Consider the following 57,671-nt stretch of genomic DNA (forward strand, 5'->3'; position numbering starts at 1 on the left):
GGAATGAAATAATATCTTACATGATGATTTTCATTTTACTTTTATTAGCGACGAAATATAATTTACCATGTCCGACAAAATATGTCAATAAGTTTATTAATAAAATTTTATTGTCGTGGTAAATACGAAAAAGTAAACAAGCAACATTCATTACTATAGCATGTTCAACACTCAATTTCAATAGTAGAATTATATTCATGTGAAAAACATACTAAAAACTTCAATAGTGAAGCTTTTTACCGCTCATATATGGGATGAAAAATATCGGCAGCTGTATATCCACAGTACCGATATTTACATCCATACCATCAAGTTGAGCGAGGTTATTTACTCATAAAGAACTGCTTCTGAAATGTTTACCGCGTGGTCACCAATACGTTCCAGGTTACTGATGATGTCCACAAAGACAATCCCTGCCGATCCAGTGCACAATCCTTCATTCATACGAATAATATGTTTTTTCCGGAATTCGCGTTCCATTTTATCTATCTGATTTTCCTTTTGTACGACAGCCAGCGCCTTTTCGCGATCATGTTCATCCAATACCTCAACTGACTGCTTAACAGTCATAATGGTCAAATCAAACATATTGTTAAGGTCTTCCTGTGCCTGCTCGGTCAAATTAACTTTATTAGATATTTTGTAATCGATCAATTCAATAATATTTTCAAAATGGTCACCAATACGCTCGATATCACGAACAGAATCCATCAGAAGCGTATGTTTGGCGCTATCGAGTTCAGACATAGATTCCCCGGAAAGTTCAACTAAATAATCCGTTATTCGACGGTCTAGATTATTTAGTGCGCCTTCAATTTGCATACTCATTTCCGAATGTTTCTGGTTTCTGGTTGTTAAATATAAATTAGTTTCTTCTAGACCTTTATATGAATATTCACCCATACGTATGATTTCTGCTTTAGCCTGATCCAGTGCCAATGTAGCTGATTGTTGGATGAATATCGGATCCAAATGTTTTGGTTTATACTCCACAATAGTGTCGTCCCCAGGTATGATTTTTGTAACCGCCCATGCCAATGCCCCAATAAAAGGAAATTGAATAATGAGATTTAAAAGGTTAAAACTGCCGTGTGCAAATGCAATAGTCATCTCTGGATTCAATTCTAATGATGATTGCAATAAATCAACATAATTTGTAAAAAAGCCTAATAGTAACAGAATAACAGTGGTGCCCGCTAAATTGAATATCACATGAACATAAGCTGCTCTTTTAGCCGCAACACTTGCCCCAATTGACGCAAGAACCGCCGTAATAGTCGTACCAATATTATCACCGAATAATACGGGTAATGCAGCTTTCAATTCAATTGCCCCTTCAGAAAATAATCCTTGTAGAATACCGATTGTAGCACTGGAACTTTGAACAATGAATGTGAACAATGTACCGATGACAACACCCAACACTGAATGCTCACTCATTTTCAGCGTAAGCTCCTGAAACGCTTCAAGACTTCTTAATGGTGCCATCCCACTACTCATCAACTTCAATCCAAAGAACAGAGCTCCAAACCCGAAGATAGCTTGTCCAATATTGTTGACTTTCTGGCTTTTAAAGAAAAATAACAAAAAGCTACCAATAGCTAATATGGGTAGTGCGTATTCACCCAGGTCAATTCCGATAATGAAGGCAGTTACTGTTGTGCCGACATTGGCACCCATAATAACACCTATGGCTTGCCGAAGTGTCATAAAACCTGCGTTAACAAGTCCAACAGTCAAAACCGTCGTGCCAGAACTACTTTGGATAAGAATAGTTACAATAATTCCCGCCAATACGCCAAAAAAAGGATTACTAGTCGTTTTGTCAAGTATTTCCCGCAGCCGATCACCGGCAGACTTCTGCAGTCCTTCCCCCATATATTTTATACCAAGCAGGAAGATTCCCAGTCCGCCAATAAATTCGAACAGCAGTTTTTGTACATCAATATCCAAAAAAACGCCACCCTTTCGTGTTGAAAGTTGTCACATACCTTCCCTATTATTAATGTATTCGACACATTTTGTAAAGGACATCAGCGAAAATTTAACAATAAGTTTACATTCGACTTTTTCTTACAAGGACTTTTTTAAATCGATTTATCCTTTAATTTACAATAAGTAATAAAAAATTGAATAACCAATAAATATCATACAAAGGCATTGTTTTATAAAGGGATGAGTTACGATGAAGCGATTTGGACTATACATTTTTATTATATTATTTTGTGTAAGCATTTATAAAGACTTAACAATAGGAATAATACCCGACAACACATCGATGAACCAGAACATCGGAAACAAGATGGAGGAAGAAAAGCTTACTGGAATTAGCATGAAGGTAGATAAAGGAGACACCATATTATCTGTTGTTGAAGAAATAAATGACCACCTCGGAAATAAACTCGATATCTCAGAAATTATGGCTGATTTTAAAACACTAAACCCAAAGGCTGATCCCATTAAAATTCAACCTGGTGAGTCTTATTATTTCCCGGTGTATAAAAAAGGAGCTGAATAAATCAGCTCCTTATCGTTTACACATAAGGCAAGACAAATAAACGGATAAGAATTGAAATGGCACCGGCAATAATCGCGGTATTACCTAGTGTTTCAGCACCTCTGTTTCTAGAGATAAAGCCAAGAATAATCCCTGCACCACCAAGGATAATTGGCATTAGAAAATAGGAAATGATGGATGATGCAATACCTATCCAGCCAAAAATACTGGTTGCATCAGCATCATCATCCGTATCCGATATATCCATATCATCGGCAGTCATTTCTGCAGCAAACTCTTCATCCCGTTCACTTTGAACCGTTTCAATATCCGGTTCATTACCATTAAAATTTGTTGCCACCATATCTTCAGTATCCGGACGTTCTTCAATTTTTGGACCGTTTTCAGAACTTGTTATTCGGCGATTTTTTTCATCCATCGGTAAGACCCCTCTTTCCTTGATGAGGTGCAGGTATAGTTTATGGATAGTTGCAGCATATCATACTGGTACTTGCTGTAAAATAAATCGCCAAACTTGTAAATTTTTTAGAACAATTGCATATAGTAAAGCAGAACATTTTATAGGGAGCAGATGATATGTCAGCGTTCATAAAACAATTAGTAACCAACAAATTAAAGCAGCTATCATCGGATGAGCTGCTTTACTATGCACATGAATATAATTTTTCCATTACGCGTAAACAGGCAAATGCCATTACTACTTATTTACAATCGCATTCCATCGATCCGTTCAGCTCAGACGATCGGTCAAAAATGTTCCGGGAACTTGCACGGATAACAGACAGGGATACAGCAAATAAAGCACAGCTGTTATTTCAGGAAACGATTAAAGCTTACGGCCTGGAATATTTATTTAATTAGGTTTAAATAGGCAGGGATAACGTAACATCGTTATTCCTGCTATTCCTGCATTTTTATTGGCTAATTATTTTTTCTTTTAAATCCGGATCAAATGTGCCATTACGAATCATGTCAATTTCAAATTTGTATGGCGGTTTTTTACTTTTCTTATCCTCACCTACAAACGGCGTTTCAAGTATTTTAGGCAGTTTCTCCAACTGCGGATGATTGATAACATGGAGTAATGCCTTATACCCAATGTGACCAAACCCTATATTTTCATGTCGGTCTTTATGTGCACCTTGCTCGTTCTTACTATCATTGACATGAATCACTTTAAGACGGTCCACTCCAATAATCCGGTCAAACTCCTCAAGAACACCATCAAAATCGTTAACAACATCATATCCCGCATCATGGATATGACATGTATCAAGGCAAATGGAAAGTTTCTCGTTTTGTGTTACGCCATCAATAATTTTGGCGAGTTCGTCAAATGTACGGCCAATTTCAGATCCCTTGCCAGCCATTGTTTCCAGCGCTATCTGAACTTCCTGATTTTTATCAAGTACTTCATTTAATCCTTCAATAATTTTCGGTATACCTTTTTCGGTTCCTTGTCCGACATGTGCACCGGGATGAAGGACAATCTGTTCGGCACCTATAGCTGATGTGCGGTCAATCTCATTCCGTAAAAAATCTACGCCTAATGCAAATGTTTCATTCTTGACCGTATTACCTATGTTAATGATATACGGTGCGTGAACGACAACATCCGTGATTCCATTTTCTTTCATATGCTGTCTTCCAGCCTCAATGTTTAATTCCTCAATCGGTTTCCTTCTTGTGTTCTGCGGTGCACCGGTATAAATCATGAACACGTTAGAACCGTATGAAACCGCCTGCTCACTTGAGCCTTGCAGCATTTTCTTTCCACTCATGGATACGTGTGATCCGATTTTTAACATATCCTCACCCCAAGTCTTATTTCCGTTTATTATTTGATTGTTTCTTCATCTGTCTTTTTATTTTTTCCTGTTGCTGTTTCATTTTTTTCTTATATCCTGGTTTCACCTTTTTCCGCTTTTTCACCTGTTTCCATGCCATGTAATCGTCGTTCTGATTAGCCGTCTTGTCCTTTTTGCGCTCATCACGGAATTTCATTTGTTTCCACTCGCCATTTTTTATATCCCAAAAAGTAACCGCGATCCCCTTTTGCTTTAGTTTATCAATAAATCGCGCATCTTCATCCCTATACAGACTAATGACTGTTCCTTCCATACCGGCACGCGCGGTCCGTCCCGCACGGTGTAAATAAAAGTTCGTTTCTTTCGGTAATTGTGCGTTTATAACATGACTTACCCCTTTTATATCAATCCCGCGTGAAGCAAGATCGGTCGCCACTACGTACTGATAACGAAGATTCTGTATTTCTTTAAGCACCCGTTTGCGTTCTCTAGGTGCCAGTCCACCGTGAATCAGTCCGGTATTAAGCCCTTTTTGCTGTAGGGAAAAAGCTAATTGATCGGCTTCCTCTTTCCCATTTGTGAAAATAATTGCCAAATACGGCTGCACTATCTCGGAAATCATCGTAATTACATCTGATGTGTCGCGGTTTTTCAAGGGAACGATCCGATGTTCCAATGTTTCCGGTGCTAAAGCGTCATCGATTTTTACACGGAGAGGATTTTCTAAATACTTACGGTAAAAATGTTCGAGCTGCTGAGGGATCGTTGCCGAAAAAGCTAGTAATTGGATGTCCTTGTGTGCCCGGACAAGCAGCTGATCGACGTCTTGAATAAAACCAAGTTCCAGCATAAGGTCAGCTTCATCAATGACAAAGGCAGATGCTGAAAAGATGGATAAACGTTGCTCTTGCACCAGATCCAAAATTCTACCTGGGGTACCGACAACAATATGTGGCGGTTCCTTCAATTTTTCAATCATCCTTTGTTTATCCGTTCCTCCAACCAGCAGTTTAGCGTTCCATATGCCTTTTTTGCCTGCATAGTCAATTATTTTCTTTACTTCATCATATATTTGCGTTGCTAGTTCCCTTGTCGGAGCCGTAATCACAAACTGCACTTCCTGTTTGCCAGGATCAAGGCGGTTGATTAACGGTAAAAGGTATGCATGTGTTTTTCCGGAACCTGTTTGAGACTGGCCGATTACACTGGTACCATTGAGTGCTGCTGGAATAACTTGTTGCTGAATGGCTGTTGGTTCAGTGAAATTGAGTCTTTTGATGATATCAGTCAATACAGGTTGAAAACGAAATGGACTAAAATGTTCTGTCATGATGGTTTACTCCTTTTTCCCGTATATCACCGGCAGTTAGACCCCCACTTCAAGCTTACAAGGTGAGACCGACAAAATAAGTGGAAGAACTGCCAGGTCTATAATAAAACGACGTCTTTTGCGTCGAAACCTTTATTGGTTTAGTTTCACTTTATAGGACGGTAATTATGTTTCAGCAGTTAATCCTATGTTGTAAATTAGTTATACGAATTGGAACGGATTAGTATTAGATTGGGATATCTCTACTTGCACTCCGTCTTTACCAAAAGCAGCATCAAGATATGCTTTCGTATAATCTTTCATTACCTTTTCCGCGTAATGACCGGGGTCAATTACGGAAAGCCCCATCTCCATTGCATCCTGGGCCGCGTGAAAAGTCATGTCACCAGTTATATAAACATTTGCCCCTTGTTTTTTAGCTTCATGGATATATTTTTCCCCACTTCCACCAAGAATGGCTATTTTGTTTACCGTTGCAGACAAATCACCGACCACTCTTACATGAGATATATTAAGCGTTTTTTTAACACGTTCACACAGTTCCGATAATGTCAAGTTTTCATTGATTGTACCAATACGACCGAGACCATAGACAGCACCACTGTTTTCCACAGGATATATGTCATAGGCTACCTCCTCATATGGATGTGCTGCAATCATAGCATCCAGTACAGAAGACAGCCTTTTCTCTGGGATGATTGTTTCCACCTTATACTCATCAACAAATGCCAATTCGCCCTGTGAACCGATATGAGGATCAGTACCTTCGAGCGGCTTGAATGTCCCGTGTCCCGCCGATTGGAATGTACAATGGCTGTAATTCCCAATATGGCCTGCTCCTTGCTCACTCATCGCATCCCTGACTTGATCCGCATGCGTTTTTGGTACGAATACAGCTATTTTAACTACCTTCTCTGAATAACTGTCTATCAATATATCCCGGTTACTAATACCCAGCCGGTCACAAAGCATATCGTTCACCCCCCACGGGCAGTATCAAGGTTTGTATGTGCTGCATAAACGGAAATATCGTGAGCGAGGAGCTTCCGGATGATACGTCCTTTCGGGGAATCCATATTCAACTGCTTTAAAGGTTTGAACAACAACGGATGGTGAGCAATAATCAAATCAATATTATTAGCAATTGCCTCGTCCACTGTGGACTCCAGAACATCCAGTGAAACCATCACTTTGTTCACCGGCTTTTGAAATGAACCAATTTGCATCCCGACGTTGTCCCAATCATACGCCAAATATTTTGGTGCCCATGCTTCCATACGTTTAAAGACATCTGCATTACGGACAGTCATGCTTCCAGTACCTCCTTAATCCACTTTGATTCTTTTTCAAATATAGCTATTTTAGATACATCAGGCGCTTTCGCACGTTGCATCTGATCGATGATTCGACGCCGCTTCATTAGTTCCCTTTCCCATTTTTTGCGGAACAGGTTCGACTTATGTTCTAAAAGACGAGGCCCGAACAATTGTTGCCTTTCGCTCAACGTTTGACCTTCTACTTGTTTATCACCCGTAATTATTTCATAAAGGAAACCATTCTCTTCAAGGATAACTTCATTTGTGATCACATAGCCATGGGATGAAAACCAGCTACGTACATTCCGTTCGTCATTATTTGGCTGAGCAATGATTCGCCCGACACCTTTTAGTCGAAGTTTCCCTTTCTCGAGGATTGATTGAATCAAAGAACCTCCCATACCAGCAATCACCACCGCACTTACTTCACCGGGTTGTAAAATATCAAGTCCATCACCTAGGCGCACATCAATTCTGTCTGTTAAATGATTGTTAGATACAGTTTCTCTCGCACGCTGAAGCGGTCCTTCGTTTACTTCACCGACAATCGCTTGTGCGGTAATATCTTGCAAACAAATGCTGCAAGGAAGGTATGCGTGATCCGATCCAATATCGGCAAAAAAAGTTCCATGTGGTATAAATGAAGCTACTTTATTAAGCCGATCGGAAAGTTTTATGTTGCGGTCCATAACACTCTTCTCCTACCTATCGCATGCCTTAAGCACAAAAGAGCAAGCCTGCTGCATACATCAGTAAGCTTACTCTTTCAAACGCCTGGCATCATAATTCTTATTTCTGTTCAGACAGCCACTGGGCTACTGCATCAGCCTCTTTGCCATCAATAATTCCCGGCTGCATTCCTGCATCAGGAAAACCATTAGCAATGATCTCCCTTATCTCTTCTTCCGAATATTTACTACCGACTGTAGTCAGGCCTGGACCCATACCACCGGATAAGTCACTTCCATGGCAGTTTGCACAGTTATTTTGAAAGATCTCTTCACCGTTAGCAGCAGTTTCTCCAGCCCCGGACTGGTCTTGCTCTTCTTCTTGCTTTTGATCGCCGTTTTGTTCATCCTGAATGGCTTCCTGCTGATTCAAACCTACAACCGATACGATAATGACTAATAGTATTCCGATACCAGCGATTAAAGCGTAGGGTATTACTGGATTTTTTTTCATTGCAGTTCCTCCTTATGTAGTCCAATGATTATAAAATTATACAGCTATTTTAATTTTACTCTAAAAACACTTATCTTTAAAGAGGTAAATGTGACATTTTTTGAACAATATCCTAGAATTGGCAGACTTATTTATGGTATACTGAACTTAAGAAATTTTTCAGACACATTATATGTATAAACAGTCATTGCACACGAAAGAACTGTGCTCAATGACTGAACTACACTATTCCAAGAAATCCTTCAGCCGCTTGCTTCGGCTTGGATGGCGCAATTTACGCAAGGCCTTTGCCTCAATCTGACGAATGCGTTCTCGTGTCACTCCAAACACCTTGCCTACTTCTTCCAATGTTCTAGTCCGTCCATCATCAAGGCCGAAACGCAGACGCAATACATTTTCCTCACGATCTGTCAGTGTATCAAGCACATCCTCTAGCTGCTCTTTCAGCAGTTCATATGACGCATGGTCGGACGGCGAAACAGCCTCCTGGTCTTCAATAAAGTCACCAAGATGAGAATCGTCCTCTTCACCTATTGGGGTTTCGAGTGAAACGGGTTCCTGTGCAATCTTTAAAATTTCCCTAACCTTATCCGGAGGCAGTTCCATTTCCTCGCCGATTTCTTCAGGGGTGGGTTCCCGTCCAAAGTCCTGCAGTAGTTGACGTTGTACACGAATCAGCTTATTAATTGTTTCCACCATATGCACCGGTATACGGATAGTCCGTGCCTGATCGGCTATTGCCCTTGTAATCGCCTGACGAATCCACCATGTTGCGTACGTACTGAACTTGAAGCCTTTTCGATAATCAAATTTTTCCACTGCTTTAATCAAGCCCATGTTCCCTTCCTGGATCAGGTCAAGAAATAACATTCCACGGCCGACGTAACGCTTGGCAATACTTACAACCAAACGCAAATTCGCTTCTGCCAGACGTCGCTTAGCTTCTTCTTCACCATTTTCGATCCGGGTTGCAAGATCGATTTCTTCAGCAGCGGATAATAAATCCACTCGACCGATTTCTTTCAGGTACATGCGAACAGGATCGTTTATTTTAATGCCAAGAGGTACACTCAAATCATTTAGATCGAACTCCTCTTCTTTCGCAATTTCCTGCATTTTCGGGTCTTCTTCTGTATCGCCAATCACTTCCACACCTTGATCTGTCAGGTACTCATAAAATTCATCCATCTGTTCAGATTCAATCGTGAAGCTGGACAGACGATCTGCAACTTCTTCATAAGCCAGTACACCGCGCTTTTTACCCATTTCAACCAATTGCTCTTTTGCTTGATCAAGGGTAAGTTCACTATTGCTATTTTCTTTTGTTTGTGAAGGCTTATTTTCGGCCATGAGTCCCCCTCCTTCCAACTACATTCAATTTATATTCTTCCATTGCTTCTGAAGTTCAATGATCCGCATAGCTATTTCAGCAGCTTTAATAGGATTGTTTTGCTGTTCGGCCAGTTTTTGTTCCTCTTTCAATGATTGAATGTTTTCTTTATTATTGTGTTCTGCCCGAATCATCCGTATATAATCATTGATTTCATGATTTGTTATTTGATCATGTTCAGAAAGCATTGCAATTTCCGTTACTAACTTTTTTAAATGGTCATCCTTTAACATTTCAACAAATTTACTTACATTTGCTTCATTGTATTCTTCATAAAAAGCATATAAATGTGTAGCAATAATTTTATGCTCTTCAATATTAAAGGATGCACCAATTTCCTCCTGCACCTTATCAGTAATGGACGGGTCTTGCAACATATATGCAAGTAATCTCCGTTCTGCATTATGAAACGCAGGCAATAACTTTTTCTGCTGCCTGAATTCAGGTCTCTTATTAGTATAACTGTTCTTATCCTGCTTATCCCTGACAGAATCCATCTTTTGTCGATGCACTTGAATTTGCTGTGTTAATGACTCCATGGAAATTTCATAGTTACTGCTCAGCTCTTTTAAGTAGTATTCCCTTTCCACGGAACTATCAATCGTTGCAAGATGTTCCAGGACTTTTTCTATATAGTTTATGCGATCTCCTTCAAGTGTAAGATTATAGTTTTTTTTGAGATACCGCATGTAAAAGCTTGTAAATGTTAGGCTTGATTTGATAACCTCGTTATGAAAAGCATTTCCACCAAATTCATTAATAAAATTATCGGGGTCCATGTTTTCTCTTAGGTTGGCAATTTTTACGTTACATCCAGCTTTTTGCAGTATCCCCGCAGCTTTATATGTGGCTTCATTACCTGCCTCATCTGCGTCATAGCATATGGTGACCGTATCAACATAGCGTTTCAGCAGCTTTGCTTGCGTATCCGTCAAGGATGTTCCTAGTGTGGCAACACCATTTTTCACTCCTGCCTGATATGCAGAAATAACATCCATATATCCTTCAAATAATACAGCCTCATTCTGTTTGCGAATATATTTCTTGGCAAGGTCAAAATTATAAAGAATCCGCCCCTTCCGGAATAGCTCATTTTCCGGACTGTTCAAATACTTAGGTTCCTGATCCGCTAGTGCGCGTCCACCAAACGCAATCGGCTTGCCTAGATGATTGCGGATTGGGAAAATGACCCTTCCTCTGAATCTGTCACTCACACTGTTATCCTCATGTTGTGACAAAAGGCCGGATTTAACAAGTATTTGCTGATGGAAGCCTTTTTTATTAAGAAATGCAGCGGTAAAATCTTTCGCTTCCGGTGCAAAGCCTAGTTGAAATATATCGATTGTTTCATCCGCTATACCTCGATTTTTAAAGTATTGATACCCCTTTTTTCCATCTTTTGTATAGCGAAGCAAGTGGTGATAAAGTTTCGCCACCCATTCAGACGCAGAAAGTATTTGCTCATTTTCCGGAGAAATGGATGAATGTTTCTGAGATGCCGTCGCAGGCAGTTCAATATCACTCTTATCCGCAAGAAACTGTAAGGCTTCATGAAATGTATAACCTTCCATTTCCATAATAAATGTAACAACATTTCCACCTTTGCCACAGCCAAAGCAATGAAATATTTGCTTCTCTTGCGTCACCGAAAAGGAAGGGGTTTTCTCTCCATGAAATGGGCAAAGACCAAAATAATTACGCCCTTGCTTCTTTAACTGCATATATTCCCCAATGATATCGACAATATCATTTGCGGTACGTACCTGTTCAATTACCTCTTCAGTTACTTGACCAACCATATTGACCACCATTGCTTTTCTAATTCTATATACATGAAGAAAATCCTTCACCTTTCGACAATGTTTTTGAATAAGTCGAAAAAAATTTCCTTCCAGAATTGCTTGACATAGAAGGACTTATTACTCACTTTACTATTGTACCTCTTGAATCACCTCGATAAACGTCAGTCAGACATCTTACATACCTGTATTCTACATTAACACCGTTTTTCCTTCCTCAATCACAATGTTTTACTTTTCTGAATATATGACGTTCTTCTTAATCAATTGGTACACACTTAAAATACATTTTTTACACAAAAATTAATTATAATACAAGATAATTAAAAAAACCATAAAAAAACTCAATTCATCGGCTTTACCCTATTAGACAAACTCACATGCTTTCTACATCACGTCCCCAAAAAGGTACTGCAAATAATAAACATAGAAAACATCCTGCACAATTGCAGAATGTCTTCATCAACATTGACTTATTTCATTAATCGCATAATCGTGTTAGCCGTCTCTTCTACTGCCTTATAAGAAACATCAACGACTTTACATCCTATTTTATTAACCACTTTGTTGAAATATTCAAGTTCCTGATGGATTCGCTGCATGTTTGCATATGTGGCCTGATCACCTAGGCCTAAAGCTTTGAGTCTTTCTTTTCGTATATCGTTTAATTTTTCTGCACTTATTCTTAAGCCAATACATTTAGCCGGGTCAACTTCAAACAGCTCCTCGGGCGGATCAACTTCGGGAACAATAGGAACATTAGCAACCTTGATCCGTTTACTCGCGAGATATTGGGATAAAGGAGTCTTGGATGTACGAGATACTCCTATCAATATAATATCAGCGCGGGCAATCCCACGAGGGTCTCTGCCATCATCGTACTTTACCGCAAACTCAATCGCTTCAACACGTCTGAAGTAATCTTCGTCCAGTTTATGGACAAGTCCCGGCTCCATATGCGGCTCTTTACCGAACACCTCTTGCATTGAGCTCAACATCGGACCCATAATATCTATAGCTTCCAGACCTTTGGCAGTTGCCTGTTCATTCAGGTATGAACGCAATTCCGGGTCGACAATTGTAAAACCAATGAGTGCCTGGTTTTCCAGTGCGAGTACCAATGAATCATCAATTGTTTTTTTATCTTCAACATAAGGTATTCGCTGTATACGATATTCCCCGTTATTGAATTGGCTTAAACCCGCTTTTATTACGAGTTCAGCTGTTTCGCCGACCGAATCCGACAGAACGTAAACAAGTGGCATGTCATCCATGGATATGCTCCTCCCTTCATTAATGCTCATCCATAATCAGTTCGACAAAAACTTTTGTTATCGTTGTTTTTGTAATACGTCCAACAATCTCATTTCCTGCATCTGTTTCTTTGATCACCGGTAAGCCATCAATTTGCTTATCAATCAGTTTTTTAGCGGCATCAATCATTAAATCATCTCTGTGGCAGACCGTAATGTTGGGCATTCTAGTCATTATAATATGAACCGGAATAGCATCCAATTCCTGATTCCCGATACTTGCCCGTAACAAGTCTTTTCGGGACAGGACACCGGTCAAATTGGAATGTGTGTCGACAACAAACAATGTACCCACATCTTCAAGAAACATAGTGGAAATGGCATCATAAACAGATGCTTCCTCTTTCACCACGATTGGGACAGATTGGTACTCGTGGACTTTAAATTTCTTGATTTTCCCCGTTAATAACTCTGTCCCCGTTTTGCCGGTGTAAAAATACCCCACACGCGGTCGCGCGTCAAGAAAACCAGCCATGGTCAATATGGACAAATCAGGTCGCAATGTAGCCCTTGTCAAATTCAATCGTTCCGCTATATGTTCACCGGTAATTGGACCATTTTCTTTTACAATATCAATAATTTGTTCTTGTCTCTTAGATAATTCCACTTTTTCACCACCTGTGCGTTCAATGTGTCATACTACCTTCTAGTATTATAGCCTATTCAAGGTGAAAAAGGAAAGTTGACAACTTAATCGAACTGTTGCTTCCATTCAATTAAGGACAAATCGGCATAGCGGCAAATCAATGCAGCTATATTGTTGACAAGCGAAAGACGATTTTCACGAATTTCTGCATCATCGGACATTACCATGTTATGTTCAAAGAAAGTATGAATTGGATTTGCCAGGTTTCCAAGCTGTTCCAAAGCCTGGTGAGCATCTTGTCGCTTATTCGCTTGATCAAATGCATCACTGACTTCCTGGAAAACAGTATACAATTCTTTTTCAGACGATGTTTGGAAAACGTCAGGATCAACATCATTTCGTTCTGATTTTCCGGACAACTTAAGTATACGGACAAGTGCTTCCTGAACGGACGTGAACTCCTGATTACTACGTTGGCGTGATAATTCTTGTGCTTTTGCCATTGTATAAGCTATAACACCAATATCGTTCTGCAAAACGGCATTGATAACATCTTGCCCTGGTGTCACATCTTTCAACAAATAGGAGGCTCGTTGTTTGAAAAACTGATCGAGCTCCGTCTTGGCTTTTTCCCGGTCAGCCTGTTCAATACCGGATTCCATATAAAGGCTTTGCGCTAGTTCCAGCAACGATTCAACGGTAATATTCCAATTGCGTTCATTTAGAATTCTTAATAACCCAATTGCCTGACGCCGTAACCCATATGGATCATGTGACCCACTCGGTATTAAACCCGCTTCGATACAGCCTACAATGGTATCCAACTTATCCGCTGCACTTACCATCGCACCTTGCAGTGACTGTGGTAATACGCCATCAGCTTGAACAGGCATGTAATGTTCCGCTATTGCTTTAGCAACATCTTTATCCTCACCGGCATTTAATGCATATGTTTCTCCGATAATTCCTTGTAGATTTGTAAATTCATTGACCATATTAGTCGGTAAGTCAAATTTACAAATCTCCGCTGCCCGCATAACCTTGGCATGTTCCTCTGTATGAAGGCCAAGCCAGTGTGAAGCTGATTGGTTATTTTCTGGATGCGTTTTATCTTGTCACTAATCGTTCCCAATTTTTCCTGGAATACGATTCGTTCCAATTTTGTTAGATAGTAGTCAATCGTGTGTTTCTGATCTTCCTCAAAAAAGAATTGCGCATCAGACAATCTGGCCCGCAGTACTTTCTCATTGCCGCGCTTTACCGTTTCAATCCCGTGGTCGTCACCATTACGAACACTAACAAAATAAGGAAGCAGTTCATCATTTATATCCTTCACAGGAAAATAACGCTGATGTTCTTTCATTGATGTAATAAGTACATCTTCAGGGAGCGTTAAATAATCTGCGTCAAAAGCCCCAGTGAAAACAGTTGGATACTCAACAAGATTGCGCACTTCCTTAAGCAGTTCACCATCTTCCGGTATCCGAAATCCATGTTTTGTTTCAAGTTCGGCTATCCCATCAGCAATTAACTGCTCCCGCTTTTGCGGATTTGCAATCACGAATTGATCCTCAAGTGCTTGCTCGTAATCCGCGGGTGCACTTAGCGTAATCTTTTCACCTAAAAATCGGTGCCCATACGTATCATTGCCTGTTTTTACACCAGCCACTTCAAACGGGATGACTTCATTACCGAAAAGCGCAGCAATCCAGCGGACGGGGCGAGCATAACGCAAGGTTTGTTCTCCCCAGCGCATATTTTTCGGAAACTGAATCGACTCAATAAGTTGCTTAAACGCCGGGAGCAGTTCACGCGTTTCTTTACCGATGATCTGTTTTTCAACAAAAATATAATTGACATCCTTGACGTCTTTTATATAGATATCATCGACGGTTTTTCCCTGACCCTTGGAGAAGCCGATTGCCGCCTTCGTCCATTCACCTTGTTCATCTTTAGCAATTTTTTCAGAGGGCCCTTTCACTTCTTCCCGGATTGATTGCTGTGATTCAGCTACTCCGCTAACCAGGACACTAAGTCTGCGCGGTGTTGAAAAAGACGTAATGGCTTCATAGGCGATTCGCTGTTCATCGAGCCACGTTTGTGTTTTTTGAAGCAGTTGCTTTTCTGCATCATCGACAAATCTTGCCGGAAGTTCCTCAAGTCCTATCTCTAATAATATATCTTTAGCCATTACTCTGCCTCCCTTTTCAGCATAGGAAATCCTAGTCGTTCCCGCTCCTGCACATAAGATTTAGAAATGTTTTTAGCCAGATTACGGATTCTGGAAATATACCCGGTCCGTTCTGTTACGGAAATAACACCTTTGGCATCAAGCAAATTGAACGTATGAGAACATTTCAAAACATAATCGTATGCAGGGAAAACGAGTCCTTTCTCCATAGTAGCCCCAGCTTCCTTTTCATACATAGCAAACAATTGAAACAGCATATCTGTATCAGATTCTTCAAATGTATAGGTAGAATGTTCATATTCGGGCTGAAAAAATATGTCGTTCACCGTGACACCGTTTGTCCATTCCAATTCAAATACATTTTCTTTATCTTGAATAAACGAAGCGAGTCGCTCGATTCCATACGTTAGCTCAACAGACACAGGGCTTGCCTCCAGCCCACCTATTTGCTGAAAATAAGTAAACTGGGTTATTTCCATACCATCAAGCCACACTTCCCAGCCAAGACCCGCGGCACCCAAGGTCGGATTTTCCCAATTATCTTCCACAAAACGAATATCATGTTCCAATGGGTTAATGCCTAGAGCCTTCAATGATTCTAGATATAGATCCTGGATATTATCCGGAGAAGGCTTCATAATGACCTGAAATTGATGATGCTGATACAGTCGATTTGGATTTTGTCCGTAACGGCCGTCAGCGGGTCGCCTTGAAGGTTCTACATAAGCAACATTCCACGGTTCCGGGCCCAGGCTACGTAAGAGCGTCATTGGTGACATGGTTCCGGCACCTTTCTCAACATCATAGGCCTGCATTAGAATACAGTTTTGGTCAGACCAATGTTTTTGCAGTGTTAAAATGATCTCCTGGATTGTCATCATTTCATCCTCCACTTCCTGTACATAAAAATACCCGCCCTTATGTCTATAATCGACATAGGGACGGGTTTATTCCGCGGTTCCACCCTACTTGCCCTTTTCTCAAGGGCCACTTTCATATACACGCTCAAGAGTGCCATTCCTTATCATCCTACTCCCCGGCTCACACCATCCCGGGTTCGCTTAAAGCAGGCATTGAAAGTACTACTCTCTATCATTGCATGAGTCACTAATTAAAATTATGTATAGAATATAACGGTAAGCATCTATTTTGTCAAGAAGTATGTACTACAGTAGCTTATCAAGTTGACGAAGGAATCGTTTAGATTTTAGATAATAACCTCCATAAGCATCATAATAAGCGTCAATAATCTGGCGGAGCAGTTTCCTGTTTTCTTCCTTCACCGAAATGGTCCCAATTCGCTCCAGTTCCACCTCAGCAAAAATCCACAGCAATTGGGCCAGTTTGTCTGACAGGCTAATTGCCTCTCGATCGAAATGTTTACATTGTGGACAAAGGAACCCTCCTTCTGCTATAGAAAATACAAATGGACCCGCTTTGTTTCCGCAATGAACACATTTGTCTAGAACAGGACTAAATCCTCCCCTAATAAATATCTTTAGTTCATACATCATAATGGGAATAGCAGCATCTTCTTTTTCTGCCATCCAGTTCAATGTCTCGTTTAACTGTTTATAGAGTTGCGGATCGGGAGTTTGTGAGTCGGTCAATTTATCGGTCAGTTCAGCAACGTAGGAAGCGTACGCCGTTTTTAGAATATCTTCCCTGATTTGTCTGTTGGCGTCTATGACATCGCCTTGCTGTATCGTGCTCAAGCCCGAGTTGACATATATAAAGAATTCACCAATGATGAATGGCTGCGTTACGGCAGCCATTCTGCTTTTTGGCTTTTTTGCCCCCCTGGCAATAGCAGCGATTTTTCCAAGCTTATCGCTGAATAGCGTGACAATTTTATGTGATTCTCCATAATTCTGTGTTTTTATGACAATACCTTCCATTTTTTCAAGCAAACAGTCTCACCTTCTATGAACAATCATTACTGGTGAATCTTAACATTCAGGGTTGGCTGATGACGTTTCTGGTTCTCCATGCTGATCGGCCTTAACAACATTTGATTCATTTTTTTCAAGTTCTTTCAGTAATAAGTAGGTTTCAATGCTTCCTGTTTGACTGAATAATTTCCAAGTAAAGTCGATCACAAGAAAACCCGCCTTTCTAAGCATGTTTATAATGTCTACATTATTATAGTTTCCAAGCATAATGAATCAATGAGTTTTAAAATTTACCAAGTCTAATATTCATCGCTACGATACCCGAATTCTTGGAGCTGTGACTGTTTGTTGCGCCAGTCTTTTTGGACTTTGACCCAGAGATCAAGATACACTTTTGACCCGAGCAGTGCCTCTATATCGGACCGTGCTTTTTGGCCAATGTTTTTTAGCATAGCTCCTTGTTTACCAATGATGATTCCTTTTTGTGTCTTGCGCTCAGTCACAATTGATGCCTGAATAAAGATGGAACCGGATTCTCTTTCTTCAAGATTTTCAATAATAACCGCGATGGAATGTGGTACCTCTTCTCTTGTCAGTTGCAATACTTTTTCCCGGATTAATTCGCTTATGATAAAACGTTCCGGATGGTCGGTTACATAATCATCCGGATAGTATTGTGGTCCTTCCGGTATATAACTTTTTAATTCTTTGATCAAACTGCTAACATTATTGCCGTTTAATGCCGAAATTGGAAAAACTGCCTCAAAGTCATATTTATTTCTATATTGATCTATTAGCGGGAGCAATTCATCCGGATGAACGAGATCAATTTTATTGATGACTAGAAAGACCGGACGATTGACTTGCTGCAGGAGATCCAATATATATTGGTCCCCTTTTCCATATCCTTCATTAGCATTAACCATGAAAAGCACCGCATCAACTTCATTGAGCGTATCCTGAGCTGATTTCACCATAAAGTCTCCTAAGCGGTGTTTAGGCTTATGAATTCCCGGTGTGTCGATGAATACGAGCTGCGAATCCGTACTGGTCAGCACCCCTTGAATCCGATTCCGTGTTGTTTGTCGTTTATCACTCATAATTGCAATTTTTTGACCAATAACATGATTCAAGAATGTCGACTTTCCTGTGTTGGGTCTGCCAATAATTGTTATAAATCCCGATTTAAAATTGTCATTCATGATTTATTCCTCCGGTGCGCTATATTTTTTATCATACTATAAATACGTGACTGTTTCATGCATATGGACAAAAGTTTTAAAAATAACTGTAATTTCGACAAGAATTGACAAATTCTAATGAAAAAAATAACCTTCGACGACGGAAGGCTACTACATTCATGTATAAAGCTTAGAGAGAAAAATAAACAACCCTGCAGCAGCGGCAAAAAAAGCTGCAATAAAAACTGCTCCTGCCGCAATATCCTTAATTACTTTCGCACTAGGATGTGTGTCCGGTTTCAAATAGTCCATCATTTTTTCAACGACTGTATTAACTAGTTCAGCTGTCAGTACCATGCCGTTTGCCAACATGATGATTGCCCACTCAGCAGCTTCTAGTCGAACAGCGAATCCAGCGACTGTCACCAAGAGGGCACAGACGAGATGCAATCTAAGATTCCGTTCCGTCCTGATTGCTTCTCTCAGCCCATTTAGTGCGTGATTAAGTCCAATCACTGATTTTCTTGATCTATCGTTCAATGCCGAACTCACCTAAGATGTCATCTTGCTTTTGAAACATTTTCGTTTCATCTTCTTTATTCATGTGGTCATAACCTAGCAAATGGAGAAAACCATGAACCGTCAGAAAACCAAGTTCCCTTTCCAGTGAATGGCCATATGCTTCCGCTTGTTCTTTTGCCTTATCTACCGAAATAACAATATCACCTAAAACAAGTGGCAAATCGTCACCAATAATTTCAACCTCATCATCTGTGTTTTCCTGCATCGCAAAAGAAATAACATCCGTTGGTTTGTCTTGCTGGCGATAATTCCGGTTAATCTCCTGAATTTCCTTATTGCTCACAAATATAACGGATAATTCCGCTTCACTGGCGACCACCTCTTTTTCAGCCGCAAAAATGAGCAGACGCTGCAGCAAATCGATATAGTCAGCCTGGATAGATGTAGTCTCGTCGTGAAAATCAATATGCATGATATTGCCTCCTTCAAAGGATACTCAGTTGCTGTATAGAGCAGTTCATGTTTCTCACACGTCTAATTGTTTTATGTATCCACAAGCAACTTTTTCGGTACTGGAAGATGTGGTTCCTGGCCGCTTGAGGTGTCAACTATGACTGGCAGATGAATATGAATACAGAAATAAGACCCACTTAGTTGGGTCTTAGATACCATATTATGTTGACTGTTCATAAGCATCAATAATCTTTTGAACTAATGGGTGGCGGACAACATCTGTCTGATCCAGATGAATGAAAGCTATTCCGCTTACGGATGCCAGCAATTGATTCGCTACCCGTAACCCCGACTGGACTCCTTTCGGTAAATCAACTTGAGTTATGTCTCCGGTAATAATCATTTTCGAACCAAACCCAAGACGAGTCAAAAACATTTTCATTTGTTCAGGGGTCGTATTTTGAGCCTCATCAAGAATGACATAAGCATCATCAAGGGTTCGCCCTCGCATATAAGCTAGTGGAGCAATTTCTATTATGTCTCGCTCAATCAGGCGCATCGTATGTTCGCTTCCAAGCACATCATGCAATGCATCATATAACGGGCGTAAGTAAGGATCAACTTTTTCTTTTAAATCCCCCGGCAAAAAACCCAAGCTCTCTCCTGCTTCTACTGCAGGCCGTGTCAAAATAATCCGCTTAACGCTGCCATTTTTCAGTGCATGCACAGCCATAACTACTGCCAGATACGTTTTTCCTGTGCCGGCTGGACCAATACCAAATACGAGGTCATTTGACTTAATTGCCGCGACGTATCTTTTTTGCCCCAGCGTCTGGACTCGAATGGGCTTCCCTTTCATATTTTTAGTGATTTCATCTTCAAAAAGGGTTTCAAATTGACTAATTTTCCCTTTTTTAGCCAAGTCAACCGCATAAACGATATCCCGCTCAGTTATATCTAGCCCTTTTCGCACAATTGACAATACTGTTAGCAGGATGTCTTCCACAAGTGCAATGTTTTCGTTTGTACCGGAAACACTTACCTGTTCTCCTCTGGTTACAATAGATACATTTAATAAGTGTTCAAGTTGCTTCAAATATTTATCATTCGTTCCAAATAATGCCAAAGCCTCATTAGAATTTGCAAGCTGAAGCTCGATTGTTTTCAAGTTTTCTGACATAATCAATCTCCTCGGTCAATTGGTTCCTGTTTGACAATATTTTCTTCAGCCACCATATATAAGATTAATTTCACTTTACCATTCTCTGTAGATTGTTGCAAAATATTTTCGGATTTAATTTTCGCTTCTGGGCCTAGTTTTAGTTGTAGTTCATTTTTAGCTTGTTCAATACCTATATCCACCGCCTCCTCCTTGCTTCTTTTCTCTTGTTTGTCTTTTTTCTCACTTACAATCGTTCCAACCAAATTTATTGGCAGCTTCCATTTGAAGAAATATAAGTCTTTTACATTACGATCGCTATAAACGTCTTTATAGTCAGGGTCACCAAACCCCCAAATCGGCAGTTCAAACGAATTGATTTTTAAATGGTATTTCGTTTTTTTCTCCCCGGTTAACAAACCGATACTGGTCTTTAAAGGCACGGTGACTTCTGTTTCGTACCATGTTTTAGCGATCACTTTCCCCTCAGCAGCCGTTAATTCATGTCGTTTATCATTTTCTTCCTCATCATCGTCCGTTTCCTCTTCTGCAAGCGGTAATTTACCGGCAACGAGAACATCGCCTTTTTCAACGTAGTCATTTACTTGGACTTTGGGTAATCCTTTAGAAACATACATTCGCTCGATGACACCTTTTTTGGAAGCTACCAAATTCCTGGGACCACCTACTTCCTCTTCCTCGACAATTGTTTTTTCCACGCCTTCCAGTACATAGCTTGTCCCCTTTTGATGTACACCAATCCATAACAGCTCAGGAATGTCATTCATTAATTTTTGCTGAATTTCAGTTGGTGGTTCTAGCTTGAACGTCCATGCCCCCGATGAATTCCATATTCCTCGATTTGTTCACTTATTTTTTCTTCAAGATCCTTTGGGACATTTGTTATCCTGACTTCCCAGATAATATTGGAAAGACAGAATATAAGCAGGATACTGAGCGAAAGTGCAATCAGAATTTCCTTTCTTCTAATGAACCTCCTCATTAAAAAAGGAAGGCCCTGTTTTTTCGTAAATACCAGCCTGTAGTTTGTCCCCCATTTTAACTTTCTTAATTCCGAAATATCCTGTAACTTAATATTTCCACTACAGACATTTTCTGATGTCTTTTGAATATCCCATGCAACAATACCTTGATTTGTACATCTTTGAAAGAACAATTCCGGATAGTTTCCCTCTACCCGGACTGTAACGTATCCGGCAATAAAGGAACCTTGTATATGCCTCATGTCAGCCTCCTTCAATGAATCTTTATGCAGGAATGAATTTCACTTCCTCGATGGTACCTTCCAACAATATTTCTTCAGGAAGCATCATTTTTAGTACAAACGATGAACCTGTGATCTGCACATATCCTTTATTCGTTTTTAATCTTAATTCCGTATCTGAATAAACGGCCAAACCTTGATGATTTTCAATATAAACATGGAGCTGGCCAATGATGGTGATCCTTGGAAGTTCCATCATGACGTCTGAAGGAAGTGAAAAATATTTTTTTAGCCATGGACCGATCTGTTGTTGCCATTTTTTCACTGATGTGGCCCCCTCTCACAACTATAGTTATGATTTTAACTGCCGGATAAGAACAAAAAAGAACCATTATTCAGCAGCTTTTCAGCATGCTGGATAATGGTTCTAAAAGTAACTTAGTAGAATCTGTTTAAGTGCGTGTTCAAAAAGAAGGATAAAAAAGACCGAGATGTCATTTCTACCAGACTTTCTGAACAACCTCTTAGATGTTTATTTTTTGCGCTGAGCAATAACACTTTGGTAAGGCTTTCTCGCTCTTGGCTGTCCCAGAACTTCTGACATAATGACGCCATTCGCTAAGCCGGTTCGGTTCAGATTGTTTACCATCTGTTTTTTTAACTTTTGTTGTTTAATCGTAGCATTATTACGTTTCTCCCCGGTTTGATGATTAGTGATCGCGTCATGTTCATGTTTCTGTGGCTGTTCATCATTTACCGTGCTATCTTGATCCATGCGTTCCGCCAATTGTTTGCGTTGCTCATCCTGCAATTCTTCGATAGAAGCAGTGGAAACCGTGGACTGTTCCTGCTTTTCTGCATCTTTACTCCGATCACCACTGTCAGTGTATTCCGGTACTGTTTCAGACGAATCTTGCCGCTTTGGAAGAGACGTTCCGGTTTCATCCTTATCTTTAAAAAAGCCGGCGACCGCCCCGATAATGGCAAGAATACCTAGAATAATTTCCACTATATCCCTCCTTCAGGGATTTGGCGTCTTATTTATTATCATTGTCATCTTCATTATTCTGATCCTGGGTCATGTTCCCAATCGAATCACGCATGTCTGTATCAGCATCAATGTTTTTATAATTCATATAATCCATAACCCCCATGTTTCCTGAACGCAAAGCTTCTGCCAGTGCACGAGGGACATCCGCCTCTGCTTCGACAACTTTCGCGCGCATTTCTGAAACGCGGGCTACCATTTCTTGTTCTTGTGCCACAGCCATGGCGCGTCGCTCTTCCGCTTTGGCCTGTGCAATGTTCTTGTCGGCTTCTGCTTGGTCTGTCTGCAGAATGGCACCAATGTTCTTGCCGATATCCACATCAGCAATATCAATGGACAGTATTTCAAATGCTGTTCCTGCGTCTAAGCCCCTTCCAAGGACATTGTGTGATATCGAATCAGGGTTTTCTAAAACTTTCGTATGTGCTTCAGAACTTCCGATTGTACTAACAACCCCTTCACCAACACGGGCAATTACAGTGTCTTCACCAGCACCACCGACTAGACGTTCGATATTAGCCCGCACGGTGATTCGTGCTTTTGCTTTCACCTCAATTCCATCCATCGCAATACCGGCAATAAACGGAGTCTCAATAACTTTTGGATTGACACTCATCTGAACGGCGTCAAGTACATCACGCCCGGCTAAGTCAATAGCTGCGGTACGTTCAAATGATAATTCAATATTCGCTCGCTGGGCGGCAATAAGTGCATTTACTACTCTGTCAACGTTACCTCCTGCCAAATAGTGACTTTCCAGCTGATTCGTTGTCACATCCAGCCCTGCTTTATGCGCTTTAATCAACGGATTAATGACCCTTGATGGTACAACTCGTCGCAAACGCATTCCAACAAGTGTAAATATTCCCACTTTCACGCCAGCAGCCAGTGCGCTGATCCATAGCATTACTGGTATAAATGTAAACAACACCGCCAGCGCTATCAGGATGATGACGGCTACAATGATCGGCATCAATTCCAAGCCCATACAAATTCCTCCTATTAAATATATAAGTTAAGTTATATTTCTCTTACCACTATACGCACACCTTCTACGCGTATCACTTTTACACGTTTATCTTTTTCAATAAACCCCCCCTCCGTTACAACATCCAATCGTTCCTCATTAAATACTGCCGTACCAGATGGGCGCAGCGGAGTTATTGTTTTGCCTTCAGCACCAACAAGTTCCAGCCGATTTTCTGAAGAAACATATCCCTTTTCGGTTGATGTCTGATCTTCCAATATAAAATGACGAAAAAAGCCCTTACGCATTCCCATCGTCTTAAACATTAAAACAGAAGCAATCACTGTAACTATAAAGGCGATACTGATGCTCATGACCATAAATCCTAAATCCTGCCCGGATAGTAATAATGATCCAATAATTGCCGCGGCCCCAAGAAGTCCTGCAATTCCACCCGGTAAAAAGAATTCGGCAACAATTAAACCACCACCGAGTATCAACAAAATGATTTCTTCCATTCCTGCTAATCCCGCAACGGCATGCCCGTAAAAAAACAGGACTAAAGCAGCTATCCCCATTGCACCCGGAATCCCAAATCCTGGGGAATACAATTCAACTATGAGTCCAAGACTAGCTACAGATAAGAGAATAGGGACAACAACAGGATTTGTGATAAAACGTGCGATATGTTCTGAGATGGTTAAATGTTGCTCAACAACATCCGCGTTACTTAACCCAAGTTTTTTCAGAAGGCCTTCACGATTATTCACAGTAGCACGTGAATAACCAACTTCTTTGGCACTGCTGGGTCCCAATGTGAGAAACTTTCCTTTTTCTGCAGCGTATTTAGGTAGATCAATATTTGGATCGGCCATCGCGGCGGCATATTTCGGATTTCTTCCCTTTGATTCGGCCGCGCTTTTCATAGCAGACAGCCAGGCGGATTGTGCTTTTTTATTCGCAGCGGTTCCATCCTGGTTGATCACTCCGCTTGCTCCTATGGTCGCATGTGGTTTCATGTAAATATTATCTGTATTGAGTGCGATGTAAGAGCCAGCTGATAGTGCTCTATTGACGATATATGCAGTTGTTTCTGTCTCCAGCCCCTGTAAAAGTTCGCCAATTTGTTCGGCAGCAGCTACGGCACCCCCGGGTGTATCAATTTCGAATATAATATGATCGGCACCTTTTTCTTCTGCTTCACTTGTAGTCCGCTGTAGAAATGATTTCAGCCCCATCTCCACCTCTTTTTCAATAGGTATGACATAAATTAGTTTTCCGCTTCCTTCTTCGGAATCAGCGGAAAAAACCGGTACGGCCGCAGCGAATCCCAAGACAATCACTGTCATGATACATAACATATATCGTTTCATGCGTGCACTAGCCATGAATCTCACCCTTTCACGAATCAAGCACTTCACCATAGGTTTTATATGTATAAATAGTTTCGTTTACTTTAACAAAATTAAATTAGAAGAAAAGTTGTTGTGTAATGGATGAAGTCTGTCATACCTACCCTATTATTCAAAGAGGCCCTGCCAGTTTCGGCAGGGCCTCCCATTTAAGCATTTAAATGTTTTTGAACCATTTTATTAATTCGGGCGCCATCAGCTTTGCCCTTAACTTTAGGCATGATAGCATTCATTACTGTCCCCATATCCTTTTTAGAAGACGCATTGACTTCTTGGATTGTTGACGTGACAACAGCCTCCAGCTCTTCGTCTGTTAGCTGATGCGGCATGTATGCTTCTATCACATTAATTTCTGTTTCAAGCTTACTGATGAGATCTTCGCGTTCAGCTGATTTAAAATCTTGGAGGGAATCCTTCCTTTGTTTCAATTCTCTTGAAAGAACCGTTAATTCTTCGTCTTCAGAAAGATTTTTATTACCAAGTTTAATCGTTTCATTCTGCAATGAAGCCTTTAATATACGTATAACTGCGAGTCTGTCTTTCTCTTTATTCTTCATTGCCTGCTTCATGTCCTCGTTCAGCTGTTCAACTAGCGGCATGTGCCTGCACCTTCTTTTTATCTGCGTTTTCTCGCAGCCTCTGACTTTTTCTTACGGCGTACGCTTGGCTTTTCATAATGTTCCCGCTTACGGTATTCTTGCAATGTACCGCTTTTTGATACGTTGCGTTTAAAGCGACGAAGAGCATCTTCAAGAGACTCGTTTTTACGAACGCGAGTGTGATTTGACATGCTTAATTTCCCTCCCTCCGAAGCAAAGACAAAATGTAACGATATGTGACGTATCACATATCAGTGCTAATTATAATATAAGTGAACACCAAGGTCAACTTAAATTTCACTGCAAGGTTTAAAAAACGCTATTATAATAGAAAGATTTCCTTAATAGGAGTCTGTCCCCTTTTCTCCATTTACAATCTCCACGCCGGCACTTGCTCCTATTCTCGTCGCACCGGCATCAATCATCTCTTTGACCGATTTTGTATCCCGGATGCCTCCCGATGCCTTAACCCCCATGTCATCTCCAACAGTTTGGCGCATTAGTTTTACATCTTCAGCAGTAGCACCGCCACCAGAGAAACCTGTAGACGTTTTAACATAGTCGGCTCCAGCTGCTTTAGCTAGTTTGCACGCACGGACCTTTTCATCGTCTGTGAGTAGTGAAGTTTCAATAATCACCTTTGTCAGTGCATGACCATCCGCAGCTTCAACTACTTCCTTGATATCACGCTGAACTGCCTGGTCATTAGCTGCCTTTAATTCACCGACATTTATTACCATGTCAACTTCAGCTGCACCATCATTCAATGCCTGTTTTGTTTCAAACACTTTTGATTGCGTACTAGTTGCACCAAGCGGAAAACCGATAACCGTACATACTTTCACATCGGTATCCTTCAAGTGTTCATAACAATACGGCACCCAATACGGGTTGACACAAACAGATGCAAACCCATATTCACGAGCCTCCTGAACAATCTCGCTGATTTTATCCTTTTTAGTTTCCGGTTTTAATTGTGTATGATCAATAAACTTTGCAAGATTCGTATTCATAGCCGAAATTCCTTTCATAAATAGTTGCCTTGCTTCAGTACCTAGCATAGCACACGTTTCCGTGAAATTCACCTAATGAGAAAAGTCCCTGGCGTACCAGGGAATTAAGAAGACAATTTATCCGCCGTTTGAACGGCTTCATCCATGACGCGGACAAACACTCCCTCATTATAGGGATACCCTGCCTTCGTTAGCTTGACACGTACAAGTTTACCAATTAAGTCCTTCGACCCGCTGAACCTTACTTTCAAGTAGTTATCTGTATAACCCTGCAGAAGATTGGAATGATCCTCACCCACTTGTTCCTCGGGTATCACTTCTAGTACTTCATCTTCATATCCGGAAGCATAATCTTTTGCGAGTTGGTTGGATAACTCAATCATCTGATTCACTCGTTCATTCTTCACATCGTCATCAACTTGATTTTTCATATGGGCGGCAGGAGTGCCGGTTCTTCTAGAAAACGGGAATACATGAAGTTCCGAGTAGCCGACCTCTTGCACAAATTGATACGTTTCCATAAACTCTTCTTCCGTTTCACCCGGAAACCCAACAATCACATCAGATGTAATTGCCAAACCAGGTAACGCTTTGCGAATTTTATCAACCTTTTGTTTGTAGTAACCTGTGGAATATTTCCTGCGCATACGGTGCAGCACACTATCCGATCCAGCCTGAAGTGGAATATGCAGATGACGAACAATCTTTTCCGATTTGTCCAACACGTCAATCACTTCGTCCGTAATCTGGCTTGCCTCAATTGATGAAATACGAATTCTTTTTAACCCATCAATTTTAGTTTCCAATTCCTGCAGCAGCTTGGCGAAATTATAGTCATTCATATCTTCTCCGTATCCTGCAGTATGAATGCCGGTCAGCACTATTTCTTTATACCCGGCATCGACCAGATTTTGTGCTTGTTCAAGCACATTTTCCGGCTCTCTGGATCTTAACAACCCTCTTGACCACGGAATGATACAAAATGTGCAAAAGTTATTGCACCCTTCCTGTATTTTCAGTGACGCACGTGTACGATCAGTAAATGCCGGTACATCCATCTCTTCAAACACACGATTTTTCATGATGTTGGAAACACCATTAATTGGTTCGCGTGTTTTTTGGTGCTCCTCAATATAATCAATCATTTTCTTTCTATTCTGCGTTCCGACAATCACATCAACCCCAGGTATTTCCATAATCTCACCTGGTGAAGTCTGCGCATAGCAGCCTGTTACACAAACGACGGCATTCGGGTTTTTCCGTACTGCTCGACGGATGACTTGCCTGCTCTTTTTATCACCGGTATTGGTGACTGTACACGTGTTGATGACATATACGTCGGATTGGCGGTCAAAATCAACTCGTTCGTACCCGTTTTCCTTAAACATGTTCCAGATACCTTCTGTTTCATAGTGATTCACTTTGCATCCCAATGTATGAAAAGCAACTGTTGGCATTATTCACACCCCAATTCTTCAAAATGATAGGACATACTTGCCAGTGCATACATGGCAGCTGTTTCCGTCCTCAAAATGCGCGGACCCAGACGGACAGGTGCAAACATTGCCTGTTTCATCAGTACAGCTTCTTGTTCTGAAAAACCGCCCTCAGGTCCAATCACAATTAATACATTATCCCCTGACTTTATTTCAGCCACAGACTGGGCAAAGGTCTGAAATGTATTTGTTTTTGCTTCTTCTTCATACGCAAATATTTTTTTGTCAAAACAGTGACTTTGTTCTATTAAATCTGTAATGGTAGCAAACGGATGAAGCTGCGGAATTTTATTACGGTGACACTGTTCGCTCGCTTCCTTAAGGATCTTTGCGTATCGGTTCAATTTCTTTGCCGCCTTCTTATCGTCCCAAACAACAACGGACCTTTCCGCCTGAACCGGTATGAAAGCGGCCGCTCCCAACTCTGTACCTTTTTGCAGGACAAGTTCGAATTTGTCACCTTTCGCCAACGCCTGGGCAATCGTCACTGATATTGGTGACTCGTTTGAAGCATGCAGCCATTCTTTCATTTCCGTCCGGACAGCATTGTTAGTTATCTCAGTTATTTCACAAATAGCGGCCTGTCCATCCGGATGATTACAGATGACTTCATTACCAGCTTTCAGACGCATCACACGGCTGATATGGTGTGCATCATCTCCTTTTATAAGGACTCCATTTTGCTCCCAGCTTTCGGCAGGTACAAAGTAACGCTGCAATTCAAGCACCACTTTCGTTTTAGATTTTCTTTGCGGTTATCGATACCCAGTCTTGCAACTCATTCACATCAAGAATTCGAAAGCCCACCTCCTGCAGTTTTTCCTGCACCATTTGCTGCTTCGTCCTGATAATGCCCGAGGTAATGAAAATACCACCAGGTTTTAAGTTTTTCCAGGCGTCGCCTACAAATTGTATAATAATTTCAGCCAAAATGTTAGCGACAATCATATCAGCCTGCATGCTGACGTGACTTAATAAATGGTTTTGTTTAACGGTTATCCGCTCATGCATGTTGTTCAATTTTGCATTGATAGTTGTACTTTTAACGGCTACGTCATCGAGATCAAAGGCATGTACTTCACTTGCCCCCAGTAGTCCTGATGCAATGCTTAATACGCCTGAACCACAACCCACATCAATGACAACGTCTTGATTATTTATGTATTGTTCGATAGCCTGAATAGTTTGAACAGTAGTGGGATGTGTGCCAGTCCCAAAGGCCATTCCTGGATCTAATTCAATGATCACTTCATTGTCTGAGGCGGGTTCATACGTTTCCCAAGTTGGTATAATCGTTATCTTTTCAGAAATCTCAACAGGCTTATAGTATTTTTTCCATGCTGTAGCCCATTCTTCCTCATTAATTTCACTTACTGTCACTTGATTCCTGCCTAAATCAATATCATATAGCTGCAAATTATTAATTGCCTGTTTCATGGCATCAACCGTTTCACCGAGATGACTATTTACCGGAAGATATGCCTTAATATAGACACCATCTTCCGGGTAATCATCCGGATTCAATTCATAAACTTCGCCAAAAAACGTATCCCTGTCCTTCATTAGGTCAAGCGGGTCTTCTATGACAACACCACTGGCACCTGTCTCATGCAAAATATTCGAAATTGGTTCAACTGCTTCATTTGTTGTGTGAATACAAAACTCAGACCATTTCACTTTGTTCACCCGTTTCTTAAATTCCATATTGAACGTATCCGGAAATTAATAGTCTTTTATTTACAATGTTTCAGGAGATTTCTGCTGCAAAAAAGCTACTATTATTGCGCGCAAACAGAAATCACCATATCTATTATTAGCTTTTAAATGCATTTTTAAAACGCTGAAACAATGAGTCTTGTTCGTCGGTCGCTTCATTTCCGCCAATTTCATTAAATTCACGCAGTAATTCTTTTTGTCGGTCTGTTAGTCCTGTAGGCGTAATCACTTTTACTTCTACATGCTGATCCCCATGACCATAACCACGTACGTTTGGTGCACCTTTTCCTTTTAATCTGAAGATTTTTCCGGTTTGGGTGCCGGCTGGTATTGTCAGCATCACTTTTCCATGAACGGTCGGGACTTCCACTTCGTCACCGAGAGCAGCTTGTGCATAGGTTATTGGCAATTCACAGTAAATATGATCCCCGTCGCGTTTAAAAAAGTCATCCTGCTTGACCTTGATAACAACAAATAAATCTCCCGGAGGACCACCGTTCACGCCTGGTTCTCCTTTTCCAGCAACACGTATCTGATGACCTTCGTCAATTCCCTTAGGGATGGAGATATGAATTGTTTTGTTTTGTTTCACTTTTCCTGACCCGCCGCATGTGCCGCATTTTTCAGGAATGATTTTTCCACTGCCATTACAGTGATGACATACACGCCGATTTACGACCCGTCCGAAAGGCGTATTCTGCTCCATATTTAACTGGCCAGATCCGTTACAATGGGAGCATGTTTTTGTTTTGGTTCCGGGTTTGGCGCCAGACCCATGACATGTGTCACATTCTTCTTCCTTTGGTATGTTGATGTCTGTTTCTTTACCAAAAATTGCTTCTTCAAATTCTAGTGTCATTGTATATTGTAGATCGGCTCCTTGTTGTGGCGCATTCGGATCACGTCTCCTGCCGCCTCCAAAGAACATATCGAATATATCACCAAATCCACCAAAATCTCCAAAATCTTGTGCGCCGCCGAACCCACCGAAGCCTTGACCCTGTGCTCCGGCATGACCAAACTGATCATATTGGGCACGCTTTTGTTCATCACTTAATACTTCATATGCTTCTTTGGCTTCCTTGAACTTATCGGATGCGTTTTCTTCCTCACTGACATCCGGGTGATATTTGCGGGCTAATTTACGATAAGCTTTCTTTATTTCATCTTTTGAAGCATCCTTGTCAACACCAAGCACTTCATAATAATCGCGTTTACTCACTTGTACATCACTCTCCCGACACTATTACATACGATTTATCTTATCATCTTTAAGGTTTTAATAGCAAACAAACTTAAAATTCACCTTCTTAATTGAAAAAGTCAAAGTCAAGAGAGTCCTGACTTTGACTTTTTCCAATTATTGCAGAAGGCTTATTGTTTTTTGTCTTCTTCGTCATCAACCTCTTTATAATCTGCATCGACCACGTCTTCATCAGAACTCTGGTCTCCACCCTGTTGCTCCTGATTAGCCTGTTGCTCCTGTGCCATTTGTTCATACATTTTAACCGAAAGCTGCTGAACTTGTTCCTGCAATGCATCTTTCTTTTCTCTAATTTGTTCCAGGTCATCAGCGTCAATAGCTTTCTGCAATGCATCTTTTGCCTCTTCGGCTTTTTGTTTCTCATCTTCAGTTACATTGTCACCAAGATCTTTAATCGTCTTGTCCGTCGTAAAGATTAGCTGATCGGCTTCATTACGAAGGTCTGCCTCTTCACGGCGTTTTTTATCTTCCTCAGCATTCTCTTCCGCTTCTTTAACCATTTGTTCTACGTCCTCTTCAGACAGGCCTGAAGAAGATTTAATCGTAATCGATTGCTCTTTATTCGTACCTTTGTCTTTTGCGCTTACGTTGACAATACCGTTAGCGTCAATATCGAAGGTCACTTCAATCTGTGGAACTCCACGCGGTGCCGGTGGAATATCTGTCAATTGGAAACGGCCGAGCGTCTTGTTATCAGCAGCCATTTCACGCTCACCTTGTAGAACATGGATATCAACAGCTGTTTGATTGTCAGCAGCGGTTGAAAACACCTGTGAATGGCTTGTCGGAATAGTTGTATTCCGTTCAATCAGTTTTGTTGTGACACCGCCCATGGTTTCGATTCCCAGTGATAATGGCGTAACGTCAAGCAGTACAACATCTTTAACGTCTCCCTGCAGTACACCACCTTGGATGGCAGCACCAAGGGCAACTACTTCATCCGGATTAACGCCTTTTGACGGTTCTTTGCCGATGTTTTTCTTAATAGCTTCCTGAACGGCCGGAATACGTGTCGACCCACCGACAAGAATAACCCTATCAATATCCTTGGCAGCCATGTCGGCATCCTGAAGCGCTTTGCGTGTTGGTCCCATTGTTTGTTCAACAAGATCTGAAGAAAGTTCTTCAAATTTAGCACGTGTAAGGTTCATTTCCAAATGTAATGGACCATTTTCACCCGCAGTGATGAATGGTAGCGAAATTTGGGTCTGGCTGACACCGGAAAGTTCTTTTTTGGCTTTTTCCGCTGCATCTTTCAAGCGTTGTTTTGCCATTTTATCCTGTGAAAGGTCAATGCCGTTTTCCTTCTTAAATTCCTTAACCATGTGATCGATAATAACTTCATCAAAATCGTCACCACCCAGACGGTTGTCACCCGCTGTTGAGATAACTTCAAAAGTACCGTCACCAATATCCAAAATGGAAACGTCAAATGTACCTCCACCTAAATCATAAACGAGGATTGTTTGATCCTGGTCCTCTTTATCAATTCCGTATGCCAAGGATGCCGCTGTCGGTTCGTTAATGATACGTTCAACTTCCAGGCCGGCAATTTTACCAGCATCCTTGGTAGCCTGGCGTTCTGCGTCATTAAAGTATGCCGGTACAGTTATGACTGCCTTGTCAACTGTGTCGCCAAGGTATTCTTCAGCGTAAGATTTAATATGCTGCAGGATAATCGCCGAAACTTCCTGTGGTGTATAATCTTTCTCACCGATGGTTACCTTATAATCAGTACCCATATGCCGTTTAATGGACTGGATTGTATCCGGGTTCGTAATAGCCTGACGTTTAGCTACTTCACCCACTTGGCGTTCGTCATTCTTGAATGCCACAACAGATGGTGTCGTCCGGTTACCTTCAGGAGTCGGGATAACGACTGATTCGCCACCCTCCATAACTGCTACACAAGAGTTTGTTGTACCTAGGTCAATTCCAATTATTTTACCCATAATCTAATTCCTCCTTGACTGCTCATTCAACTATTATTTATTCACTTTAACCATTGCTGGCCGAATAACACGGTCTTTTAAGTAATAGCCCTTCTGCAATTCTTCAATTACCGATTCGGGTTCTGCTTCTTCATCTTCTTCTTGCATGACTGCATGATGTATTGTTGGATCAAATGGCTTGCCAACCGACTCAATCTCCTTAACGCCATGATTCGACAAGGCGTCTTTCAGTTGACGGTACACCATTGTTATGCCCTCTGCAAAGTTTTTGGTTTCATCTGTAATTTCAACTTGCAAGGCACGTTCGAAATTGTCCAAAACAGGAAGCAAATCTTTGACAATATCTTCTGATTTATATTTGAGGTCTGCTTCTTTTTCCTTTTGCGTACGTTTTTTAAAATTGTCAAATTCTGCTTGAATACGCAGCACACGCTGATGCATTTCCTCTTTTTCCTGTTTCACCTTATCCAGCTCAGCCTGCAGGGAATCCTGCTCTGTTTCATCATGGTCTGTCTGTTGGGCTTCTGTTTGAGCATCTGCATCAATTACTTCAGTGATCGTATCATCTTCCATGTCTGAATCCTGCCGCACTTGATGTTCTGTTTCATCATTAATGGTCTTTTCGTCTCTTTGTTCTGTCACTCCTGCCACCTCCTATATCAAATTGCCACGATAGACTATAACATGTTTTTTCTTTTAAATAAATTAATAACCTTGCATGAATGAAAGCCCCGATCAAGAAAATAATTCAACAGCATTTCTCATTAATCATTATTTTGATGCCATTTATATAAGACATCTGACATTTCATTTGATAGAGCATTCAATAAAGCAATGACTCTTTTGTACTCCATTCTAGTCGGCCCAAGCAATGCAATTGTACCCATCTGTTCCTCATTCAGCTCATACGTTGCAGTTATCAAGCTGCATTCTTTTATAGCATCGGCTTTATTCTCATGTCCAATTGACACGCTAATACCATCCGTATCGCTTTTGAGCAAATTTGCCAGTTCGTCTTCTTTTTCAATCATGGCATAGAGTGAACGAACCTTTTCAACATCATTGAATTCCGGCTGCATTAATATATTCGTTTTACCGCCAAAGTAAAGCTTAACCGGATTTTCAGTGAAAAATATAGCTCTTAAATAATCAAATGATTTTTCAAAATCTGTTACAAACGATCCCATGAGATGGATTACTTCAGAATTCAGTTTCTCATGCAGCTTATAAATTGGAACACCGTATAGTCGATCATTTAAAATGTTCACTATCTTCTCCAAGTCTGATGCATTGATCTCATTCGGAACTGAAAATGACCGATGTTCGACATGACCGGTGTTCGTGATCAAGATTGCTACAGCAGTTTGCGGTGACAGTGACACAATCTGCAGCTGTTTCAACTTGGTCTCAAATACTTCTGGACCAAGAATAATCGATGTATAATTTGTAATCTCAGACAGTATTTCGGCAGAACTCTGGACAATCTGTTCAAATTCAAATAGGCCATCTTGCATTACGTTTTCAACTATTTTAATGTTGCTCGTCGTCTCCTTAAGTGACACTAAATGGTCGACATAATACCGATAGCCTTTTTCAGATGGGATACGGCCGGATGATGAATGAGTTTTCTCAAGAAATCCCATGTCCTCCAAATCAGCCATTTCGTTACGTATAGTGGCCGAACTATACGTAACATCATCCTTCTTAGCAATGGAACGTGACCCTACCGGCTGTGCCGTTTCGATGAAATCATCAACTATTACTTGCAGAATCAGTAATTGTCTTTCCGTTAACATGATGACCACCTCTGTTAGCACTCTTAAGTAACGAGTGCTAATGCTATTAATAAATTACCAAATCGCTGGTTTGTTGTCAACGAACATGATCCAAGTCAGTCTCTTCCAATAAAAATTTCTCGAAAACTTCATTTCCGAACAATACACCTTGATCAGTCAAGCGTAGATTATTTCCTTCATTAATTAGTAAGCCTTTCTGGACAAGCATGCTAATAACATCTCCATAAAGGGCTTCATAAGGGAATCCGAATTTTTCCCGGAATAAATCCCTGTTCACCCCACTCATCTTCCTGAGCCCAAGGAACATCTCCTCTTCAATCATTTCCCGCTTGCCAATTTCCTCTGCATTTAAAATCGGCTTGCCGTTTTCCATTGCCTGCTTCATATATGCAGGCAGCGGTCGGATATTTCCTGTACGGACACCGGGAAGATAGCCATGCGCTCCAGCCCCAAAACCGTAATAATGTTCATTATTCCAATAAGTTAAATTATGCCTACTTTCAAATCCCGGTCGGGCAAAGTTGCTGATTTCATATTGGTTCAATCCATATTTGCGCATGGTGTCTTTTAACATTTCATACATTTGCACTTCATCTTCCTGTGGAGGACGATGCAACTTCCCTTTTTTATACCGCTGATAGAAGACGGTTTTCGGCTCAATTTGCAGTGCGTATGCCGAATAGTGAGGGAGCCCGAATGCGATTGCCTCATCCAGCGTTTGCTGGAACTGTTCCACTGTCTGGCTTGGCAGAGCATAGATAAGATCAAGACTAATGTTATAAAAACCATTCCGCTGCAGCAATTCGACTGTACGGTAAACATCTTTCACCCGATGGAGCCGCCCAAGTTGCTCCAGCATTTCATCATCAAATACTTGTACCCCTAATGACACTCGATTGACACCAAAACTGTTCAATAGTTTTATTTTCTCTTCATCAAAATCACCTGGATTCGCCTCAATCGAGAATTCTTGACAGTTGTCAATGTCGAATTTCCTGGTGATTAATTGCATGAGTGACTGCAACTGGTCCATATTCAGAACTGTCGGTGTACCGCCGCCTATAAAAATAGTTTGTACTTGATTTTTTTTGCCTTCAATGGTTGTTTCAATCTCATTTGTTAACGCTTCTATATAGTCTGTCGCTGATTGCTCATCATAAAAGAACTTCGTAAAATCACAGTAATGACAAATTTGCTGACAGAACGGAATATGGATATAGACGGATTGTGCTTTCATTATATTCGCTCCTATACACAGAAAAGGGATAACCAATGCCTGTGGCAAAGGTTTCCCCAATCTGTAAATTAGTTAATCATCATTCATTTCAAGTACGGCCATGAATGCCTCTTGTGGCACTTCGACAGACCCTACCATCTTCATCCGTTTTTTACCTTCTTTTTGTTTCTCCAGTAATTTTCGTTTCCGTGAAATGTCGCCACCGTAACATTTAGACAAGACGTTCTTTTTCATCGCCTTGATTGTTGATCGGGCAATAATCTTATTTCCGATTGCTGCTTGAACCGGCACCTCGAACTGTTGTCTTGGTATTAGATCCTTTAGTTTATCGACAATATGCTTTCCCCGTTCGTAAGCGAAATCACGATGTACAATGAATGATAGTGCATCAATGGTATCCCCGTTCAGTAAAATATCCATTTTAACCAAATTCGACGGTCGATACCCTACTAAATCATAATCAAAAGAGGCGTATCCCTTTGTTTGTGATTTTAGCTGATCAAAGAAAGCATATACAATCTCAGAGAGCGGGATATGGTAAGTGATATTAACACGGACTTCATCGAGGTATTCCATGTCCGCAAATTCACCGCGTTTTTTCTGGGCAATCTCCATGACAGCACCGACATAGTCGTTCGGTACCATAATTGTTGCTTTGACAAACGGCTCACGAACTTCCTTGATGACTTGCGGATCCGGCATTACCGACGGATTATCAACTTCAATTGTTTCCTCGTCCGTTTTCTCAACTTCATAAATAACTGATGGTGCTGTAGTAATCAAACCAATATTAAACTCACGCTCAATTCGCTCCTGAATAATCTCCATATGCAATAGTCCAAGAAAGCCGCACCGAAAGCCAAAACCGAGTGCTTGCGAGCTCTCAGCTTCATATTGGAGAGAAGAATCATTCAATTCGAGCCGTTCCAGTGCTTCACGCAAGTCGTTATATTGGCTGGAGTTAACCGGAAATAGCCCACAAAAGACCATTGGATTCAGACGTTTATAGCCTGGTAGCGGATTTTCCGCAGGGTTCTTGGCATGGGTGATCGTATCACCGACTTGCGTATCACCAACATTTTTAATGGAGGCTGTCAAATAACCTACATCTCCAACGGTCAACTCGTCCCTCGGAACCGGCTTTGGTGTGAAGACCCCAATTTCATTGATTTCAAATTTCTTTCCATTTGCCATTAGCTGAATTTTATCGCCGACTTTAACAGACCCTTCTTTCACACAAATATACGCAATCGCACCACGATATGGATCATAAAGGGAATCAAATATAAGTGCTTTAAGCGGGTTTTCAGGGCCTCCGGATGGCGCCGGTATATCTGACACAATCCGCTCCAGAATCTCGTCAACACCGATATCGTCTTTCGCTGAAGCCAGTATCACATCATCTTTATCAATCCCGATGACATCTTCAAGTTCCTGAGCTACCCGGTCCGTATCTGCATTGGGAAGGTCTATTTTATTAATAACTGGTATAATTTCTAAATCGTTATCAAGGGCAAGATAAACATTTGCCAATGTCTGTGCTTCAATCCCTTGTGCAGCATCCACAACCAAAATAGCACCCTCACAAGCCGCAAGACTTCTTGAAACTTCATATGTAAAATCAACATGCCCGGGTGTATCGATTAAGTGGAACAAATATTCTTCTTTTTGTTCGTTTGTATAATTCAATCGTACAGCATTCAATTTTATTGTAATTCCCCGTTCACGCTCAAGATCCATTCCATCCAGGAACTGTTCCTTCATCTCCCGGTGCGTGAGAGCTTTTGTTTTTTCTAGAATGCGATCTGCAAGTGTTGATTTGCCGTGATCAATATGCGCTATAATCGAAAAGTTACGTACATTTTCTTGCTTAACCATAGTAGATGTCCACTCCTACACGCCTTTTGCCAGCATTCCTAGCAAAAGGCCAATTTTCAACGTTCGTGACTAGGATTGATTATAGCAATTGCACGGTAGACATTCAAGAACGAAAGCATGTCCACTAGCGTAAGTGAAGTCAGAAAAATACTTGAACAAACTGGTATGCGACGCGGACAACCAGTTCATACGCCCCGTTGACACCCGCTTCTAAAAAAGATGCGGCTTTCTGAATAAAATGATTAGACGTTCCGGATTTCATCACCGTTTCATCTGGTGCCGGTGTACTCTCGGTGGTAATCTTTATTTTCTCATCTGTTTTGCTTTGTTCAGTCACTGACTCTGTTTGTTCATCGTCATTGTTCATACCCGTCATACGCTGTCCATCACGGTCCATTCCTACAACCATACCTGTTAAAAAAAATAATGCCAGTAATAAAAGAACGACAAGGGAACGCATGAGTCTTCCCTCCTGTTTTTATATATTTGCTGTCTTAAAGTGCATGTTCAAAAAAGAGTATACGGACTTTTTGAACAACCTCTTAAAAAGAATCTATGAAAGATACTGGCAAAGTAGAACCACCTCTTGTAACTATATTTAACATGATAGAGCCAAACGAATGTCCGTTACCGCGTATAGGACGCAGCGTTTTCTACAGTTACCCGCTCATGCAGGGCGGCATTCAAACCAGTTGAAATTAAGATCGCCATATCTTCCATAAAGCCATCCACTTCTTTTGGGGTAACCATTAAATTATGTCCCAGGGGTGTGAGTACTTCTTTGATCAATGACTTTTTTTCTTCGTCAGAAAGACTTCCGACCATTCCAAGAAATGTTTTGCGTTGTTCTTCGTCCGGCATATCCTCATCTGTCAAATTTTTGCTGCCAAATGCTAATCCAGCTGGGGTTAGCGATTTAGAAGGTTTATCTTTTTCTCTCCATTCTCTACCCAAATGTTTTAGCATGAAATCAATCGTATCAGTGGTAATGGTCACTGCATCAACCACCGTTGGACAGCCGACAGCGAAAACGGGTACTCCAAGCGTATCTTCACTTAACTCTTTTCGTTTATTACCTACACCTGAACCCGGATGAATGCCGGTATCGGAAATTTGGATTGTTTCATTAACACGTTCTATGGATCTGGATGCCAGTGCATCAATGGCGATGACAAAATCCGGTTTGAATTTTTCAACAATGCCGAAGATAATATTGCTTGTTTCAATACCGGTCACTCCCATCACTCCTGGTGTAACAGCAGCAACCGGACGGTAGCCTTTTGACACAGATTCATGCTCCAGGGCAAACAAATGACTGGTCACAAGCACTTTTTCAACGGACATTGGACCAAGTGCATCTGGAGTGACATTCCAATTGCCAAGCCCCACGATCAGACCGGTGCCATCCGCCGGAACATTATTTTTTTGCAATAGTTCACCCAGTTCCTTTCCAAAAACTTCTGCTGCTTCTTTTTGGCTCTTTGTATCCTGGTTTTTGACACCATCAGCATAAATAGTAATATAGGAGCCTTGTTTTTTACCTAGACGCTCCTCGCCTTCTTTATCGATATCAACATAAGTTATCGCAATATCACCTTCCTGCTTTTCTTTTACTGTTACTCCTTGCACATCTTTTTTTTGTTCATTTTCCTCGTGTTCTACATACATATCCTTTGCTTCTACGGCAAGATCTGTGCGTACAGCGTATTGTTTGTTTTCGTTCTGCATTATTATCCTCCCTCTTGGATAAAGTGAAACCATTATTTAGGCTATACGTTTCTTGTCCAAAACATACAAGTAAAGCGCAAAGCTATTGAAAAGGTTCTGAACGTCTGGTAAAATTACGTTTGCTGCACTAGATGAAGTAATTTCGAAGTAAGTCTTTATTGGGTAACGGAGGTGAAACAATTGGCAAACATTAAACAAGCAATAAAACGTGTAGGTGTGAACCAGAAAAAACGCGCTGAAAATACAGACTTTAAATCAGAGATGCGTACACATATCAAGGAACTAGAGAAGTTAATTGCGGCAAATGAAGCAGAAAAAGCAAAAGCCGCGCTGCCTACAACGTTCAAAAAAATTGACAAAGCTGTTCAAAAAGGCGGCGTCCACAAAAATAACGGCAATCGCCAAAAATCACGCCTGTCTAAATTGATCAACGAGCTAAGCGCTTAAGACGATTTACAACGGACATAAAAAAACGATCCCATTCAAGGATCGTTTTTTGTATGTCCAAATGTGCATCTAAACTATTGGACAAGTTCATGTAATAACAGTTCAAAAGCAAGCCCTTTCTCCATCCGGCCTTGTTTTATAGCATGATCAGTGTCAGCTAATTGATCAATGATACCCCGCAGACGATCAACTGAAAATTTCCTTTCCCGCTGTAGTGCAATTTTTATGACGTACGGATGAACTCCAAGTTGTTTTTGCATATGGGATTGACTGTATCCTTTCCTGTTTAACAATTTCACCCGCAAAATCGTCCGGAATTGAAAGGCGAGCAACGCAACCAGCCCAATTGGCTCCTCTTTCATTTTTTCAAGGTCTTTATAGATGGATATCGCTTTGTGCAAGTTCCGGTCGATGACTGCATCGACAAGACGCAATGATGAGCTGTTTCCGGAATGTGAAACCAATTTTTCAGCAATTTCTCTTGTAACCGTACCCTTGCTTCCAACATAAAACTGCAACTTGGATAATTCATTTCGCATCTGATGCAAATCTGCCGTTAACTCAGACTCAAGTAGCTCATATGCGTCATCAGCAATCGTGATCCCCAAGCTACCGGCAATATTGGTAATCCAGCTACGAAGCTCATACTCCTTAATTGGATTGCATTCTGCAGCGACGCCGTTTTGTTTTAGAAGCTTTGTGACTTTTTTTCGTTCATCAATTTTTTCGTACGGCGCCGTAAATATAATGGTGGAATAATCCACAGGTTGACCAAGGTATCGGTTGAGCATATCTAAATCATGGTCGAAGGGTAATTTATCCGGTTTTGGTTTTAAAAAGCTTGGATTGTTGGCAATGATCAATTTGTTTCCGCCAAATAAAGGATATGTTTCTGCGTCTGTAACTACTTCCTGAACAGGCGTCTCCTCCAGGTCATATACGGCCAGATGCTCACTCGGATCCGCTTCGTCAGGCAGCACAGCTTTTTTAATATGTGTGATGATTTTTTGTATAAAATAGGCTTCTGTTCCATATAATAAATATACTGGTGCAATTTGTTTTTTCTTTACTTGTTGCAGTACGTCCATATATGTCATACGTCTCACTCCATACTGCAATCGTAAAACGAACACGATCGAAAGGCAAGAACTTTTCATTTCCTCCCGCCATGGAGTACTTTGGCGGGAAAATTCATGTAAGAAGGAGCAGAGGGAAAGATTAAATCCCCTCTGCAATCTATATAAACGCTTAAAATCCAGCCCTAGGAACTGAATTTTAAACGATATTTTGTTATTTATAGGGTAACCTTTATAGCCAAAAGTATAGTTGTTAACTCTTTCTAATGGAGGTAATAAATTTTTGTGACATTATTGGTCAAAAGTGGATTTTTCATAGTATTTATTTTATACTTGTAACTGTATAGGAGGGGTAGATGTGAACGATTTTGAAAAGGATCCGCAATCCAAAAATACTGATGTAGTCGATTCCATTAAAGGTTTTGGTTTTTCCTTTATCTTCTTCGTCCTGATTTTCGCAATTGGGGTAATATTCAACGTTGTAGGTTCATGATTTGAATTCGATACGTATTCCCATCTCCACTACTGACTTCGGAGATAATGGTATGCCGGAATAAAATTATTCATCCGGAAAAAGAGACTGCGAACTGCAGTCTCTTTTATTTTATGTCTTAATAACAGCCTATGGGAGATAGGTGGAAAATGTGCCTTCACCTTTCCTGAAATCGTATTGTACCGCACCATGCTTATCCGTTCGATAAATGTTTACCTCCTCAAACTGCAATGACTGGAGCACATCCCGATGAGGATGCGAGTACATGTTATTTACCCCAGCGGAAATAAGCCCATATACTGGATGAATCTCTTGGAGAAAATCCGAACCTGTTGACGTTCTGCTTCCATGGTGGGCAACCTTAAGCACGTCAATGGTCAAATTAGGATATAAGCGAATGATTTCTTTCTCTGTTTCCCTGCCTATATCACCAGTGAACAGCCACGTTTTCCCACCTAGTTCTGTATATAATACGAGTGAATTTTCATTTTTGGACTGACTATCCTTACTTGGTGAAAGTACATGGAAACCCCCATCCTCAATGGTCAGTTTATCACCCGACTCAGTCCGTACGATGTTTACTTCATTATTTTTTAATGCCTCCAATACTGGATTTGCAAATGTATAGTAATCACTGACAACCACGTGTTTAACAGGCATATCAGCTAATATATACGGAAAGCTGCCCATATGGTCTGTGTCTGCATGGGACAGAAAAATGGCATCAATTTTAGCAATTCCCTGTGACCTCAAATACGGCCGAATAATCTGTTTATACACATTGTCAGATGGCTTTTTTTCCCCGAAGTTTACTGGCGCTCCAGCATCAATAAGGATGACACCTTTACGATAAGGAAGTTCAACAACAAAGGCATCCCCCTGACCAATGTCCAGCATGGTTACCTTGCCATCCGGGGATAAATACGGCTTGATAATGATCAGCATAACAAGAAGTACCAGACTGCACCCCCAGGCAAAAGCCTCTTTTTGCTTTTTCGATTCAGCTTTTGCCATGAATACAACGAAACAGACATAATATAATACCGTTGCCAACAGTGGAAAAGACCCAATCACCATTGGATCGTAGGCTATTTCGTCCGTCATTTGTATAACAATTATAAATACATCATGGATCTGAACAAACAGCGTGTCTAAAAGCGGGTTAATGAATCCGGCTACTGGGGCAAGCAGCAACATCGTAAACATTAAGGGAATAACAAATAGTGTAAAATAAGGAACAATCACTGTATTTAATAAAATGGAAAGCGGCTGAAATGTAAAAAAGTATTCCACCTGAAGCGGAAGGATCATCATCTGGGAAATGAAACTAATTTTTAAAACAGTGAAAAATGAACTGTTCGTCTGTAGGAGCCAATCCTTGGATAAAAGTAGTCCGAATGTGACACAGAACGATAACTGGAAGCCAACCTGGTAAACAATATAAGGGTCAAAACAAATAAGCAACATAAAAACAATGCTGAGTACATCCACAACACTTAATTTCCACCCCCATTTACCGGTAGCCATGAACAATAGAACCATTGCACTCGCCCGCAACACAGACGCCTCACCACCTGCAAGCAATGCATAAATAGGTAGAAAAACGATGACAGTCCATTGTGCTTTTTCCCTGGTGGCGCCAGCATATTTCACGAGCAACATATAAAGAAGTCCCACGACTAGCCCAACGTGTAAACCGGAAATAGCTAGCAGGTGAGTTAAATTCCAGCGTTGAAACAGTTCTTTTGTTTCTTCATCAATTTCGGTATCATCACCAAGCACAAGCGCATTTAGCCATGCAGCTGTTTGTGTGCTAAGGTGTTGCTGCACATATTGAATCATGTCGGACCGGAGCTGATAAATATTTTGCATAAATGATGACCCGGTGCAGGTAATAGCTTCAGAATCATTGATTATCACTTGATAAAATATCCCTTGTGAGGCCAAATAATTGCGGTAATCAAACTGTCCCGGATTTCTGGCGGCATCGGGGGTTTCAGGGGTGCCGACAATCCGGCATGAAGCACCGTACTTCAAATGAAGACCATCACGCTTATCCCCAAAATAAGTAACAAAAAAGTCATTACCGGTGACATCATCAGTAATGGTAAAATCAATTTTCGTGGGGGTCTTTTGCACAGGACGCGTTATTTTTCCATTTATTTTTTGTTCCTTGTCATAAGGAAGTTTTGGTACAGGTTGTTCTATATCGGGAAGATAAAAGAAGAAAAAGAGTGTGATGGCCAGGGAAACAATGAGCGATAATTTCCCCAGCCTGTGGCGAATATACAGCCATATGATCCAGAAGAAAAATAGTACGATAATCCATTCATAACCAAACATAATGGAGAGGAAACTACTGACAATACCTAACGCCGGAAAATGCCAATATCCTTGCATTAGCGATACCTATAATCGGAAAAGTGATTCTGCTTCAGTTTTCAAAACTTGATACATTTCCTGATCATTTGTTTGTCTTTTTAGTTCCTCAAGCAACTGATGAATGTAAGCATCCTTTTCCTGATAATTGGGATCAATCAACAGCTCAGTAAGTTCCACTTTTCTTGTTTCCACACCGGCGTTCTTGAATAGATCAAGTGCGTATGGATGGTTTTTATAGTCTTTAGCATAATAAACGGTCTTAATACCGCTCTGGATTATTTGTTTACAGCACTGCAAGCACGGGAAGTGCGTCACATATATTTCGGCGCCATCCGTCGGCACACCAAATTTGGCACATTGCAGCAATGCATTCGCTTCAGCATGGATGGTGCGAACGCAATGACCATCAATGATATAGCACCCTTCATCAATGCAGTGGACGCCTCCGGAAACACTACCATTGTAACCACCGGCAATAATACGCTTGTCCCTCACGATTGTAGCGCCAACCATTAGTCTTGTACAGGTGCTCCGCATCGCCAGTAAATGACTTTGCGCCATAAAATATTGATCCCATGGAATTCGTTTCATAAACTAACCACCTCGTATCATATGTTTAGGTTTCTATTTAGCCTGTTACTTCTTACTGTTGCCCCGACAAACTTGATAAACATAAAAGCTGTTTTCTAAAAGGTTATTTTTAGTCACAAAAGATATATAATGCGACGTAAGTCACCAATGCCTCAGCTCCCCCAGGAGTCTCCGTGTATACGGGCTACTTGGAAGGGATTATATTCTTTAACAATTCCTAAGAAAGCATACAAATATTAAAATTATATACGCACAACGCCAGTGGAGGAAAAACACGAAGACTCCTGCGGGAAGTAGGAGATCGGTGAGACCCCACAGGGCATAAGCCCGAGGAGGCTCACCACTCCCCCGCGGAAAGCGAAGTGTTTTTCCGGAACGGTAGTCCTACCGCCACCTCAAATTATGTCGCATTATATATCTTATGTTCATTTCGGGATGCGAAAGTTGCGTTTAAAAATTTACTGCTGTAATTACTCCGTTACCCCGTACCGCTAGCGGCCGCTTTCCTCAGCGCTGCTACCCTACCCGAAGACCCACCACTTCCTCGAAAAATGAAAGAAAAGTACTCGTCGCAGAAGCCTTTGTTATCACCCGAAACATGCAGGGTCAGCGATATGGTCAAAACGTAATGGAACTGTATAAGACCGCAGATTAAGGAATTTGTATTTCTTCTTTCAGTGCTTCCAATGTTTTTTCACCAATCCCCGATACGTCAAGCAAGTCTTCAGTGTCTTTAAACAAGCCATTCTCCTCACGGTACTGAATAACGGCTTGGGCTTTTGATGGCCCGATTCCGTTTAATTCCTCAATCTCAGCCTGATCTGCATAATTAATCCGTACTTTCTTTGTACCGGTTTTAGATGTTACCGACGATGGTGTTGCATTTTCAGCAATTGCCGGCACCATAATCACCATCTCATCTTGAACTTTCTGTGCCAAGTTTACTGTTGTTTGATCTGCATTTTTCTTGAACCCGCCCGCCATCTGAATGACATCGTGGACACGCGCATCTGCTGCTGTTTCATAAACACCCGGGGCCACAACCTCCCCTTTTACATCAACCATCACTTCGGTTGGTTGCTGTTTTACTTTGCTATCGTCCGGGCTATCCGCCTTAAGATTCGGATTAGTAGATTCTTTTTCAAGAATTGCTTCGTCGGAACTATCATTATTCCAAAACAAAAAGATGCCGACGATTAAAACAAGAATGATGGGAAATAAGTATTTTTTCAGGAGATAAAACAAGGGGCTCACTTCCTTTGGTGAATTTCCAGGGGATACAGTAAAGTAAAATATGGGGCTTGTTTACTTATTCGACGTTCCTCGGCAAATTCCTCTTTTAAAAATAAAAACGGTCGAAAAAATTTACTCCTCCGACCGTTTGATGGCAGTGATAAAAAGTCTCTCCCCCATTTCATCGATGGCATTATCTTGTATAGAAAAATTACTGGATAAGTGCTGTATATCAAAACCTGCTTCATCAAGCAATTGTTTATAAAATGTCACGGGGTATGTCCGCTGGTGATGATATTCGTCAAAACGGACATATTGCCCATTGGACTTATCACGGGCAAACAAGGTCAAATCGTGGTGCATCTCCCCTTCCTCATCGCCTGCCGAGCAAAACCATACATATGCCACATCATCAGTTACATCAGCAAACGTCTGATTGGTCAAATAGTTATGGACATAATCAAGCGAGTGAATATCGAAAATAAACAACCCTTCTGATTTCAGTAAAGTTGCCACGTGCTGAAAAACGGAACGGAGCTCATCTTCTCCTGTTATGTAATTTAAGACATCACAATAACTAATCGCCACGTCATAATGACGAAAACCTTCTAACATACGCAAGTCCTGCTGAATGAACTGTACATTAAGCCGTTGTCTCGCAGCTCGCTCGTGTGCAATGGTTAGCATATCACTTGAATAATCCACCCCGGTCATCCGATATCCTGACTTGGCTAGACGTGTAGTAATTTGTCCGGTTCCACAACCTAAGTCAATAATGGAGGAAACTGGCTTTCCAGTTTGTGCAATCATAGCTTTAGTGAACGATTCCCATTTATCATAAGGAGCATCTTCCATTAACACATCATAATAATAGGCCAACTGCTCATATTCATAATCATTCTCCGAGGATTCAAGGTTGAGATCCATTTTAGCAGCATCTCCCCATAGCCGCTCCAAGTTATAATAGGAACGCTCCTCTTTATGAAAAACATGGCAAACGATATCTTCAAGGTCAACCAATATCCAGCGCGCTTGGTCAAAACCTTCCATGCGTTTAATAGTAAAATCCATTTCTTCCATCGTTTCCTTGATTGCTCTTGCAATCGCTTGAACCTGACGTTCATTGTTACCGTGACAAATAAGGAAATAATCTGCTACGAGCGATACGTCCCCCATATCCAGTGCCACAATATCTTTTGCTTGTTTGTCATCACACGCTTGTGCAACCTGTTGAATCTTTTGTTTACTGTTCATGAATTAATTACCTCCAGCATTTAGGCGTTTTGTTAAATCATTGTATGCATAAAAAGTATCTGGATAGACGGTCACATGTTTACCTACTAAAAATTGGATTGTATTCCGTAGTGCCATCCAGGCAGCGCGGTATAAATCTTTCTTTGCTGCTTCTCTTACCTCGTCTACTCCCGGAAATGATCTTCCCGGCTCAATGTAGTCAGCAACAAACAGAATCGCCTCCAGTCTGCTCATATGAGCTCTTCCAGTTGTATGGTAACAAATAGCATTCTGTATCTCCGGATTTGTTATCCCATGTCGTTGTTCAACCAGAACGGATGCTACAGGTCCATGCCACAATTCATGGTGATAATCCAGCAAGTCCTTCGATAGGTTGCTTTCCCTTATGATTTGCTGCATGTCTTCAAGTGGAAAATACTTGGCATAATCATGTAAAATGGCCGCCAACTCCGCTTTTTCCAGTGATTCATCATATTGCTTCGCTAAATCAATAGCAGTCTCCGCCACTCGTAGTGTATGGTCAAATCGCTCCTGTTTAAGAAGCGGCTTTACAATCTGGATTGCTTCATCTTTCTTCATACAAATGGTTCTCCTTTATAAAAGTCTCTACACTTTCCGGCACCAAATATTTAATAGATCTTCCGCTGGCAAGCCGTTTTTTTACATCCGTTGAGGAGATATCAATCAACGGTATATCTATCTCAATAATCGGATAATCACTTTCAAGACGAAATCCTTTCCGTTTCACCCCTACAAATTGAATCATTTCCATCAACTCATCAATTTGTTTCCAGTGTGGTAGATACTCAACCATATCGGCACCTATGATAAAATAAAAGGAAATATCGGGGTGCTCATCCATCAGCAACTTTATTGTATCATATGTGTAAGATTTGCCTGAACGACTCATTTCAATCGTATTCACTTTAAAATAATGATTTCCAATAATGGCGTTTTTGGCCATTTTAACTCGTTGCTCTCCATTAGCTGCTGCTGTTTGTTTGTGCGGCGGCTCGCTTGAAGGCATGAGCCACACTTCGTCGAGTTCGAGTGCCACACGTACCTCCTCAGCGACGATTAAATGACCAATATGTGGGGGGTCAAAGGTACCGCCCAATATTCCAACATGTTTCATATCTGACTCCTTTACGGAAGCTGAATTTGCTTGTTTTCCTGTGATTCCTTATATAGCACGATTGTATTTCCGATTACTTGAACAATCTCGGCCCCAGTGCCGGAAGCAAGTTTTTCCGCAACGGTATTTTTATCCTCTAGGGAATTCTGCAAAAGACTTACTTTCAAGAGCTCCCTCTTTTCCAGTGCATCGGCAATCTGTTCTGTCATATTATTATTGACACCTGTTTTACCAACTTGAAAAATAGGTTTTTCGTGATGCGCTTTTGAACGTAAATAGCGTTTTTGTTTTCCTGTAAGCATTTTATCTTCCTTCCAGTAACGTTTTTAGTTGCTGTTTTAAATCACCAATTGGAATGTTGTATGATGTCCACAGTTGAAATGCGTATTGTGCCTGGTACAAAAGCATTGTGTGACCATAGTGGACATGTGCACCTTTCCGGCGTGCCGTTTGCAGGAACTTTGTAGTAAGCGGCTGATAAATGATATCACTGACAATACTACCTTCATTCAATTGTTCCAGCGAAATTATTTGTTCTTCCGTGTTTGGCTTCATACCAACGGCAGTTGTCTGGATAATCAGATTGTAATGTCCAAGTACCTCTTCAGCTTCCTGCAAGCCCAAAACGTTTGTCTGGACACCGTCGCTGCCTTTTTGTGCAATGGCCTCGGCGCTTACTGTTGTCCTGTTGGCGATATCGATGTTCGACAATCCCTCAGCTATTAATGCTTGATAAACCCCTCGTGCTGCACCACCTGCCCCGATAATTAATACCTTACAGGCTGTGTCCTCGAAAACAGACGGATGTTGCTCCTTCAATCCGCGAACATAGCCAGTTCCATCGGTATTATATCCAACCCACTTTCCATTTTGATTGACAACAGTATTAACCGCACCGGTTACCTCCGCTTTCCATTCGAGTTGATCCAAATAAGGAATAATCTTCTGTTTATACGGGACTGTCACATTAAACCCATGTAGTCCACTCGATTTCAGCTTTTCCAGCTCTCTTGTAAATGAATCTTCCGGGGTAATTTCAATTAAGGAATACGTACCGGTTAAACCGGATTTTTCGAGAAACTGATTATGAATCCACGGTGACAGTGAATGTTGAATAGGATGACCGATAAGACCAAGTCTGAATTGCATATGGCACCTCCTAAGTAAATGAATTTCTTATTGATACATGGACACCTTTTGGGCTGTGTGCAGACACAGTCAGCTCACCATCGGGTATCGTAATCCAGCCAAGACCCGGGAACACAATATCATTTTTCCCGTTCTCAAGCCTAAATGTCTGCTCGGCTAATTCCGGCAGAATCGCAAGCGTGTCCCTATCAGGTGGAGATAAAAGCTCCCCCAGATGCTGCTCGAAAAGGTTATCCGCTTTTTGCAGCTTCGTCCGGTGAATCGCAAGTTCATTTGCAAAATAACAAACGAACGACTGCCTCTCTCCTTTTAGAAAGTCAAGCCTTGCTAGCCCCCCGATAAAAAGTGTTTGCCCGCTGTTTAACTGATAAACTCTCGGCTTAATTTCCTTTTTGGGTGTTATGACTTTTAGATCACTGCTGGAAACATAATGAGCCATTTGCTGTTTATTGACGATACCCGGTGTGTCAATGAAAGCTGACTCATCATCGAGCGGGATTTCTATGAAACCAAGTGTTGTACCGGGAAAATAAGAAGTTGTGATTACATCCGTCGTTCCGGTTGTTTGTTCAATTAACTTATTGATGAACGTCGATTTCCCTACATTTGTCGTCCCAACAATGTATACATCTTGCCGGTTACGATAGTGCTCAATAGCCTTCGTTAACTCTGTTATCCCGTGCCCTTTCACAGATGAGATCAAATAGACATCTTTGACCGTAATCCCTGCTTTTTTCGCCTCTGACCGAAGCCACTGGGTCAACTTTCTTTGATTTGTCGATTTCGGTAGCAGGTCCATTTTGTTTCCAACAAGAATAACCGGTTTATTACCGACAATCCGCTGCAAGCTCTTAATGATGCTTCCTTCCGCATCAAAAATGTCAATGAGGTGGACAACCACCCCTTCTTTATCCCTGATTTGACTAACCATTGACAAAAAATCATCATCTGACATTGTTACATCCTGTATTTCATTATAATGCTTTAAACGGAAACAGCGCTGACATAATACAATCTCCCTATTAAGTGCATTTTCCGGGGTATAACCAGCTTGATCCGGGTCAGATGTCTGAATATGAATGCCACAACCCTGACAATTAATGTTTTCCATCATTACTCCTCCCAGCTTATCTTACCTTTTTTACGCATATATCTTAAAATTTGCCGCTCAATTTTCCGGTTAAACCTGGTAACTTTACCATCCGTTTGAACAATCGGCACAACCAAGATTGTGTGAAATCCAGCAATATTGCCACCAAGGATGTCAGTTAAAATCTGGTCGCCCACAACAACGATATCATCTTTCTGTAGTTCCATTTCCCTCGCGGCACGTTTGAACGCATGGCTCAGCGGTTTCCTTGCACTGAATACGAACGGTGTATTAAGCGGTTCAGAAAAAAGTTTCACGCGCTCCATATTATTGTTTGAGATAATGGTCACTTTTATATTATGTTCATTCATCATCCTAAACCATTCAATTATTTCAGGCGTCGCATCCTTTACATCCCATGCGACAAGGGTATTATCCAAATCAGTGATAATCCCTTTTAATCCTCTTTTCTTCAATTCATCCGGATGAATATCAAAAATACTTTTTACATGCTGATTTGGCAAAAACAATTTTAACAACCCGTTACACCTCTTACTGCTACTATTTCAATCGTATTGTCCCCGTTTGTAAAGCGATTAAGCTAAAGTCAATCTTAATAGAGTATACAACATTTGCCTATTATAACTTAAACCAATACGAACTTTCCACAAATGGAAGTCAACAACATTCCATCTATCATTAGTCTATGTCAATTATGCCAAAAACCGTTCGACAAATTTATGCATGATTCGATATGTGGATAACTCAGTGCACAAAATCCACAGTGAAATATCAACATTTTTCGCTTGTTACTGTATGTTTTACACAAGTTATCTACAAACGAATGTGGATAATGCTATCCTTGTGATGCCCTGTATTTCATGATAAATTATTAACAACATGTTCAAGACGAACAGCAAGTGTTTTACAAGGTTAGGAGGGCTATATTCATGGAAGATCTGTCAGATGAGCTGCTATTGGAATCCTATTACAAAGCAAATGAATTAAATTTAAGCCCCGACTTTATATATCTGATTGAAAAAGAAATTAGCAGAAGAAATTTAACAAACAAAGTAAAAACATACAGCTAATCCTGATCGGGTTCAACCCCATTGTCACCAAATTGACAGGGGTTTTTTATTTTAAGTCCTTCCAGTTTATGATAAGCTGTCCATGATAATATATAATTGACGGCATAAACTACATAAAACAATTTGTCGACAAGCTTGTTGTAATTTCGAGGAGGACATTAATCAGATGCTATACATAGTACTCATCCCACTTTTACTTTCCTGTATCATACCTTTCATTAGTAAAATAAAACATAAACTTCATACTGGTTTGTTCGTATTTCTGATCCCAACAGTTATCTTTATTTACTTTGTCCGCTTTGTCGGTACAGAATTTGAGCCAGTTAGACAATCGTATAACTGGATTCCGTCGCTCGGAATAAACTTCGATTTTTATTTAGACGGCCTGAGTCTGTTATTTGCATTATTAATCAGTGGAATTGGTGCCCTAGTAGTTTTATACTCTATTTACTATCTTGATAAGGGTGAACGGCTGGGACATTTTTATGTCTACTTACTAATGTTTATGTCAGCAATGCTCGGTGTCGTGCTATCCGACAATATTTTCGTACTTTACACCTTTTGGGAATTGACATCTATTTCTTCATTCTTATTAATTGGATACTGGCATTTTAAAGAAAAGTCACGATATGGTGCACTAAAATCCATGTTAATAACCATTTTTGGCGGATTAAGCATGTTTGGCGGTTTTATTCTTTTATCGGTTATGACCGGGACGACAAGCATTCAGGTTATGATTCAAAATGCAGAGGTTATCATGAACAGCCCGTATATGCCGCTTGCTCTTGGTTTTTTGTTGATGGGAGCTTTTACCAAATCAGCACAGTTCCCATTCCATATTTGGCTCCCAGATGCCATGGAAGCACCGACACCTGTTAGTGCTTATCTTCATTCGGCAACAATGGTAAAAGCGGGCCTCTTCCTAGTGGCAAGGTTCTCGCCAATTTTCGCTGACTACGAATGGTTTTTTATCATCGTCAGCGTCGCCGGCATTGTCACGTTATGCTGGGGTTCTTATATGGCAGTTCACCAGACAGACTTAAAAGCTATATTAGCCTTTTCAACAATCAGTCAGTTAGGCATGATTATGGCAATGCTAGGATTTGGAACTGAAGCAGCCGCTTTTGCGGCAGTCTTTCACATTTTGTGCCACGCCACATTTAAAGGTAGTTTGTTTATGGTCGCGGGCATCGTTGATCATGAAACAGGGACACGTGATATACGTAAGCTTGGTGGACTAATGACGTTCATGCCGATGTCTGCAGCATTGGCGCTATTCGGCACTTTTTCCATGGCTGGAATTCCGTTGCCATTTTTGAATGGGTTTTACAGTAAGGAGATGTTTTTTCAATCGACCCTTGATTTACCTGCAGGAGCTAACGCCGTCACAACTTTTCTCGTAGACATTATCCCGTACTTGGCGGTGTTCGGTAGTATCTTTACGTTTGTCTATTCGCTCTATTTTCTATTCGGCACATTTGCAGGCAAAAAGCAAGTCGACCAGCTCCCGAAACACCCGCACGAAGCACCTATTGGTATGCTTCTGTCACCGTTCATCCTTGTACTCGGTGTCATTTTGATTGGTCTGTTTCCTAACGCCTTTAATGGAACATTTATTGCCCATGCGGCAGAGGCGGTCGCCGGGTCAGCGGTTGTTGAAAATATCAAGTTCTGGCACGGCTTATCACCTGCATTTCAAATGTCTCTTGCAGTTGTTGCCATTGGTACTATTCTTGTTTCAACCAGACGAAAATGGAGCAAAGTTTATACCTTCGTGCCTGGTGGGAGAAGCATCAACAACATTTACGATGCCATTATCTCCAAGTTAGATAGCTGGTCACGACATATTACCACATTCTATATGACTGGGTCATTAAGGCTTTATATGGCCATTATTCTAAGCACTATCATGTTGGTTACACTTAGTTTCATGCTAGTTACCGATGGATTCACGATTAATTCTAACGACTTGGCACCTGTGAGGTTAACAGAGATAGCTGTCGTCCTCGTTATCATCGCTGCGGCAATTGGTACTGTTTTTGCAAGGCAGAATCTGGCAGCTATCTTAATAGTCGGTGTCGTTGGTTATGGTGTCTCACTCTTATTCGTTATCTATCGTGCACCTGACTTGGCGCTGACACAATTGGTCGTTGAAACTGTTTCTGTAGCACTGTTTTTGCTTTGTTTTTACCATTTGCCTAACCTGAGAAATAAAAAAGACTCGACTGGTACACGTTTAACAAACGGTATTGTATCCATTGGATTTGGTGCGCTTATGACACTGATTGGCATTTCCGCCCATAGTAGTGATTGGTTTGGGACTATATCCGACTACTTCCTGAAAACATCGCATTCTCTTGGTGGCGGCGACAATGTTGTCAACGTCATTCTCGTTGACATGCGTGGACTTGACACGCTCTTTGAAATTACAGTTCTTGGCATTGCGGCACTTGCCATCTATAGCCTTATTAAAATAAAGATCAAAAAGGGGACAAAATAAATGGAATTCATCATTTTAATATTGGCTGGCGTATTATTTGCAACTGCCATTTATAACCTGCTGCAAAAACAGCTATTGCGTATCATCATTGGAACGGTTCTGCTGTCACATGGTGCCCACTTGTTTATCTTGACAATGGGAAAGTTGAAACGAGGTGAGCCGCCAATCCTGGCAGATGGTGTTTCCGAGTACACCGATCCACTGCCACAGGCGCTGATCCTAACATCGATTGTAATCAGCTTCGGGATTACCAGCCTGCTTCTGGTACTTGCGTATCGGACGGCAACCGAAAATAACACAGATAATATGGAACAATTGAGGGGTAACGATAATGAATAATCTTGCAGTACTGCCAATCATCATACCATTAGTTTCGGGCATCATTCTTGCATTCTTTCCGAAGAAACTGAATTTAGTGCGTCCACTGTCCAAAATCTTCATGCTAATTAATTTAGTTATTGCTGGGTATTTGCTTTGGACGGTCTTCTCGGAAGGTTCCGTCATTCTCGAAACCGGTGGCTGGAAAGCGCCGTATGGTATTGTTCTGGTAGCCGATAAACTTGCGACACTTCTAGTTTTCACAACAAACATTATTGCAGCGGCTTGTGCCCTTTATGCTCCTTACTCGCTTTCAGACAGGAAAGAACAATATTATTTTTACTCGTTCTTTTTCTTTTTGATTACCGGCGTGTCCGGAGCTTTTCTGACCGGAGACTTATTTAACATGTTTGTTTTCTTCGAGGTTCTGCTAATGGCTTCTTATGCGCTCATCGTTTTGGGCGGGGATAAAGTGCAACTGCGTGAATCAATTAAATATGTATTTATTAATTTGTTCTCGTCTATGCTGTTTGTGACAGCTGTTGCCTTTATTTATGGTGCACTTGGAACCGTTAATATAGCCCAGATTGCTGAACGTGTACAGGAAGTTGATCAACAGGGAATCCTGACCACCGTTGGCATACTTCTATTTTTTGTCTTTGCTGTAAAGGCAGCGCTGTTTCCTTTATATTATTGGATGCCGAATTCTTATGCTGTACCTAACCCGGTCATTTCAGCATTATTCGGGGCTCTTTTGACCAAGGTCGGGATTTATTCGATTATTCGAGTTTTCTCATTGATCTTTGTACATAAAATCGAAGTGACACACGGTATGTTCATCTGGATTGCCGGGCTATCCATGATCTTTGGTATCATTGGCGCAATATCTACCAATAATATTAAATTAATTATCGCTTATAATATTATTCCCGCAATTGGATTCATTCTGATGGGGATTGGCGTATTCAATCAATCTTCCGTAAGTGGATCTATATACTACCTGGTCCATGATATGCTAATTAAAGGAAGTTTATTTATGTTAGCTGGTACGATTGCCTATGCCGCTGGTACTTCAGATTTACGTAAATTCAGCGGGCTAATTCATTATTATCCATTTATTGGCTGGCTTTTATTTTCATCAGGTTTTATCCTTGCCGGTATTCCGCCATTCAGTGGTTTTATCGGTAAACTGCTACTCTTAAAAGGTGCGCTTGCCAATAAAGATATAGCAATTGTAATTATTGGATTGCTTTCAAGTTTGCTGATTCTCTATTCCATTATGAAAATTTTCATTAATGGATTTTGGGGTGAAAAAGACGAAACAATCAAACCCGTATCATTAAAGGGACGTATTGCCCCTATCGTTATGTTGTTGGCATTATCGGTATTTATGGGGATCGGGGCAGAATTCATCTATCCATTTGTTGAATCGATATCCACCGATTTGATTCAACCTGAAGTATATATTGACGCTGTGCTGAAGGAGTAATGTAACATGGCCTTTCAAATTGTTATCAACTTGATTATAGCAGTTATGTGGATGTTTTTAAGTGAGAGTTATACCACATCAAGTTTCATTGCGGGATACATGCTGGGCATCCTTTTGCTGCTTCTATTGAACCGATTCATTCCGGATAGGTTTTATTTAAAGCGTGTCTGGAAAATAATGAAATTATTTCTGCTGTTCATTAGAGAATTGATTTCATCAAACATTGATATTGTCAAACTTGTATATAAACGAAACCCTGAATTTGAACCAGGAATTTTCGCCATGCAAACTGATTTAAAAAGTGATTGGCAAATCACCCTGCTGGCCAACCTGATATCACTTACACCGGGGACATTGTCAATTGCCGTATCAGACGATAACACCTATCTGTACATCCACGCTATGGACATTGATGATATAAATGATTCCATACGGGATATCAAAAATACATTTGAAAAAGCCATTTCAGAGGTGACAAAATGAACAATCTTCTTGCTGTAACCGAAACGATTTTGCTTTTTACAACAATAATCAGTCTGATAGGGATCTCCATCTCGTTGCTTTTGCTGCTGTACCGGATTATCACCGGGCCAACTAATGCGGACCGTGCAGTAGCACTTGATTCAATTGGCATGAATCTGATGGGAGTTGCTGCATTAATGGCCATACTAGTCGTTACGACGAAATTTAACGATGTTATTTTGCTGATCGGAATCCTGTTGTTTATCGGAACCATAGCAGTTGCTAAATATCTTGAAAAGGGTGTTATCATTGATAGAAACATGGATTGAGCTTATATTAAACATGATCATTGCCTTCTTTTTACTGTCTGGCACATTTTTCATCCTGTCAAGTTCTATTGGCATTGTCCGGTTCCCTGATGTTTATACCCGATTACATGCAGCTACAAAGGCTTCGACGCTTGGAATAGCCGGTTTATTGATTGGTGCGTTTTTATTTATGTATGTATCGCATGGGATCGCCAGCGGCAAATTATTGCTTGCTATTATCTTCACTCTCCTAACCGCCCCTGTTTCTGGACATATGATTTCACGGGCGGCCCATCGTAATGGGGTCAAACCAATCTTAAAAAACCGTACAGATGAATATGAAGCATCTATACAAAAATACGTGCAAAAACAAAAGTGACCCCACCTATAGGTCACTTTTTTATTTTAACTACTGGTCAGTAGCTTTTACTGTTAAGCACCTCTGAGTCTTTTGCAAAAAGAATCAGGACATTTCGCCGTTTTGTTGTGGACAGACACAAAAATGCAATCTCTTCATATACATGATTATATAGGCAATTGCCCAGCCGTATTTAGAGGAGGTGCATTCGTTTGTCAGGTGTTTTAAGCTTTCTGGCCTTACTTATCAAGGAAGCACTCTTTTTTGTCTCCTATGTCAAAAACCACGCATTTCCACAACCGCTGCCACCCGAAGAAGAAAAAA

58 protein-coding genes, 1 tRNA gene and 3 pseudogenes (2 of these 62 cut by a window edge) are annotated in these 57,671 nt (G+C 40.9%); 12 read left to right on the forward strand and 50 right to left on the reverse strand.

Going from position 1 to position 57,671, the window contains the following annotated elements:
• Both FFL34_RS01795 and FFL34_RS01800 read right to left on the reverse strand, forming a co-directional pair.
• Window positions 1-3 (reverse strand) — tRNA-Asn (locus FFL34_RS01795) (it extends 72 nt beyond the left edge of the window).
• 324 nt (window positions 4-327) lie between these two features.
• A complete protein-coding gene (locus FFL34_RS01800; protein ID WP_138600797.1) occupies window positions 328-1,953 on the reverse strand; it encodes a Na/Pi cotransporter family protein in 1,626 nt (541 codons plus the stop codon).
• A 232-nt stretch (window positions 1,954-2,185) separates the two neighbouring features.
• Between FFL34_RS01800 and FFL34_RS01805 the strand changes: the two genes are divergently transcribed.
• Window positions 2,186-2,518 (forward strand): hypothetical protein, encoded by a 333-nt coding sequence (locus tag FFL34_RS01805; protein ID WP_138600799.1) that lies wholly within the window; start codon window positions 2,186-2,188, stop codon window positions 2,516-2,518.
• Window positions 2,519-2,534: 16 nt separating this feature from the next.
• Here FFL34_RS01805 and FFL34_RS01810 read toward each other — a convergent pair whose 3' ends face one another.
• The gene (locus tag FFL34_RS01810; RefSeq protein ID WP_138600801.1) at window positions 2,535-2,936 is read right to left on the reverse strand and encodes a hypothetical protein; all 402 of its coding nucleotides are present in this window, start codon (window positions 2,934-2,936) and stop codon (window positions 2,535-2,537) included.
• A gap of 158 nt (window positions 2,937-3,094) precedes the next feature.
• Between FFL34_RS01810 and FFL34_RS01815 the strand changes: the two genes are divergently transcribed.
• On the forward strand, window positions 3,095-3,379 hold the full coding sequence (locus tag FFL34_RS01815) for a DUF2624 domain-containing protein (protein WP_138600803.1): 285 nt from the start codon (window positions 3,095-3,097) through the stop codon (window positions 3,377-3,379).
• A gap of 53 nt (window positions 3,380-3,432) precedes the next feature.
• Here FFL34_RS01815 and FFL34_RS01820 read toward each other — a convergent pair whose 3' ends face one another.
• From FFL34_RS01820 to gpr, 36 genes and pseudogenes are all read right to left on the reverse strand, one after another.
• Complete coding sequence (locus FFL34_RS01820) at window positions 3,433-4,326, reverse strand: deoxyribonuclease IV (protein WP_138600805.1); 894 nt, start codon at window positions 4,324-4,326, stop codon at window positions 3,433-3,435.
• Between the two features lie 16 nt (window positions 4,327-4,342).
• Window positions 4,343-5,656 (reverse strand): DEAD/DEAH box helicase, encoded by a 1,314-nt coding sequence (locus FFL34_RS01825; RefSeq protein WP_138600807.1) that lies wholly within the window; start codon window positions 5,654-5,656, stop codon window positions 4,343-4,345.
• Window positions 5,657-5,857: 201 nt separating this feature from the next.
• A pseudogene (locus FFL34_RS01830) lies at window positions 5,858-6,966 on the reverse strand (Nif3-like dinuclear metal center hexameric protein).
• Entirely contained in the window at window positions 6,963-7,661 is a 699-nt protein-coding gene (locus tag FFL34_RS01835; protein ID WP_138600809.1) for a tRNA (adenine(22)-N(1))-methyltransferase, read from the reverse strand. Before FFL34_RS01835 ends, FFL34_RS01830 begins: the two are co-directional and overlap by 4 nt.
• A gap of 100 nt (window positions 7,662-7,761) precedes the next feature.
• Window positions 7,762-8,154 (reverse strand): cytochrome c550, encoded by a 393-nt coding sequence (gene cccA, locus FFL34_RS01840; protein WP_138600811.1) that lies wholly within the window; start codon window positions 8,152-8,154, stop codon window positions 7,762-7,764.
• A 225-nt stretch (window positions 8,155-8,379) separates the two neighbouring features.
• Window positions 8,380-9,504, reverse strand: a complete 1,125-nt coding sequence (rpoD, locus tag FFL34_RS01845; protein ID WP_138600813.1) for an RNA polymerase sigma factor RpoD — start codon at window positions 9,502-9,504, stop codon at window positions 8,380-8,382.
• 24 nt (window positions 9,505-9,528) lie between these two features.
• Window positions 9,529-11,343: a DNA primase gene (gene dnaG / locus FFL34_RS01850; RefSeq protein WP_138600815.1), complete on the reverse strand. Its 1,815-nt coding sequence runs from the start codon at window positions 11,341-11,343 to the stop codon at window positions 9,529-9,531.
• 473 nt (window positions 11,344-11,816) lie between these two features.
• Window positions 11,817-12,617, reverse strand: a complete 801-nt coding sequence (locus FFL34_RS01855) for a pyruvate, water dikinase regulatory protein (RefSeq protein ID WP_138600817.1) — start codon at window positions 12,615-12,617, stop codon at window positions 11,817-11,819.
• 19 nt (window positions 12,618-12,636) lie between these two features.
• Entirely contained in the window at window positions 12,637-13,263 is a 627-nt protein-coding gene (locus tag FFL34_RS01860; RefSeq protein ID WP_138600819.1) for a helix-turn-helix transcriptional regulator, read from the reverse strand.
• Window positions 13,264-13,346: 83 nt separating this feature from the next.
• A pseudogene (gene glyS / locus FFL34_RS01865) lies at window positions 13,347-15,433 on the reverse strand (glycine--tRNA ligase subunit beta).
• Window positions 15,433-16,311 (reverse strand): glycine--tRNA ligase subunit alpha, encoded by an 879-nt coding sequence (glyQ, locus tag FFL34_RS01870; protein ID WP_138600821.1) that lies wholly within the window; start codon window positions 16,309-16,311, stop codon window positions 15,433-15,435. The pseudogene glyS and the gene glyQ overlap by 1 nt, the downstream one beginning before the upstream one ends.
• Window positions 16,312-16,599: 288 nt before the next feature.
• Complete coding sequence (recO, locus tag FFL34_RS01875; protein WP_138600823.1) at window positions 16,600-17,343, reverse strand: DNA repair protein RecO; 744 nt, start codon at window positions 17,341-17,343, stop codon at window positions 16,600-16,602.
• Window positions 17,344-17,382: 39 nt separating this feature from the next.
• Complete coding sequence (locus FFL34_RS01880; protein WP_138600825.1) at window positions 17,383-17,532, reverse strand: YqzL family protein; 150 nt, start codon at window positions 17,530-17,532, stop codon at window positions 17,383-17,385.
• 92 nt (window positions 17,533-17,624) lie between these two features.
• Window positions 17,625-18,527 carry a GTPase Era gene (gene era, locus FFL34_RS01885; RefSeq protein WP_138600827.1) on the reverse strand — a complete coding sequence of 301 codons (903 nt, stop codon included), beginning with the start codon at window positions 18,525-18,527 and terminating at the stop codon, window positions 17,625-17,627.
• Between the two features lie 156 nt (window positions 18,528-18,683).
• Entirely contained in the window at window positions 18,684-19,046 is a 363-nt protein-coding gene (locus FFL34_RS01890) for a diacylglycerol kinase family protein (protein ID WP_138600829.1), read from the reverse strand.
• Window positions 19,036-19,500 carry an rRNA maturation RNase YbeY gene (gene ybeY / locus FFL34_RS01895; RefSeq protein WP_138600831.1) on the reverse strand — a complete coding sequence of 155 codons (465 nt, stop codon included), beginning with the start codon at window positions 19,498-19,500 and terminating at the stop codon, window positions 19,036-19,038. The genes FFL34_RS01890 and ybeY overlap by 11 nt, the downstream gene beginning before the upstream one ends.
• A gap of 201 nt (window positions 19,501-19,701) precedes the next feature.
• Complete coding sequence (locus tag FFL34_RS01900) at window positions 19,702-20,661, reverse strand: PhoH family protein (protein ID WP_138600833.1); 960 nt, start codon at window positions 20,659-20,661, stop codon at window positions 19,702-19,704.
• Window positions 20,662-20,663: 2 nt separating this feature from the next.
• Window positions 20,664-21,886, reverse strand: a pseudogene (gene yqfD / locus FFL34_RS18995) (sporulation protein YqfD).
• A gap of 22 nt (window positions 21,887-21,908) precedes the next feature.
• Window positions 21,909-22,190, reverse strand: coding sequence for a sporulation protein YqfC (gene yqfC, locus FFL34_RS01910; RefSeq protein WP_138600835.1), 282 nt, complete (start codon window positions 22,188-22,190; stop codon window positions 21,909-21,911).
• Between the two features lie 207 nt (window positions 22,191-22,397).
• Window positions 22,398-22,874, reverse strand: coding sequence for a hypothetical protein (locus FFL34_RS01915; RefSeq protein ID WP_138600837.1), 477 nt, complete (start codon window positions 22,872-22,874; stop codon window positions 22,398-22,400).
• A 28-nt stretch (window positions 22,875-22,902) separates the two neighbouring features.
• Complete coding sequence (floA, locus tag FFL34_RS01920) at window positions 22,903-23,901, reverse strand: flotillin-like protein FloA (protein ID WP_138600839.1); 999 nt, start codon at window positions 23,899-23,901, stop codon at window positions 22,903-22,905.
• Between the two features lie 32 nt (window positions 23,902-23,933).
• The gene (locus FFL34_RS01925) at window positions 23,934-25,268 is read right to left on the reverse strand and encodes an NfeD family protein (protein ID WP_138600841.1); all 1,335 of its coding nucleotides are present in this window, start codon (window positions 25,266-25,268) and stop codon (window positions 23,934-23,936) included.
• Between the two features lie 173 nt (window positions 25,269-25,441).
• Window positions 25,442-25,891 (reverse strand): GatB/YqeY domain-containing protein, encoded by a 450-nt coding sequence (locus FFL34_RS01930; RefSeq protein WP_138600843.1) that lies wholly within the window; start codon window positions 25,889-25,891, stop codon window positions 25,442-25,444.
• A 17-nt stretch (window positions 25,892-25,908) separates the two neighbouring features.
• Complete coding sequence (rpsU, locus tag FFL34_RS01935) at window positions 25,909-26,082, reverse strand: 30S ribosomal protein S21 (RefSeq protein ID WP_138600844.1); 174 nt, start codon at window positions 26,080-26,082, stop codon at window positions 25,909-25,911.
• 150 nt (window positions 26,083-26,232) lie between these two features.
• Window positions 26,233-26,904, reverse strand: a complete 672-nt coding sequence (deoC, locus tag FFL34_RS01940; protein ID WP_138600846.1) for a deoxyribose-phosphate aldolase — start codon at window positions 26,902-26,904, stop codon at window positions 26,233-26,235.
• A 104-nt stretch (window positions 26,905-27,008) separates the two neighbouring features.
• Window positions 27,009-28,361, reverse strand: coding sequence for a tRNA (N(6)-L-threonylcarbamoyladenosine(37)-C(2))-methylthiotransferase MtaB (mtaB, locus tag FFL34_RS01945; protein WP_138600848.1), 1,353 nt, complete (start codon window positions 28,359-28,361; stop codon window positions 27,009-27,011).
• Window positions 28,361-29,119: a 16S rRNA (uracil(1498)-N(3))-methyltransferase gene (locus FFL34_RS01950; protein WP_138600850.1), complete on the reverse strand. Its 759-nt coding sequence runs from the start codon at window positions 29,117-29,119 to the stop codon at window positions 28,361-28,363. Before FFL34_RS01950 ends, mtaB begins: the two co-directional genes overlap by 1 nt.
• Before the next feature lie 19 nt (window positions 29,120-29,138).
• Window positions 29,139-30,077, reverse strand: coding sequence for a 50S ribosomal protein L11 methyltransferase (prmA, locus tag FFL34_RS01955; protein ID WP_138604641.1), 939 nt, complete (start codon window positions 30,075-30,077; stop codon window positions 29,139-29,141).
• A gap of 136 nt (window positions 30,078-30,213) precedes the next feature.
• Window positions 30,214-31,338: a molecular chaperone DnaJ gene (gene dnaJ / locus FFL34_RS01960; RefSeq protein WP_138600852.1), complete on the reverse strand. Its 1,125-nt coding sequence runs from the start codon at window positions 31,336-31,338 to the stop codon at window positions 30,214-30,216.
• Between the two features lie 152 nt (window positions 31,339-31,490).
• Window positions 31,491-33,332: a molecular chaperone DnaK gene (dnaK, locus tag FFL34_RS01965; protein WP_138600854.1), complete on the reverse strand. Its 1,842-nt coding sequence runs from the start codon at window positions 33,330-33,332 to the stop codon at window positions 31,491-31,493.
• 33 nt (window positions 33,333-33,365) lie between these two features.
• Window positions 33,366-33,974, reverse strand: a complete 609-nt coding sequence (gene grpE / locus FFL34_RS01970; protein ID WP_234031403.1) for a nucleotide exchange factor GrpE — start codon at window positions 33,972-33,974, stop codon at window positions 33,366-33,368.
• Window positions 33,975-34,096: 122 nt separating this feature from the next.
• On the reverse strand, window positions 34,097-35,128 hold the full coding sequence (gene hrcA, locus FFL34_RS01975; protein ID WP_138600856.1) for a heat-inducible transcriptional repressor HrcA: 1,032 nt from the start codon (window positions 35,126-35,128) through the stop codon (window positions 34,097-34,099).
• A 76-nt stretch (window positions 35,129-35,204) separates the two neighbouring features.
• On the reverse strand, window positions 35,205-36,365 hold the full coding sequence (gene hemW / locus FFL34_RS01980) for a radical SAM family heme chaperone HemW (RefSeq protein WP_138600858.1): 1,161 nt from the start codon (window positions 36,363-36,365) through the stop codon (window positions 35,205-35,207).
• A gap of 72 nt (window positions 36,366-36,437) precedes the next feature.
• Complete coding sequence (gene lepA, locus FFL34_RS01985) at window positions 36,438-38,243, reverse strand: translation elongation factor 4 (RefSeq protein WP_138600860.1); 1,806 nt, start codon at window positions 38,241-38,243, stop codon at window positions 36,438-36,440.
• Window positions 38,244-38,382: 139 nt separating this feature from the next.
• Window positions 38,383-38,703, reverse strand: coding sequence for a hypothetical protein (locus FFL34_RS01990; protein ID WP_138600862.1), 321 nt, complete (start codon window positions 38,701-38,703; stop codon window positions 38,383-38,385).
• Window positions 38,704-38,870: 167 nt separating this feature from the next.
• The gene (gpr, locus tag FFL34_RS01995) at window positions 38,871-39,971 is read right to left on the reverse strand and encodes a GPR endopeptidase (protein WP_138600864.1); all 1,101 of its coding nucleotides are present in this window, start codon (window positions 39,969-39,971) and stop codon (window positions 38,871-38,873) included.
• 180 nt (window positions 39,972-40,151) lie between these two features.
• On the opposite strand from gpr, the gene rpsT reads away from it, so the two are divergent.
• Window positions 40,152-40,418, forward strand: a complete 267-nt coding sequence (gene rpsT, locus FFL34_RS02000) for a 30S ribosomal protein S20 (protein ID WP_138600866.1) — start codon at window positions 40,152-40,154, stop codon at window positions 40,416-40,418.
• A gap of 74 nt (window positions 40,419-40,492) precedes the next feature.
• On the opposite strand, the gene holA is transcribed toward rpsT, so the two are convergent.
• Window positions 40,493-41,515 carry a DNA polymerase III subunit delta gene (holA, locus tag FFL34_RS02005; protein ID WP_138600868.1) on the reverse strand — a complete coding sequence of 341 codons (1,023 nt, stop codon included), beginning with the start codon at window positions 41,513-41,515 and terminating at the stop codon, window positions 40,493-40,495.
• A gap of 337 nt (window positions 41,516-41,852) precedes the next feature.
• On the opposite strand from holA, the gene FFL34_RS02010 reads away from it, so the two are divergent.
• Window positions 41,853-41,987, forward strand: coding sequence for a YqzM family protein (locus FFL34_RS02010; protein ID WP_138600870.1), 135 nt, complete (start codon window positions 41,853-41,855; stop codon window positions 41,985-41,987).
• 129 nt (window positions 41,988-42,116) lie between these two features.
• On the opposite strand, the gene FFL34_RS02015 is transcribed toward FFL34_RS02010, so the two are convergent.
• The 10 genes from FFL34_RS02015 to FFL34_RS02060 all read right to left on the reverse strand — a co-directional run bounded on the left by FFL34_RS02015 (window position 42,117) and on the right by FFL34_RS02060 (window position 51,360).
• Window positions 42,117-44,387, reverse strand: coding sequence for a DNA internalization-related competence protein ComEC/Rec2 (locus tag FFL34_RS02015; RefSeq protein WP_138600872.1), 2,271 nt, complete (start codon window positions 44,385-44,387; stop codon window positions 42,117-42,119).
• A gap of 9 nt (window positions 44,388-44,396) precedes the next feature.
• Window positions 44,397-44,960 carry a ComE operon protein 2 gene (locus tag FFL34_RS02020; RefSeq protein ID WP_138600874.1) on the reverse strand — a complete coding sequence of 188 codons (564 nt, stop codon included), beginning with the start codon at window positions 44,958-44,960 and terminating at the stop codon, window positions 44,397-44,399.
• A gap of 651 nt (window positions 44,961-45,611) precedes the next feature.
• On the reverse strand, window positions 45,612-46,205 hold the full coding sequence (locus tag FFL34_RS02025; RefSeq protein ID WP_138600876.1) for a helix-hairpin-helix domain-containing protein: 594 nt from the start codon (window positions 46,203-46,205) through the stop codon (window positions 45,612-45,614).
• 120 nt (window positions 46,206-46,325) lie between these two features.
• Window positions 46,326-47,447: a ribosome silencing factor gene (gene rsfS, locus FFL34_RS02030; RefSeq protein WP_234031404.1), complete on the reverse strand. Its 1,122-nt coding sequence runs from the start codon at window positions 47,445-47,447 to the stop codon at window positions 46,326-46,328.
• A gap of 3 nt (window positions 47,448-47,450) precedes the next feature.
• Complete coding sequence (yqeK, locus tag FFL34_RS02035) at window positions 47,451-48,026, reverse strand: bis(5'-nucleosyl)-tetraphosphatase (symmetrical) YqeK (protein ID WP_138600878.1); 576 nt, start codon at window positions 48,024-48,026, stop codon at window positions 47,451-47,453.
• Window positions 48,013-48,582, reverse strand: coding sequence for a nicotinate-nucleotide adenylyltransferase (locus FFL34_RS02040; RefSeq protein WP_138600880.1), 570 nt, complete (start codon window positions 48,580-48,582; stop codon window positions 48,013-48,015). The genes yqeK and FFL34_RS02040 overlap by 14 nt, the downstream gene beginning before the upstream one ends.
• A gap of 11 nt (window positions 48,583-48,593) precedes the next feature.
• Window positions 48,594-48,884: a ribosome assembly RNA-binding protein YhbY gene (gene yhbY / locus FFL34_RS02045; RefSeq protein ID WP_138600882.1), complete on the reverse strand. Its 291-nt coding sequence runs from the start codon at window positions 48,882-48,884 to the stop codon at window positions 48,594-48,596.
• Window position 48,885: 1 nt separating this feature from the next.
• On the reverse strand, window positions 48,886-49,731 hold the full coding sequence (aroE, locus tag FFL34_RS02050) for a shikimate dehydrogenase (protein ID WP_138600884.1): 846 nt from the start codon (window positions 49,729-49,731) through the stop codon (window positions 48,886-48,888).
• A gap of 10 nt (window positions 49,732-49,741) precedes the next feature.
• Window positions 49,742-50,842, reverse strand: coding sequence for a ribosome biogenesis GTPase YqeH (gene yqeH / locus FFL34_RS02055; RefSeq protein WP_138600886.1), 1,101 nt, complete (start codon window positions 50,840-50,842; stop codon window positions 49,742-49,744).
• Between the two features lie 2 nt (window positions 50,843-50,844).
• Window positions 50,845-51,360, reverse strand: coding sequence for a YqeG family HAD IIIA-type phosphatase (locus tag FFL34_RS02060; RefSeq protein WP_138600888.1), 516 nt, complete (start codon window positions 51,358-51,360; stop codon window positions 50,845-50,847).
• A 411-nt stretch (window positions 51,361-51,771) separates the two neighbouring features.
• On the opposite strand from FFL34_RS02060, the gene sda reads away from it, so the two are divergent.
• The 8 genes from sda to sigK form a co-directional block, all read left to right on the forward strand.
• The gene (gene sda, locus FFL34_RS02065) at window positions 51,772-51,912 is read left to right on the forward strand and encodes a sporulation histidine kinase inhibitor Sda (RefSeq protein WP_138600890.1); all 141 of its coding nucleotides are present in this window, start codon (window positions 51,772-51,774) and stop codon (window positions 51,910-51,912) included.
• Between the two features lie 166 nt (window positions 51,913-52,078).
• A complete protein-coding gene (locus tag FFL34_RS02070) occupies window positions 52,079-54,412 on the forward strand; it encodes a Na+/H+ antiporter subunit A (RefSeq protein WP_138600892.1) in 2,334 nt (777 codons plus the stop codon).
• Complete coding sequence (locus FFL34_RS02075; protein ID WP_138600894.1) at window positions 54,413-54,751, forward strand: Na(+)/H(+) antiporter subunit C; 339 nt, start codon at window positions 54,413-54,415, stop codon at window positions 54,749-54,751. It begins immediately after the preceding gene.
• On the forward strand, window positions 54,744-56,219 hold the full coding sequence (locus tag FFL34_RS02080; RefSeq protein ID WP_138600896.1) for a Na+/H+ antiporter subunit D: 1,476 nt from the start codon (window positions 54,744-54,746) through the stop codon (window positions 56,217-56,219). The genes FFL34_RS02075 and FFL34_RS02080 overlap by 8 nt, the downstream gene beginning before the upstream one ends.
• 6 nt (window positions 56,220-56,225) lie before the next feature.
• Entirely contained in the window at window positions 56,226-56,702 is a 477-nt protein-coding gene (locus tag FFL34_RS02085; RefSeq protein WP_138600898.1) for a Na+/H+ antiporter subunit E, read from the forward strand.
• Entirely contained in the window at window positions 56,699-57,010 is a 312-nt protein-coding gene (locus FFL34_RS02090; protein ID WP_138600900.1) for a Na(+)/H(+) antiporter subunit F1, read from the forward strand. The genes FFL34_RS02085 and FFL34_RS02090 overlap by 4 nt, the downstream gene beginning before the upstream one ends.
• On the forward strand, window positions 56,991-57,368 hold the full coding sequence (gene mnhG / locus FFL34_RS02095; RefSeq protein WP_234031405.1) for a monovalent cation/H(+) antiporter subunit G: 378 nt from the start codon (window positions 56,991-56,993) through the stop codon (window positions 57,366-57,368). Before FFL34_RS02090 ends, mnhG begins: the two co-directional genes overlap by 20 nt.
• A 191-nt stretch (window positions 57,369-57,559) precedes the next feature.
• Window positions 57,560-57,671: the 5' end (the start) of an RNA polymerase sporulation sigma factor SigK gene (gene sigK / locus FFL34_RS02100; RefSeq protein ID WP_138600902.1), read on the forward strand. It continues 596 nt past the right edge of the window; the window shows 112 of its 708 coding nt (coding positions 1-112); its start codon is at window positions 57,560-57,562; the stop codon falls past the right edge of the window.

The sequence above is a fragment of the Lentibacillus cibarius genome (assembly GCF_005887555.1).
In the GTDB taxonomy this organism is placed as follows: Bacteria; Bacillota; Bacilli; order Bacillales; family Amphibacillaceae; genus Lentibacillus; species Lentibacillus cibarius.

Excerpts from the sequence above, each read along its gene's own strand:
- ybeY (WP_138600831.1), bottom strand. The coding sequence starts at position 19,500 with ATGCATATTGATTTTCACGACGAGACTACATCTATCCAGGCTGACTAT.
- FFL34_RS02075 (WP_138600894.1), top strand. The coding sequence starts at position 54,413 with ATGGAATTCATCATTTTAATATTGGCTGGCGTATTATTTGCAACTGCC.
- era (WP_138600827.1), bottom strand. The coding sequence starts at position 18,527 with ATGAATGACAATTTTAAATCGGGATTTATAACAATTATTGGCAGACCC.
- gpr (WP_138600864.1), bottom strand. The coding sequence starts at position 39,971 with ATGCAGAACGAAAACAAACAATACGCTGTACGCACAGATCTTGCCGTA.
- FFL34_RS01805 (WP_138600799.1), top strand. The coding sequence starts at position 2,186 with ATGAAGCGATTTGGACTATACATTTTTATTATATTATTTTGTGTAAGC.
- rsfS (WP_234031404.1), bottom strand. The coding sequence starts at position 47,447 with ATGAACAGTAAACAAAAGATTCAACAGGTTGCACAAGCGTGTGATGAC.
- FFL34_RS02080 (WP_138600896.1), top strand. The coding sequence starts at position 54,744 with ATGAATAATCTTGCAGTACTGCCAATCATCATACCATTAGTTTCGGGC.
- FFL34_RS01930 (WP_138600843.1), bottom strand. The coding sequence starts at position 25,891 with ATGCCGCTAGTTGAACAGCTGAACGAGGACATGAAGCAGGCAATGAAG.
- dnaK (WP_138600854.1), bottom strand. The coding sequence starts at position 33,332 with ATGGGTAAAATAATTGGAATTGACCTAGGTACAACAAACTCTTGTGTA.
- FFL34_RS01815 (WP_138600803.1), top strand. The coding sequence starts at position 3,095 with ATGTCAGCGTTCATAAAACAATTAGTAACCAACAAATTAAAGCAGCTA.
- cccA (WP_138600811.1), bottom strand. The coding sequence starts at position 8,154 with ATGAAAAAAAATCCAGTAATACCCTACGCTTTAATCGCTGGTATCGGA.
- dnaG (WP_138600815.1), bottom strand. The coding sequence starts at position 11,343 with ATGGTTGGTCAAGTAACTGAAGAGGTAATTGAACAGGTACGTACCGCA.
- FFL34_RS01925 (WP_138600841.1), bottom strand. The coding sequence starts at position 25,268 with ATGGCTAGTGCACGCATGAAACGATATATGTTATGTATCATGACAGTG.
- yqeK (WP_138600878.1), bottom strand. The coding sequence starts at position 48,026 with ATGAAGAAAGATGAAGCAATCCAGATTGTAAAGCCGCTTCTTAAACAG.
- FFL34_RS01820 (WP_138600805.1), bottom strand. The coding sequence starts at position 4,326 with ATGTTAAAAATCGGATCACACGTATCCATGAGTGGAAAGAAAATGCTG.
- sda (WP_138600890.1), top strand. The coding sequence starts at position 51,772 with ATGGAAGATCTGTCAGATGAGCTGCTATTGGAATCCTATTACAAAGCA.
- FFL34_RS02070 (WP_138600892.1), top strand. The coding sequence starts at position 52,079 with ATGCTATACATAGTACTCATCCCACTTTTACTTTCCTGTATCATACCT.
- glyQ (WP_138600821.1), bottom strand. The coding sequence starts at position 16,311 with ATGACAATCCAGGAGATCATTTTAACACTGCAAAAACATTGGTCTGAC.
- rpsU (WP_138600844.1), bottom strand. The coding sequence starts at position 26,082 with ATGTCAAATCACACTCGCGTTCGTAAAAACGAGTCTCTTGAAGATGCT.
- FFL34_RS01825 (WP_138600807.1), bottom strand. The coding sequence starts at position 5,656 with ATGACAGAACATTTTAGTCCATTTCGTTTTCAACCTGTATTGACTGAT.
- aroE (WP_138600884.1), bottom strand. The coding sequence starts at position 49,731 with ATGCAATTCAGACTTGGTCTTATCGGTCATCCTATTCAACATTCACTG.
- FFL34_RS02040 (WP_138600880.1), bottom strand. The coding sequence starts at position 48,582 with ATGAAACATGTTGGAATATTGGGCGGTACCTTTGACCCCCCACATATT.
- yhbY (WP_138600882.1), bottom strand. The coding sequence starts at position 48,884 with ATGCTTACAGGAAAACAAAAACGCTATTTACGTTCAAAAGCGCATCAC.
- FFL34_RS02020 (WP_138600874.1), bottom strand. The coding sequence starts at position 44,960 with ATGAAACGAATTCCATGGGATCAATATTTTATGGCGCAAAGTCATTTA.
- yqeH (WP_138600886.1), bottom strand. The coding sequence starts at position 50,842 with ATGGAAAACATTAATTGTCAGGGTTGTGGCATTCATATTCAGACATCT.
- holA (WP_138600868.1), bottom strand. The coding sequence starts at position 41,515 with ATGACATATATGGACGTACTGCAACAAGTAAAGAAAAAACAAATTGCA.
- FFL34_RS01835 (WP_138600809.1), bottom strand. The coding sequence starts at position 7,661 with ATGGACCGCAACATAAAACTTTCCGATCGGCTTAATAAAGTAGCTTCA.
- FFL34_RS02090 (WP_138600900.1), top strand. The coding sequence starts at position 56,699 with ATGAACAATCTTCTTGCTGTAACCGAAACGATTTTGCTTTTTACAACA.
- deoC (WP_138600846.1), bottom strand. The coding sequence starts at position 26,904 with ATGAATACGAATCTTGCAAAGTTTATTGATCATACACAATTAAAACCG.
- FFL34_RS01990 (WP_138600862.1), bottom strand. The coding sequence starts at position 38,703 with ATGCGTTCCCTTGTCGTTCTTTTATTACTGGCATTATTTTTTTTAACA.
- floA (WP_138600839.1), bottom strand. The coding sequence starts at position 23,901 with ATGGGCTTGGAATTGATGCCGATCATTGTAGCCGTCATCATCCTGATA.
- FFL34_RS01900 (WP_138600833.1), bottom strand. The coding sequence starts at position 20,661 with ATGTCAGAAAACTTGAAAACAATCGAGCTTCAGCTTGCAAATTCTAAT.
- FFL34_RS02015 (WP_138600872.1), bottom strand. The coding sequence starts at position 44,387 with ATGCAAGGATATTGGCATTTTCCGGCGTTAGGTATTGTCAGTAGTTTC.
- hrcA (WP_138600856.1), bottom strand. The coding sequence starts at position 35,128 with ATGTTAACGGAAAGACAATTACTGATTCTGCAAGTAATAGTTGATGAT.
- FFL34_RS01810 (WP_138600801.1), bottom strand. The coding sequence starts at position 2,936 with ATGGATGAAAAAAATCGCCGAATAACAAGTTCTGAAAACGGTCCAAAA.
- lepA (WP_138600860.1), bottom strand. The coding sequence starts at position 38,243 with ATGGTTAAGCAAGAAAATGTACGTAACTTTTCGATTATAGCGCATATT.
- FFL34_RS02085 (WP_138600898.1), top strand. The coding sequence starts at position 56,226 with ATGGCCTTTCAAATTGTTATCAACTTGATTATAGCAGTTATGTGGATG.
- hemW (WP_138600858.1), bottom strand. The coding sequence starts at position 36,365 with ATGAAAGCACAATCCGTCTATATCCATATTCCGTTCTGTCAGCAAATT.
- FFL34_RS01855 (WP_138600817.1), bottom strand. The coding sequence starts at position 12,617 with ATGGATGACATGCCACTTGTTTACGTTCTGTCGGATTCGGTCGGCGAA.
- rpoD (WP_138600813.1), bottom strand. The coding sequence starts at position 9,504 with ATGGCCGAAAATAAGCCTTCACAAACAAAAGAAAATAGCAATAGTGAA.
- mtaB (WP_138600848.1), bottom strand. The coding sequence starts at position 28,361 with ATGCCAACAGTTGCTTTTCATACATTGGGATGCAAAGTGAATCACTAT.